Below are 57,428 nucleotides of genomic sequence, written 5' to 3'. Positions count from 1 at the left end.
CGGGGTAGCGCGCGCCGAAGGCGGCCAGACCGGTGGGACCGAGCATCGCCGCGGAGACCGCCACGAGGTCGGGCCGGTCGCCGCCGATGGCGACGAGTTCGTCGGAGAGGGCGTCGGTCCAGGTGCGCGGCGGCGGGGTCGAGGGCTGCCCGGTGAGCGGATCGACCACGCCGATGGCGTGCAGCCGGTCGGCCTCGTCGGTCTCGCTGGGGATGTGCCCGTATCCCTTGCGGGTGAGGCAGTGCACCACCACGGACCGGTCGGTGGCGCGCGCCTTGCGCAGCGCCTCCTCGACCTGGGCCACGTCGTGGCCGTCGACCGGGCCGAGGTAGGTCAGGCCCAGCGACTCGAAGACGGTCGGCCCGAGGTCGCCGCCGCCCTGCCGCTCGGCGAGGTGACCGGCGAGCCCGCCCACCGTGGGGGCGTACGAGCGGCCGTTGTCGTTGAGCACGACCACCACGCGGCCCGGTGAGGTGGCCAGGTTGTTGAGCGCCTCCCAGGCGAGGCCGCCGGTGAGGGCGCCGTCGCCGATGACGGCCACCACGGCGCGGTCGGCGTCGTCGAGGGCGTACGCGCGGGCCATCCCCTCCGCGTAGGAGAGCGCGGTGGAGGCGTGAGAGTTCTCCACGAGGTCGTGCGGTGACTCGGCCCGGCGCGGGTAGCCGGAGAGGCCGCCGCGGCCACGCAGCGCGGCGAACCGCTTCCGGCGGCCGGTGAGCAGCTTGTGGACGTACGCCTGGTGCCCGGTGTCGAAGATGATCCGGTCGTGCGGGGAGCGGAACACCCGGTGCAGGGCGACGGTCAGCTCGACGACGCCGAGGTTGGGTCCGAGGTGACCACCCCGCCGGCAGACCGCCTCCACGAGGAACGCCCGGATCTCGCTCGCGAGCAGCCGAAGCTGGTCGCCGCTGAGCCGGTCGAGGTCTGCGGGCTCGTTGACATCGTCAAGCAGGGACATCATCTCTCCGTCCGGGCACGCGACTCCGCGGCGACACCGTCTGGCTCACCGGTCGGCGGGGTGGCCGCCGACGTGGGTCGTGCTGCGACGCTCGTCCACCGCACTTCGCGGATGCGGTGGCCCGCACCGCGGGTGCTGCGGGTAGGGCCAGGGACAACGGGCCGCTTGGAACCTGCGCAAAATCACCTTAACCCTACGGATCTGACCTACCGCCTGAAATCGGTTCGAATACCTCGACCAGGCGGGGCTCAGGGCGTGCGGTCACGGGTCACCACGGTCAGGTCCTCGTCGCCGAGGCCCTGGTCCACCGCGCGCCGCCACTCCCCCGCCAGGCGATCGGCCACGCCGAACCGTTGCGCGCCGCCCGCTTCCAGGGCCAGCTCCACGTCCTTGAGCGCGAGGCGGAGCGGATACTGCGGCGAGTAGTCGTCCCGGCCGAGCCGCTCCAGCTTCTCCGCGGCCCACGGGGCGACGATCGGGCTGCCCCGGAACGCCTCCAGCACCGTCGCGCGGTCCAGCCCGAGCGCCTGGCCCAGCGCCAGCGACTCCGCGATGCCCTCGTTGAGGAACGCGAGCAGCAGGTTGTTGGCGAGCTTGAGCCGCGAACCGGCGCCGACCGGGCCGACCCAGACGGTACGCTGCCCCACCGCCTCGAAGACCGGCGCGACCCGGTCGCGGACCTCCTCCGGGCCGCTGGCGAGCACCGCGAGCTTGCCCTGCTCGGCCGGCCCGCGGCTGCCGGCGACCGGCGCGTCCACGAGGACCACGCCGGGCCGTCGCTCGGCCACCAGCCGGGCGACCCGCTCGGTGCCGGCCACCCCGATGGTGCTCATCTGGGCCCAGACCGCGCCCTCCGGCATCGCGTCCAGCATCCCCTGCCCGTCGGCGACGGCGAGGACGGCGTCCGCGTCGGTCACCATCGTGACCACGACGTCGGCCTCCCGTACCGCCTCCGCCGGGCTGTCGGCGACCCGGGCGCCCTGCCCGCCGAGGCGGCGGGCCGCCTCGGGGCTGCGGTTCCAGACGACCGTGGACAGGCCGGCCCGGAGGATGTTGGCGGCCATCGGCTGGCCCATTCCGCCGAGCCCGAGCACGGCGACCCGCTGTGTTCCCGCCATCTGCACCCCTCCCCGGGCAGCGTACGGTGAGCGGACGGTCACGATGGCGGGAACGACGATGCCGGCACGCCCCACGTGCGCCCGACCGATCGGCGTCGCATTTGCGACGCCGCTGGGGCGCGATCCACCCGCACGACCGCCCTAGAATCGACGGATGTCGCTCGCGGCCGACGGGCCGCGGGAGCCGACGGCGAGGGGCGGTGCGGGCCATGACGCCGGAGCAGCGGACGGCACTCTTCGACCGGGCACGGGAGCTCTCGCGCCAGCAGCACACCTGGGGCGAGGCGGACCGGGTCTGGGGCGACGTGGTCGACGCGTACCGGCGGGCGGTGGCGGCGCCCGGCCGGGTCGACCGGCGCGAGCGCGCGCAGCTGGCCCGGGCGCTCTGGCGGCGCGGCATGCTCGCCTCGGCCCGGGGCCGCCCCGGCGAGGGCATGCTGCTCGGCCGGGAGGCGGTCGACCTCTTCGCGCAGGTCAACGACGCCGTCGCGGCCGAGGTGCGGGACCCGACGGCCGCGCCCCGCGACGAGGCGCTGGCCGAGCTGGTCACCGCCATGCTCGACCTCGCCGAGACCGCCTTCGCCGCCGGCCAGCCCGGCACCCGCCTCACCCTGATCGACGAGGCCCTGGGGGTCGGCCTGCGCACGGCCGGGCCGCCACCGGGCGCCGGCCCCCGGACGCGGGAGGCGATGGGCACCGCCTACCACAACTACGCCACCGCGCGGCTGCACCGCGCGCTCGGCGACGACCCGGCGGACGACGACGCCCGGGAGGCGGCCCTGGCCGCGTCGCGGGCGACCGAGCTGCGCCAGGGCCTCGCCGACCCGAGCCGTCCACTGAGCATCTGGGAACTCGCGAACACCTACGCCGTCTACGCGCAGTGCCTGGTGCTGGTCCGCGACGCCGACCGCGCCCGGACGGTGCTCCAGCTCGGCAACGGGCTGGCCGGACTCCTCGGCCCGGCCGGCACGGAGATCACGGCGAAGCTGCGGGTCGCGGCCGGCATGCTGCAACGGCAGCAGCCGTCGACCGGCCGTGGGGAGCGGCGCCGCTGGGGGTGGCGACGGCGGTGATCCGCCCACCACGGCGGGCCGTCGCCGCACCGATACCGGTGCTCGCGGGTGGCGACGGGTCCACTGCGGATAGGGTCGGGTCTGATGCGGACGAAACAGGAGCTGGGCGAGGCCATTCGGCGGGACCGGCGGGCGGCGCTGGTGGTGAACGCCCACTCCCGTCGGGGCCGCCACCTCTACGAGCGCGCCTGCGCGCTGCTGACGGCGGCCGGCTTCGACCTGCTCGGGCGCTACCCGGTGGAGCAGGTCGACCGGCTCGAGTCGACCCTCGCCGAGGCCGCCGACCTCGAGCCGGACCTGCTGGTCGCCGGCGGTGGCGACGGCACACTCAGCTCCGCCGCGCGCCTGCTGGCTCACCGGGACATCGCGCTCGGCCTGCTGCCGCTGGGCACGACCAACAACTTCGCCCGGACGATCGGCATCCCGCTCCGCCTCGACCAGGCCGTCGAGGTCCTGGCCACGGGCACGGTGGTCGACGTGGACCTGGGGCTCGCGGGTGACACTCCGTTCACCAACCACGTGGGCGTCGGCCTCTCCGCCGACGTCATGATCACCACACCGCCGCGCCTGAAGCGGCTCACCGGGCGGGTCGCGTACCCGCTCACCGCCCTGGCCCTGCTCACCCGGCACCGCCCGCTGCGGGCGACGATCCGCGCCGGCGGCGCCGAGCACACGTACGTCACCCGGCAGCTGTACGTGGCCAACGGCGGGTTCCACGCCGGACGGCCGATCACCGCGGACGCCGACGCTGACGACCGGCTGCTGGTCGCGTACCCGGTCGGTGGCCGCAGCCGCGGCGGCCTGCTGCGGGACACCGTACGCAACGCGACGAGCGGCCACCGCCGGACGCTGCACGAGGAGCCCTTCCTGGCCGTCGGCGAGCTCTGGCTGGAGACCGACCGGCCGGCGCCGGTGGAGGTCGACGGCGAGCTGCGCGGCCACACGCCGATCCGGGTGGGCCTGGCCGCGAACGCGCTGCGGGTGATGGCGCCGGTCGGCACCGTCGACCGCTGACGGCGCCGACGGGTCAGGTGGTGAGCACCGGCACGGACGCGGTCAGCGCCCAGTCGTGGCTGATGTCCGCCGCCGTGCGCAGCAGCTTCGGCAGGTGCTCCTCGAGCAGCGTCTCCACCGAGGTCTCGGCGGCGTGCACGGTGACGTTGATGGCGGCGACAACCCGGCCGTCGCCGTCGCGTACCCCGGTGGCCACGGAGCGGATGCCGGGGGCCAGGTCCTGGTCGGCGAGCGCCCAGCCCTTCGCCCGGACCTCGCGCAACGAGGCCTCCAGCTCCTCGGGGGCGGGCTCCCAGCGCGGGGTGATGCCGGAGCGGGAGGGTTCGGCGAGCACACCGGCCAGCCGGTCCGGCGGCAGCGCCGCCAGCAGCACCTTCCCCATCGACGTGGCGGGTGCGGGGAAGCGGGTGCCGATGGTCACGGCGAGCGTGACGATCTTGGGTACGGCGACCCGGGCCACGTAGACGATGTCGCTGCCGTCGAGCTGGGCCATCGAGGTGGACTCGTTGGTCTGGGCCACGAGCTTCTCCATGTGGGGGCGGGCCACCTCCCACATGTTCAGCGCGTTGACGTACGCCATGCCCAGTTCGAGGACGCGGGGGGTGAGGGCGAAGCCGCGCTCGGCGGCGCGGACGTAGCCCAGCGACTCCAGCGTGATGAGGATGCGGCGGACGGTGGGCCGGGCCAGCCCGGTCGCGGCGGCGATCTCGCTGAGGGTCGTGGCCGGACAGCCCGGGCGGAAGGAGCGCAGGACGTCGAGGCCACGGGCGAGCGCCTCGATGAAGTCGGGTCCGGCGCCCCTTCCGTTGTCAGTCATGCCCTAATGCTTCCACTGTGCGGATCCGGCGTCCCACTCGGTGTACTGGTACGGGTTCTCCAGGATCTTCGTCTCGGGGATGTCCGGGTTCATCCCCCGCCGCCAGGCCTCCTCGCCGAGAGCCTCCCGCAGGTGGGCCACGGTGGCGTCCACCTTCGCCCGCGCCGCCGCGAGGTCCACCCCGCACAGCCGGCCGTCCCGCTTGACCACCCGGCCGCCGACCAGCACGGTGTGCACGTCCCCGCGTTGGGCCTGGAACACCACGTGGCCGTACGGGTGGAGGATCGGGAACATCGCCGGCGAGGCGTCGTTCTTGACGAGCACGACGTCGGCCTGCCGGCCGGGCGTGAGCGCGCCGATGGCGGAGTCCATGCCGAGGGCGCGGGCGCCGCCGCGGGTGGCCCAGTCGACGACCTGTTCGGCGCGCAGGTGGCAGTGGGTGATGGTGTCCTGCTTGGCGTGCGCCTCCAGGTGCTCGCGGGAGCGGTCGGCACCGAGGGTGGTCCGCATGGCGGAGAAGAGGTCGCCGCTCCACCAGACGCTGGTGTCCATGGACAGCGACACCGGGATGTCGTGGTGGCGCAGCTGCCAGGTGGGCGGGTAGCCCTGCCCGGCGCTCTGCTCGCTCTCCGTGGAGACGGAGACGGACCCGCCGGTGGCGGCGATGCGGTTGTAGGAGTCGTGGGTGAGCGTGGCGGCGTGCACGTAGACGTTCGACGGGCCCATGAAGCCGTGCTCGTGCATGAGCCGGATGCCGTCGTCGTTGGTGGCGCCCCACACCCCGGCGTGCGTGGTGACCGCGACGCCGAGGTCCCGGGCGACCTCGAACGCGGCCTTCTCCGGGAAGGCCGGGTCGCCGGTGACGTCGAAGGCCAGCTGGAAGCCGGCGAGCTTCCCGCCGTCGATGCGCCGGCGGTGGAAGTCGCGGAACTCGGGCGAGGTCGCCCACTCCCACGGGCCCTGTTGGATGTTGCCGTACGCGAGGACGAAGCGGCCGGGCACCGCTTCGAGCGCGTCGACGGCGGCGTCGGCGTGGTCGGGGGTCTGGAGGCCGTGCGACCAGTCGACGGTGGTGGTGACGCCGGCGTCGATCGCCTCGATCGCGGCGAGCAGGTTGCCGGCGTACACGTCCTGCGGGCGGAAGAGCTTGCCGGACTCCAGGTAGTACCAGACGAAGTACTGGGTGAGCGTCCAGTCGGCGCCGTAGCCGCGCATGGCGGTCTGCCACATGTGCCGGTGGGTGTCGACCATGCCCGGCATGACGATGCCGCCGCTGGCGTCGATCTCCAGGGCGCTCTCGGGTGCGGCGAGGTCGACGCCGACGCCCGCGATCGTGTCGCCGATGACCAGCACGTCGGCCCGCGGCAGCACCGTGTGCGCGTCGTCCATCGTGAGTACCAGGCCGTTGCGGAGGACCACCGGCCGGTCGGTTGTGCTCATCGCCACCCTTCCCTTCGGGTAGAGCTTCCGGACTCATGTCCGCTCTGCGGTCACCCCGGGTGGCGCAAGTGTGGTCCCGGTCACCGACCATGTCAAGGGCTCGTTTCACGGACATAAAGGCCCGTTGACAGCAGAGGGGACGTGACGCAAGCTGATCCGGCGGACAGATGTCCGTAGAACGGACGGAGACATGGTGCAACAATCGTCGGGGCCGCTGGCCGGCCTCCTCGTCGCGGACTTCTCCCGCATCCTCGCCGGTCCGTACGCGACGATGCTCCTGGCCGACCTCGGCGCGCAGGTCATCAAGGTGGAGGGGCCGAGCGGTGACGACACCCGCACCTGGATGCCTCCGACCCGCGACGGCGTGTCGACCTACTACCTCGGCATCAACCGCAACAAGCGCTCGATCGCCCTCGACCTCAGGGATCCCGACGACCTGTCGGCGGCGCAGGAACTGGCCCGCCGCGCCGATGTCATGATCGAGAATTTCCGCCCCGGTGGCCTCGCCCGGTTCGGTCTCGACTACGACACCGTCGCCGCGACCAACGAGAGGGTCGTCTACGCGAGCATCAGCGGCTTCGGCACCGGCGCGGGCGCGAACTACCCCGGCTACGACCTGATGGTGCAGGCCATCTCCGGGCTCATGAGCCTGACCGGCGACCCGGACGGCTCGCCCTACCGCGCCGGCATCTCCGTCTTCGACGTGATGGCCGGGCTGCACGCCAGCGTCGGCATCCTCGCCGCACTGCACCACCGCGGGCAGACCGGTCGCGGCCAGCACGTCGAGGTGAACCTGCTCAGCTCCGCCCTGTCCGGCCTGGTCAACCACTCCAGCGGCTACGTCGCCGGCGGCACCGTCCCGTACCGGATGGGCAACGCGCACCCCAGCCTCTTCCCGTACGAGCCGCTGCCCACGGCCGACGGTGAGCTCATCGTGATCGCCGGCAACGACGGGCAGTTCCGCAAGCTGTGCCAGGTGCTCGACCTCCCGGAGCTGCCCGACGACCCCCGCTTCGGGCGCAACCAGGACCGCACGGCCAACCGGGAGCAGCTGCGCCCGCTGCTCGTCGAGCGGCTCGCGAAGCGGACCAAGGACGAGTGGTTCCGGGAGCTACTCGCCGCCGGGGTGCCCTGCGCGCCGATCAACACGATCGACGGCGGCGTCGCGCTCGCCGAGGAGCTGGGCCTCGACCCCGTCGTCACCGTCGGCGACGTGCCCGGGGTCCGCAATCCCATCACCTTCTCCGACACCCCGGCCCGGTACGAGCTGCCGCCGCCGGGGCTCGACGAACACGGCGAGGAGATCCGCGCGTGGCTGAAGAGCTGAGCTTCCCCACCGGCATCGGCACGTCCGACCCGAGGTCCATCTCGCTGCTCGGGCAGGACCTGGCCGGCGACCTCATGGGCCGGGTGGGTTTCGGCGAGCTGGCGTACTGGCTCGTGGCCGGCCGCCGCCCCACCGCGGGCGAGGTGCGGGTCTTCGAGGCGGTGCTGGTGGCGCTCGCCGACCACGGGTTCACCCCGACCGCGATCGCCGCGCGGCTGACGTACCTCTCCGCCCCCGAGTCGCTGCAGGGCGCGCTCGCCGCCGGCCTGCTCGGCGGTGGCTCCCGGTTCCTGGGCGTCACCGAGGACTCTGGACGGTTCCTCGCCGAGACCCTCGCGCAGGCCGGTGCGGTGACCGACTACGACGAGTTGGCGCTCGACGCGGTCACCCGGGCACGCCGGGAGCGCCGGCTGGTGCCCGGGCTCGGGCACCCCGTGCACAAGGAGCAGGATCCGCGTACGCCGGTGCTGATCCGCATCGCCGAGGAGGAGGGGCTGCGCGGCCCGCACCTGCGGCTGTTCGAGGCAATCGGGCGGGTGCACCCGCGGGTGCTCGGCCGGACCCTGCCGCTCAACGGCGCCGGGGTCTGCGGCGCCGCGCTCGCCGACCTCGGCCTCCCGGTCGAGCTGCTGCGCGGGTTCGCCCTGCTCGCCCGCGCGGCGGGGCTGCTGGGGCACCTCGCCGAGGAGCGGCGACGGCCGCTCGGCATGCAGATCTACCAGACCGTCGACCGCAACGCCGTCTACGAACCCTGAGCCTCCCACCACCCCGAGAGGAGCGGCCATGGCCACCATCGTCGCGGTCATCGCCTCCACGCACCACCCGTTCTACTACCGGGCCAGCACCGCCACCGGTGCGGACCGGCCGCCCTTCGCCGACGAGTGGACCCGCAAGATACTGGCCTTCCGGGAGACCCTGACCCGGGCCAACCCGGACGTGCTGGTGATGGTCGGCTCGGACCACTTCCACCAGCTGTGGCTGGACAACATGCCGCAGTTCCTGGTGGGCAAGGCGCCGCTGTACGACGCCAACTGGTACAACGAGGAACGCGAGTTCGGCCTGCCGCGCATGCTGCTCAAGGGCCAGGAGGACCTGTCGTCGCACATCCTGCGCGCCGGCCTGGACGCCGGTTTCGACCTCGCGTTCAGCAACGAGCTGCGGATCGACCACAGCATCACCTGCCCGATCATCACGCTGCGGCCCGAGGCGGATCTGCCGATCGTGCCGATCTACACGAACATCTTCGCGCCGCCGCTGCCGCAGCCGAAGCGGTTCGTCCAGCTCGGCCAGGCGATTCGGGAGATCATCGAGCAGTGGCCGTCGCACCTGCGGGTGGCCGTCATCGGCACCGGGCACCTGTCGCTGGAGCTGGGTGGGCCGCGGCAGTTCGGGCCGCACGGCCCCGACCCCGAGTTCGACCAGCGGGCCGTCGAGTGGATCTCCACCGGTGACCTCGACGGGTGCCTGCGCGAGGTGACGCTGGACAGCCTGCACGCGCCGGGCAACGCGACCCACGGCTTCATGGACTTCATGCTCATGATGGGCGTGGCGGGCGCGGGCGCGAAGGCCGACTACGTCGACACCCTCGACCTGTTCCACACCATGGAGGCCTACTTCACCTGGTACCCGAACGGAGCGCCGGCATGAGCAGGTACCTGCTGAACAAGTTCCTCTACACCGTCGACCGCGACCCCGAGCTGGTCGAGCGCTACCGGGCCGAGCCCCGCGAGTTCGTCGCCTGGTGGGAGGCCGAACGCGCCAACGCCGTCCTGAACTGCCACACCGGGGAGGCGAGCAGCTGGCTGCGCTTCGACGACGTCGAACGCGAGGCGCTGGCCACCCACGACCAGGTGAAGCTCTTCGAGCTGGGCGCGCACCCGTTCCTCACCCTGACGCTCTTCATCGCCATGTTCGAGCGCGACAACACCGAGCCGCTGGAGTACCAGAAGGCCTACGGCGCCAGCCTCGCCCACTTCACCCTCCCCTATCCGGACATCACCACATGATCCGCGCCGCGCTGCTCACCGCCTGCGGCGCGCCGCCGACGCTCGCCGAACGGCCGGCCCCCGTGCCGGGCCACGGCGAGGTGGCGGTGACGGTCGAAGCCGTGCCGATCACCCCGCTCGACCTGCTCTGCGCCTCCGGCACCAGCTACTTCGGGACCCCGGCCACGCCGTACGTGCCGGGCGTGCAGGGCGTCGGCCGGCTCGCCGACGGCAGCCCGGTGTGGTTCGGCACGTCGGCGGGCATGCGCGCGGGTGTGGACGGTGGCATGGCCGAAGTCGTCGCCGTGCCGACCGCGGACGTGGTGTCCCTGCCGTCCGACGTGCCGCTGACGCTCGTGGCGGCGCTGGGGCTCTCCGCCGTCGCCGCGCACGCGGCGCTGACCAACGCCGGTGGCCTCACCGCCGGCGAGCAGGTCGTCGTGCTCGGGGCGGGCGGAGTGGTGGGTCAGGCGGCGGTGCAGCTCGCCCGCCTCGGCGGAGCGCGCCGCGTGATCGCGGTCGCCCGCTCCGCCGCGGCCCGGGCACGTGCCGAGGAGTTGGGCGCCGACGTGGCGCTGCCGTTGCACCCGGACGACGCCGTCGAGGCCCTGGCCGACCGGCTGCGCCACGCCGCCGACGGCCCGGTCGACCTCGTGCTCGATCCCGTCTTCGGCACTCCGGCCGCGGCCGCGCTGCGGGTGCTGCGGCCCGGCGGCCGGCTCGTCAACCTGGGCAGCGCGGCGGGTGCGACGGCGCCGATCGAGTCGGCGGTGCTGCGCAGCGGGTCACTGCGCCTGATCGGGTACACCAACAACGCCCTCTCCGGGGAGCAACGCGCGGCCTCCCTCGCCGTGGTGGCCGGGTACGCGACCGCCGGGCGGCTCACGGTCGACCACGAGCTCGTGCCGTTCACGTCGGTCGAGGACGCCTGGGCGCGGCAGGCGGCCGGCACGACGAACGGTCGGGTCGTCCTGGTCCTCTGACGCGCGGCGCGCGGCGGACCCTCGGCGAACACCCGCCCGCACCCGGCGTCCGTAGCAAACCTTCCTTGACGAGGCATTGACATGTAGCTAAGTTTCAATGACTCGGACTGGGAGGTCGACGTCCATGAAGACCCGTCTCGCCATCGCGTCCGTCCTGGTCTGCGCCCTCGGCCTCACGCTCGCGCCACCACCGGCGCACGCCGTCGCCCCACCCGCACCGGCGCCCGCCGGCGAGCAAGGGTGGGTCACCTCGACGCTGCGGCACATGAGCCTCCCGCAGAAGGTCGGCCAACTGTTCGCCACCTACGTCTACGGTGGCGACGCCACCCAGCCCAGCGCCGCCGACCGCGCCGCCAACCGGGCCGCGTTCGGCGTCGAGACCCCGGCCGAGGTGATCGAGGAGTACCAGCTCGGCGGGGTCTGCTACTTCTCCTGGTCGCACAACCTGGACAACCCCCGCCAGATCGCCACCCTCTCCAACGGCCTGCAACGCGCCGCCCTCGGCGACGGGCGCAAGGGACGGGTGCCCCTGCTCCTCTCCACCGACCAGGAGCAGGGCGTGGTGCTGCGGATGCCCGCACCCGCCGCGCAGTTCCCCGGGTCGATGGCGCTGGGCGCCGCCCGGTCGCCGCGCGCGGCGCACACGGCGGCCGCCGTCACCGGGCGTGAGCTGCGCGCGGTCGGCATCCGCCAGCCGTACGCGCCGATCGCCGACGTCAACGTCGACCCGGCCAACCCGGTCATCGGCGTACGCTCCTTCGGCGCCGACCCCGAGCTGGTGGGCGCGCTGACCGCCGCCCAGGTCACGGGTTTCCAGCGCGCCGCCGGGGTGACCGCCGTGGCGAAGCACTTCCCGGGCCACGGCGACACCGGCACCGACAGCCACACCAACCTGCCCGTCATCGACCACACCCGGGACGAGTGGAACCGCATCGACGCGCCGCCGTTCCGGCGGGCGATCAGCGCGGGCGTCGACTCGATCATGACGGCGCACATCGTGGTCCCCGCGCTCGACCCGTCCGGCGACCCGGCGACCCTGTCGCCGCGGATCCTCACCGGCGTGCTCCGGGGGGAGCTCGGTTTCCGCGGCGTCATCGTCACCGACGCCCTCAACATGGCCGCCGTACGGCAGCGCTACGGCGACGAGCGCGTCCCCGTGCTGGCGCTCAAGGCGGGCGCCGACCAGCTCCTCATGCCGCCCGACCTGCGGCTGGCCCGGGACGCGGTGCTGCGCGCGGTCGCCGACGGCGAGCTGACCGAGCGGCGCATCGACGAGTCCGTCCGGCGCGTCCTCACCCTGAAGTACCGGCAGGGCCTGGCCCGCTCGCCCCTGGTCGACGTGGAGGAGGCGGTCCGCACCGTCGGCGCGCCGGCGCACCTGGCCGCCGTCTCGCGCGTCACCGACCCGACCCTCACCGCGGTCCGCAACGACGCGGGGCTCCTGCCGCTGCACCGCGCGGAGCGGTCGGTGCTGGTCACCGGCTGGAACACCGCCGCCTTCGCCCCGATCGAGACGGTCGCCGCCGGGTTCGCCGGCCGCGGCGCGCGGGCCACCGCCCGCCCCGCCACCCTGCCGTCCGACACCGTCATCGCCGCGACGGCCGCCGAGGCGGCGGCACACGACCTCACCGTCGTGCTGGTGAACAAGGCGTGGGACACCACGGTCACCGATCCACGGGCCAGCCAGCAGCGCCTCGTGGCGGCGTTGCTCGCCACGGGGAAGCCGGTCGTGGTGGTGGCGGTGCGGGACCCGTACGACGTCGCGCACCTGCCCGGCGTGGAGACCTACCTCGCCACCTACTCGTACACCCGGGCGGCGATGGACGCCCTGGTGCGCGCGCTGCACGGCGAGCTGTCCCCGCGCGGACGGCTGCCCGTCACCATCCCGACGGCCGACGGCAGCCGGGTGCTGCACCCGTACGGCCACGGCCTGACCTGGTAGGAGGGACCATGCCGCGCAGGTGTTTCCCGACGCCCGCGACCCGGACCGGGTCGCTGCGGGCCGTCACGCTCGGGCTGGCCGTGGTCGTCACCGCCGCCGCGCTGCCGGTGCCCGGCGCGTCGGCGGCCCCGCCGGGCACCGGCGACACGTCGCCCTACGACGCCACGCCCTCCCCCGCGACGGGCGACGCGGCGCCCCGCCTCAGCCGGGCTCCGGCCGGGTCCGAGCCGCCGACGGTGACTCCCGCCGACATCCGGTTCCGGCACGACACGCTGCGCCGCGGCCATCCCCGCTCGGTCGGCCTCCTTCCCGAGCAGATCGACCGCATGCCCGCCGACCTGGCGGCGTACCTCGCGCCGACACCGGACCACCCCGGCCACCCGACGTACGCCGGTGCCGTGGTGCTGGCGGCCAAGGACGGGGTGATCGTGCAGCACGCGGCCGTGGGCACGGCGGTGCGCTACCGCGAGGTGGGGCCGCCGCCCGACCTGCCCGGCGTGGAGCTCCCCGCCGACCAGCAGATCCCGATGCGCCCCGACACGATCTTCGACCTGGCGTCGGTGTCGAAGCTGTTCACCACGATCGTGGTGATGCAGCAGGTCGAGCGGGGCCGGGTCGCGTTGGACGCGCCCGTGGCCCGCTACGTCCCCGAGTTCGCCGCCGGCGGCAAGGACGGGGTCACCGTACGGATGCTGCTCACCCACACCTCCGGCCTGCCCGCGTTCGCGCCACTGTGGAGCGCGTACCCGACGCCCGAGGAGCGGCTGGCCTCCGCGCTCGCCACGCCCCTCGGCCCGGGGGTGACGCCGGGCAGCCGGTACGTCTACTCCGACCTCGGGCTGATCGCGCTGGGCGTCCTGGTGCAGCGGGTCACCGGACGACCGCTGGCCGACCTGGTCCGCGACGGCGTCACGGGTCCGCTCGGCATGACCGACACGGGCTACAACCCCGGGCCGCACCTGCGCTCGCGGATCGCCGCCACCGAGTACCAGCCGTACGCCGGGCGGGGCATGGTCTGGGGTGAGGTGCACGACGAGAACGCCTGGTCCCTCGGCGGGGTGGCCGGGCACGCCGGCGTCTTCTCCACGGCGGCGGACCTCGCGGTGCTCTGCCAGTCGCTGCTCAACGGCGGCGAGTACCGCGGTCGGCGGATCCTGCGGCCGGAGACGGTGCGCGCGATGCTCGTGAACTACAACGCGCCGCTGGAGCCGGCCTACCCGGAGAGCGACCGCGGGCTCGGCTTCGAGCTCGACAAGCACTGGTACATGACGGGGCTCTCCTCGCCCGTCACGTTCGGGCACACCGGCTTCACCGGCACGTCCCTGGTGGTGGACCCGCTGTCCCACTCGTTCGTGATCCTGCTCAGCAACCGGGTGCACCCGGACCGGGCCTGGGGCAGCAACAACGTGGCGCGGCGCGCGGTCGCCCGCGACCTGGCGGAGGCCATCCCGGTGCGGCCGCGCTCGCCGGAGGCGTGGCGGGCCGACCCGCGCGACGCCGCGACCGTCACCTTGACCGCGCCGCTGCGCCGGGCGGCGCGCGGCGGCACGGCGAGCTTCCAGCTCTGGTACGACACCGAGCCGCGCTACGACAGCGCGCGCGTGGAGGTCTCCGCCGACGGCGGCGCGACCTGGGAGCCGGTCCCGATGGTGCTGAGTCGGGGCGGGCACCGGTGGCGCAGCGACGGCACGGTCACCGGCTACGGCGGCCGGGCGTGGTGGCAGGTCGTGGTGGAGCTGCCCGACGGCGCGACGCATCTGCGGTGGCGCAGCAGCACCGACGTGTCCAGCCAGGGCCGGGGCGTGTACGTCGACCGCATCGTGGCGGCGGACCGGAGCGGACTGCTCTTCCACGGTGAGGGCGGCGACGCCACGCGGCTGGGGGCCGACGGCTGGTCACCGGCTCGCGCGTGAGCGGCACCGCCCGCCTCGGGTGAGCCCGCGCCGCCCGTCCGCGCCTGAGCGGCCACCGCCCCCCCGGTAGCCGCACCGCCGGCTCGCGCGTGGATCGTGCCGTCGGCCAGCGCGGGCGATGTCGGCGCCGTCAGACGTTGGCCAGGTAGGCCTTGGCCTCCTCGTAGCCGGCGTCGCCCGGGGAGGCGGCCGGCCCGTAGACGAGGTTCAGCACCCCGGTCGTGAAGGCCTGCGACGTCAGCAGCGTGAGCGGGATCGACGGACCGTTGTCGTCGAAGAGCCGCATTCCCCTGCCGACGGCGATCGGGTGCACCAGCAGGTGCAGCTCGTCCACGAGACCGGCGGCGAGCAACTGCCGGACGACCGAGACGGAGCCGCTCATGCCGATGTGCCCGTCACCGGGCGTCGCCTTCAGCGCGGTGACAGTCTCGACGAGATCGCCCTGCAGCTGCTCCGAGTTGCGCCACGTGAATTCGAGCCGCTGGTGCGACACGACGATTTTCCTCGTGTCGCCGAGCATCCTGGCGAACGGGGCGTCCTCCCCGCCGGCCGCCTCCCGCTCGGGCCAGGCGCCCGCGAAGCTGTCGTACGTCCGCCGGCCGAAGAGCATGGTGTCGGCGCCCCCGAGGGTGGAGCCCACCGCGGCGGCCATCTCCTCGTTGTAGTACGGGAAGTGCCACTGGTCGGGCGCCTCGACGACGCCGTCCAACGCGATGAACAGCCCGGCCACGATCTTCTTCACGATGCCTCTCCCCCTGTCGGCGATCCCGGGCCGCCTGGTCGGCTCCCGCCGGGGTTTCGCCGCCGGCGCGCCGGCGGCACCCGACGGCAGCGCTTCGGGCCGGCCCGTCCGGGCCAGCCTAGGTGATCCGTCGCCGGGCGAGGGGCATCCACGCCGGACGCACGCACGGAGGCGGGAGTCCGCGGCGTCACCCGCCCGGGACGCCCCCGACCGTGTGGTGGACGCGGACGGGCCATCCGAATCCGTATCGCGCCCCGCCGATGTGATGCGCGGCGACGAGCGGCGAGGGCGTCAATGCCTTTCCCATCCCGCGGCCGACGACCGAAATGGATACTGTGGACGGTCCGGGTGGCGGCGGCACCGTTCTTTGCCGGGGATGAACCCGCATTTCACCCGTTCATCTCCGCTCAACTCATGCCCGCCCGGGACAATGAGACACGGAGTCCACTCACAATTCCGCTCCGTCACCACGGGCCACCGGCGGTCCGAACGCCTCCGAACCCGCAGGTGACCGGCGCCCCGATGCCCAGACCCGGCGGAATCGTTGCATAAAGGGAAAACGCCTCCTGTCCAAACTTCGTCACGTTGTCATGAACATGACAATGTCGAGATGAGGGGCCCTGGTCAGCAATTCATGGGTGCCTTCGTGCAATCTTTCTTAACCGAACCGAGATAAAGCCCAACTAGGGTCGGTGCGGATTGATCTACGTCATCCAAAAACCATCCCGGTATCAGTGGGGAACCGGAAGAGGTGGGGAATGAGGGGGATCCCGGCCGCATCGATGGTCATCGGCATCGCATCCTCGCCGGCCGCACGCCGGCAACTCGCACAGCTACTCGGCGGCACCGAGGCGTTCCTGATCGTCTCGAGCGTGGACCAGGCCCGGGAGTTTCTCGGCGCGGGCGAGCCGCCACCGGCCGGGCTCGCAGCCGCGCCGGTACGTGCCGTCGCCGCCGACGCCACGCCGGCCACGGACGTGTCGTCCGCGCCGCCGGCCCTGGTCGTCGACTCCGATCGGCGGGTGGTGCGCTGGTTGGACCGGGAGATCGAGCTGACGCGCCTGGAGCACGACCTGCTGCTCTGCCTCGTCGACGCGCCCGGGCGGGTGTGGACCTACGAGCGGCTGCACCTGAAGGTGTGGGGCAACCGGCATCTCGGCCGCAACTCCGACATGCACTCCCTGGTGCGCCGGATCCGGCGCAAGCTCGCCACGCTGGACGCCTCGGCGACGATCGACTCGGTGCGCGGAGTCGGCTTCCGCCTGGCCTTCGTCTGAGCCACCACCGCACCGCACCGCGCCGTGGGCCTGCCCCGGCGGGGAGCACGAACCACCCGCGCCTCCGGTGACCGTGGTCGGTCGTGGTCCGCGCAGCCTGGCCGCGCGGGACACGTCGTGGGCGACGCTTGCGGGGTGGCCGGGCCGGACGTCGTGCGTCAGCGGTCAGGCGTCAGCACTTGATGGGGGCCAACGCGAAGTCCTCCACCGTCGGGGTGCTGGTGTTGATCTTCGTCTGACGGGTCTGGGGCTTCCAGCCGTCCTTGGCGACGATCATGGTCAGCGGGTTGTTCCGCCGGTCGAGCCAGTAGGCGTACTTGCCCTGGGCGTCGGTGGCCAGGGTCAACGAGCTCGCCCACGAGTCGACCTGGACCACCGCGCCGGGCAGCGGCGAGCCGCCGCCCTGGCAGCTGTTCCCGGTGACCGTACCCATCAGCTTGCCCCAGGTGCGCGGAGCCTGCGCGTTCATCGCCACCGTCACCGGAGCCACCGTGTACGGGGTGTTCTCCTTGATGGTGACCTGGCCGGTGTAGGTGCCCGGCTGGTCCACGTTCGCCGTCATCCCGACGGTGACCGTGACCTTCGCACCGGGCGCCAGCGTGACGGCGGTCTTGTCGACCGTCAGCCAGCTGACGTCGGCCGCGTCCGCGGCGCACTCCTCGAAGCCGGGCAGCACCTCGCTCTCGCGAGTCGAGGTGAAGCCGCCCGAGGAACCACCGACCTTGTAGAAGCCGCACGCCGCGCCACCGCGGTACCGCGGAGCGTTGGCGTTCGGCAGGGCCGACCACGACTCGGCGCTCGGGTCGTAGGCGAAGCCGGCGTTGGTGACGGCGCCACCCTGCACGCCGCCGACGACCAGGAGCTTGCCGTTGGCCGCGGCGAACGAGGCGGCCCAGTGGTCGGCCGGCGCGTCCGCGATCGGGCTCCAGGTGTTGGCGCCCGGGTCGTAGACGTAGCTGGCCTTCTGCGCCGCGGAGCCGTCGTTGCCGCCGGTGCAGTAGACCTTGCCGTCGATCCCGCCGCAGGCGGCGAAGGCCACCGACTTCGGGTACTCGGCCAGGGTCTCCCAGGTGTTGGCGGCGGGGTCGTACCGGACCACGCTGCTCGACATCGGCGTGCAGCTGGAGGTGGTGCAGCCGCCGATGGCGTAGAGCTTGCCGTCGACGATCGCCTGGCCGGCCGCCGAGCGCGGCGCGGGGTTGTCGGCCACCTCGGTCCACGCGTTGGCACCGGGGTCGTACGACCAGGTGGTGCCGGAGGTGCCGGCGTCCGCCCAGCCACCGGACGCGATGATCTTCCCGTCGAGCACGCCCACCGTCATGGCGTTGCGCGCCTCGGGGAGATCGGCGATCGACGACCAGGTCTGGGCGATCGGGTCGTAGACGTAGTTCTTCGTCGTGGACGCCGTGCCGTCACCGCCACCGATCGAGTACACCTTGCCGTCGAGGTTCACCACCCGGTTGTCCATGACGTTGGCCGGGTACGCCGGGAGGTTGGTCCACGGCGCGGCCTGCGGACCGGCCGCCGGCGACGCCGCGTTCGACGACTTGCCCGAGGTCTTGGCGGCGAACGACGTCGCCACCTGCAGCCGCTGCTCCGGCGCGCCCTCGGCCCCGAGCACCTGCTGCTGGCTCACCCGGGAGCCGTCGGCCCGGAGGAGCTCGAAGCCGGCGTCACGCTCACCGAACTCGACGTCGACCGGCGCCTCGCCGGTGTTGGTCACGGTGAACGTCTTGCTGGCCTTGCCGGTCGGCATCTGGACGTTGGCGCTCAGCGTGGCCGGGGTGACCGCCAGCTGACCGGCCTTGAGCTGGAAGTTCGCCGCCGTCGCCCAGTCGGCCTGCACGTCGACGTTCTTGCTCTGGCCGACGTAGTTGCCGGCCGTCGCGGTGAACTTGTGGGTGCCGGTCAGCGAGGAGAACATCCAGTAGAAGCCGTCCTCGAGACCGGTGTCGTCCGGAGTCGCCACCGTGGTGGCCTTCTCCGCCGGCTTGTCGGCGCTGGTGACCGTCGCGCCGTTGACGTAGCCGTTGGTGTTCCGGTCACGCACGTGACCGAAGACCAGGGCGCCGTCGACCGGCACGCAGGTGACCTCACTGCCGATCAGGACGTTGTCGACCTGCCACCACCACTCGTACGAGGCGTCGTAGTAGCGGAACCGCACCTGGACCTGCGACTGGCCCGCCGCCTGCGGGATCGCCACCTCGGTCACCCGCGGACCGGGCACGTCCTGCTTCTGCCGGAGCACGTTCGTCCAGGTCGCGCCGCCGTCGATGCTGAGGTCGACGTCGGCGGTCTCCGGGGCGAGCCAGTTGAAGTCCTGGTTGAACCGGATCACCGGTGCGGTGACGTCGGACAGGTCGACGACCGGGCTGACGAGCGAGCTGTCCTGCTGCCCGCCACCGCCGTAGCGGTCGCTGTCGATGATGGCGAAGCCGCCGGTGCCACCCGTGAGGTTGCCCCGGTTGCCGTCGTCGGTGAACTTCCAGACCTGGCCGTTGCCCAGGCCGTCCACCACTGTCCAGCCACTGGGCGTGGTGGCGCCGTCGAAGGTCTCGTACTCGCCGTCGGAGCCGTAGGTGTAGCCCGGCGCCGTGGCGCAGGAGTCCGCCTTCGCCGGGACGGCGATGTTGGCGGTGGCGTTGCGCGAGGCGACGACCACCTCCTTCGTCACCGTCTCGTAGCCCGGGTACACCGACTCGACCTTCAGCGTGTACGTCGCCCCGGCCGGGACCGTGAGGGCGTAACGGCCGGTGCCGGGCGCCGTGTAGTCGGACAGGCCGTTCACACCCTGCACCGACACCTTGGCGTAGAGCGGCCAGCCGTGCCCGGACCCGTCGGTGACGGCACCGGTGATGTTGACGCTCGGCACCGCGTCGAGCGCGACGTTGAGCGTCGTGGTGCCGTTCGGGGTCACCGTCGCCGCGACCGTCTTCTGCCCGTAGCCGAACGCCGACACGGCGACCTGGTAGTCGCCGACCGGCAGGAGGGACGAGAACTTGCCGTCCGCCCCGGTGGTGAGCTGCCGGTCGGCCGGGCCGGTGACGGCCACGGTGGCGCCGGCGAGCGGAGCGCCGGTGCCCGCGTCGGTGACGGTGCCGGTCACGGTGCCGGTGTCGCCGATCGGCGCGGAGTTGAGCAGCGCGAGCGCGTCGAGGCGACCCTCGCCCCAGACGTTGTTGTCGTCCGCGGTGCCCCCGCACTGCGCGTCGTTGGTGTCGATGGCCGAGTTGTCGAGCAGCCCCCGGGTCGCGTCGACGTCACCGACGAGCGCCGGCGCCGCCGACCACAGCAGCGCGATGGCGCCCGCGAGGTGCGGGGCGGCCATCGAGGTGCCGCTGATGCTCGCGTAGCCGTTGCCGGGCACGCTGGACCGGACGTTCACACCGGGCGCCGAGATGTTCGGCTTGATCCCGCCGTTCTGCCCCGGACCCCGCGCCGAGAAGCCGGCGATGTTGTTGTTGACGTCGTACGCGCCGGCCGAGTAGTTGCTCTCCAGGCTGCCCGGGGAGCCGCTGGTCTGGCAGCCGGGGCCGCTGTTGCCGTTGGAGAAGACCCCGAAGATGCCCGACTCCTTCCAGGCCAGGGTCACGTCCTCCATGAACGGGTCGTTGGAGGGCAGGATCGTCCCCCACGAGTTGTTCACGATGTTCGGCCGCTTGCTGACGTCCGGGTTCTGGCCGTTCAGGTCGGTCGGCTCGAGCATCCACTGGCCGGAGCTGACGAGCGCGGCGTCGCTGGGGCAGCAGCCGTTCGCCGCGATCCACCGGACGCCGGGAGCGACGCCGATCTGGTTCGCCCCACCGTCGGAGCCGGCCATCGTGCCCATGGTGTGGGTGCCGTGGCCGTCCCCGTCACACGGGGTGGCGCAGGTGCCGGCGGCGTTGAACCAGTTGTAGTTGTGGTCGAACGTGCCGTCGCCGTTGTTGCCCCGGTAGGAGTTCACCAGCGCCGGGTGGTCGAACTGGACGCCGGTGTCGATGTTGGCGATGGTGATGCCCTGGCCGTTGACGCCGTACTGCGACCAGACGTCGTCGGCGTTGATGTTCGCGATGCCCCACTCCAGGGCGTTCACGACCTTCTCGTTGTCGCCCTCGGTGGTCTTGGGGATCTCGTAGGCGACCGGGGCGTAGAGGCCCTCGACCTCCGCGTGGCCGGCCATCTTCTGCGCCATCGACAGGGAGCCGCCGCTGACCCGGATCGCGTTGGTCGCCCAGAAGGCCTGGTACTTCGCGCCCGTGCTGTTCAGCTCGGCCTTGACCTTGGCCTGGCTCGCGTCGGCGGTCTTCTTCAGGGCCTCCACGACCGCGGCGCCCCGCTTGTTCCAGTCCTTGATCTGGCTGGCCGCCTTCAGGTCCGCCCGGTCCTTGAAGCGGATCCAGAAGTCGCCCTCGGCCTTGCCGGTGAGCTGCTTCGTGAGTTCCGGTCGGATCTTGTCCGCCGGTGAGGGCACGCCTGTGCCGAAGCCGCCTGACGCGGCTTGGGCGCCCGACCCTGTGGCGACCAACGCGGTGGCCACGAGGACCGTCGCCGCGCCGGCGCTCACCAGGGATCTGGCCGCGCGCGTCCAGTGTGGACGTCTGAACATTCGGTGTTGCCTCCTTCAGGACGACCCAGGGGGTGAGATGGGCCATGGTGAAGGTGCAGGGAGCCGCCTCCGGTGTGGATGAACCGGTACGAACGGACCCCTCCAAGCCCCCCCATGCACCGCGCGGGTCACGCCGGTTGCCCGGTTGGACACTATGATCGAGATGAATGGACGATCAAGGACGTGCCGTAAGCAAGTTGTCACTAACAGTTTGCTGACCAGGGCCCATGCCTGCCGATAATTGTCAGTATCGATATGGGCAGAGACTGCCCATCGTCTCCGGATGGGTGCGGTGACGGACGCCGACGAGAGCACTGTGCCGGATGGCCCCGAGCCGAGCGGGGAGCTGTATCCGCTGCTCATCGCGGTGACGCCGTCCCCGGCCGAACGACTGCGGCTCGCCGAGCGCCTCGACGGCGTCGCCCCGCTGCTGCTGGTCGCCGACCTCGACGAGCTGCGTCGGCTCATCGGGGTCACGGGCCAGCTCTCCGGAGCCGCCACGGCGCCGCGGCCCGCAGCCGAGCCGCTCGACGACGCCCTGCTGATCGACCCCGCCGGCCCCACCGCCCGCTACGGCGACCGCGAGGTCACCCTGACCCGGCTCGAACACGATCTGCTGACCTGCCTGACGAGCGAACCGGTGCGGGTGTGGAGCTACTCCGAGCTGCGCCGGGCGGTCTGGCGGGACGAGCGGCTGCGCAGTGCCGACCTGCAGTCCCTCGTCAAGCGGTTGCGGCGCAAACTCGCCGGACTCGGCAGCCGGATCAGCATCGACGCGGTCCGCGGCGTCGGGTTCCGGCTCACCGACCACCGGGAGCCGCGGATCAGCGGCGCCTGACGCTGCCCATTTTGGGCGACGACGTCGCCCCCTTCGGCGCCGTGAACCCCGTCCGTGAGCAGGACGTCACGTGCGCGACCCGCTCAGATCAGCCCGGCCCGTGCCCACAGCAGGCGTGCCGGACCCGCCACCAGCCCGAGATCCGCGAGGGTGGCGTGCACCTTGCTCGCCGACCAGCGCAGGGTGGACCGCCAGTGCGGGTTGGCGCGGGCGGCGGCCCGGCCGACCTCGGGCGCGATGCCCACCGCGGCGTACGCGTCGGGGTGGACCAGCCGGCCCGCGATGACGTACGCGGAACGGCCGATCAGCAGCCGCGCGTACGCCGTCGTGACCGGGCCGGCGGCCTCGACCTGGCGGGCCAGCTCCTCGCGGGCGAAGCGCACGTGTCGCGCCTCCTCCACCACGTGGACGCGGGACACCATCCGGATCAGCGGCTGCAACGACTCGTCGGCCATGATCTCGCGCTGGAACGCGTCGAGGATCTCCTCCGCGATGAGGATCGCCGCGTACATCTGCGGGCCGGCGGCGGTGGTCTTGAGGAAGCGGCCGAGCGCCTGGTCCACCCGGCGCGCCCGGTAGACCGGGCAGCCCATCGCCTCGATGAGCCGGCCGAACATGATGGAGTGACGGCACTCGTCGGCGACCTCGGTCAGCGCGTACTGGGCGTGCCGGCTGGTCGGGTCGGCGTCGTAGTACCACCGGATCAGCATCTGCATCAGGATCGTCTCGAACCACACCCCGGCGCTGGCCGCGCTGGCCACCTCGTGCCGGGTGAGCTCCACCCGCTGCTGCTCGCTCAGGCCCCGCCACAGCGGCGTGCCGTAGAGGCTGCTGCGATGCGGCGGCAGCCAGTAGGCCCCGGGGACGTGCGGCGCGTCCCAGTCGATCTCGACGTCGGGGTCGTAGCTCGCCCGCAGCGACGCGGTGAGCAGTCGGTCGGCGGTCGCCTCGCGTCCGGGGCCGGCCGGTGTCTCCGTCATGGCTCCTCCATATTGACGTGACAGCCGGTAACTGTTACCAGTGGTAGCATGCGATCGCCGCTGACCGATGTCAATGGGCCGGGCACCGGGGACGAGCCCTCCACCGTGGCGCCCGACCGGCGACGTGACCGCTGGGCCGGGCATCGGGAGCAGCGCCGGCAGGAGTTCGTCGACGCCGCCGTACGGGCGTTGCTGCGGCACGGGCCCGACGTCGACATGGACCAGGTGGCCGCCACGGCCGGCGTCAGCAAACCGGTCCTCTACCGCTACTTCACCGACAAGTCCCAGCTCTGGCTCGAGGTCAGCGAGGTCGTCGCCGCGCGCACCGTCGACGCCATCGCCCCCGCGATCGCGCAGGTCCGCGAGGAGCGGGGGCTCGTCCGGGCGACGATCGACGCCTACCTGGGGTTGATCGAGGCGGAGCCGGCGCTCTACCAGTTCCTGATGCACCGCTCCGGCCACCCGGGCATCCACCAGGTGATCGCCGGCACGAGCCGGCAGGTGGCCGCCGGGCTGGCCCGGGTCATCGGTGACCGGCTGCGCGCGCTGGGTCTGGACGCGGGGCCGGCCGAGCCGTGGGCGTACGGCCTGGTGGGTTTCGTGCAGGCGGTGGGCGACTGGTGGACGGGCCACGACCGGCCGATCAGCCGCGAGGCCCTCACCGACTACCTGACCGCCCTGCTCTGGAGCGGCATCGAGGGCGTACGGCGCAGCGCCGACCTGCCGCACGAGCTCACCCGGGCGCACGAACGGATCGTCCCGTGAGCTACGACGGGCCGGCGAGCGTCGAGGGGATTCCGGTCCGGGTCCACCTCACCGGGCGGTGGGAGCCGGTCGACGGCCGCTTCCACTGGGGCGGGCGCATCGAGCCCGCGCCCCGGGTGGCCGAGCTGGTCCGCGCCGGGCGGCGGGCCGTGGCACTGCGCATCGCCGAGCGGACGGGCCCGGCGCGCCTCGCCGAGATCGACCCCTGGGGCGGCGTACGCGTCACCGGTGTCGGGCCGCCGCCATGGCCGCCGGTCGACGAGGCGGGCAGCGACCCGGAGGCACGGAGCGGACGGGAGGAGTGAGCAATGCGGGTCAACGTCCGACGCGCCGGCAGCGGCGAGCCGCTCCTGCTCGTGCACGGGATCGGTCACCGCCACCAGGCGTGGGAGCCCGTGTTCGAACGGCTAGCCGCCCACCACGACGTGCTCGCGCTCGACCTGCCCGGGTTCGGGGAATCCCCGGTCCCCGACGGCGGCATGCCCGCCGACATGGCCACCACCATCGCCTCCCTCCTGCCCGTGCTGGCCGGCTGGGGGCTGCGACGGCCGCACGTCGCCGGCTACAGCCTGGGTGGGGCGATAGCGCTGGAACTGGCCGCGGCCGGCGCCGTGGCCTCGGCCACGGCCCTCTCCCCCGCCGGGTTCTTCAGCCCGGCGGAGCGTCGTCGGGCCCTCGCCGTTCTCCGGGCGTTGCGGGCCAACTCGTACCTGCCGGCGCCGCTGCTGCGGGTGGCGCTGCGCTCGGCCCGCGTACGGGCGCTCTGCTTCGCCCCGCTCGTCGCCCGCCCCGCGCTGCTGGACTACGACCGGGCGGTCGGTGACGCGTTGGCGCTGCGTCGGGGGCTCGGCTTCCCCGCCGTCGCCCGCGCCGCCCGCGGCTACCGCTTCGACGGCGCCCGGCTCTCCGACCCGGCCGTGCCGGTGGCGATCGGTTGGGGCGACCGCGACCGCATCTTCGGCGTCCACCAGGCCGAACGGGCCCGGGCCGCGCTGCCGGCGGCCCGGGTCGTGACGCTGCGCGGCTGCGGGCACGTGCCGATGAGCGACGACCCCGACGCGGTGGCGGACCTGATCCTGACGACCACCGGAGCCGTGCGCCGCGCCGTGGTCACGCCCCGAGCGTCAGAGCTGACGGGCCCACCTTCTCCGCGAGCAGCGGCGAGTGCCTCCGGAGGTGACACACCTGCCAGTCGAGGCTCGGCGGCGCACCGTCGCCGCCGCGACCGCCGTAGTGGGCCGCGAGCAGATCCTTCAGCCCCATGAACATCCACGCCCAGAACGCCGGCCGGACCAGCCGCCACTCCGTGTCGGACAGGGCGCGGACCTCGTCGTAGCCGCGCAGGACGTCGTCGTGGTATCCGCGCCAGGACAGCGCGAAGTCGGCCACGTGGTAGCTGTGGTGGGTCGCCTCGAAGTCGAGCACCCCGGTCAGCCGCCCATCCTCGAACAGCAGGTTCCAGGGCGTGAAGTCGCCGTGGATGACGCTGCGGGGGACGTTCGCGGTGGAGTTGTCGGCGAACCACGCCACCGCCGCGTCGCGACCGGCACGCAGCAGCCGGCCCTCGTCCGGCCGGGCCGCCTCGTGGGCGCGGAGCCAGTGGTCGAGCACCGGGTCCGCCACCAGTTCCGGGAGCCCGGCGTACCCCTCGCGCTGGTCCGCGATGCCCGTGGCGGCGGCGGCCGCGTGCAGCTCGGCGAGCAGGCGGCCCCGGGAGCGCGCCTCGGCCGGTCGGTCGGCCTCGGTCGGCCGCACCGTGCGGCCCGGCAGGCGGTGGAACAGCACCCACGCCCCGTCCGGCGTGAGGACGGGCTCCTCGGCCGGCTCCGGCGTCGGCCACCCCTGGGCCCGCAGCGCCGCGGCGACCCGCAGCGGGTAGCGCCAGTCGCGCACGGATCGCGTGGGGAAGTGCTTGACCACGAACGTGCTGCCGCCCCGGGTGGCCTCCCACGTCGCGGTGGCGCGGTCGCCGAGCGTGCGGCCGGGCGTCAGCCGCCATCGCGCGGCGACCGCGGGGTCGAGCGGCCGGGCCGCGGGCGCCGGGTTCCCGCTGGCGCCGGCCGCCGCACGATCGGTCATCTCCCGCACCCCCGTCGGAATCCCGGGACCGCCCGGCCACCTACGAACGAATTGATATCAGTAACTGTACATGTAATGATTAACACAGTTAACAGTTCATCCGCCGTTTCCCGGCCGAGCGCCCGCCACCGATCGAGGCGACGACATCCGCGCCCCACCCGGTGCCCGCCCCGCACGTGAACCGGCGGATTTGTCTCGGATCTGCCGCTTCGCGCGGTGGGAAGGATCATGACATGGCGCGACGATCAGCCGACGCTCCACCCCGCCGCCCCCGTACCCGACTGGCCGCCGCGCTCGCCACCGCCCTGCTCGCCGTACCGGCGGGCCTGGTGGTCGGCACGCCCGCGGCGTCCGCGGCCACGGTGGGCCCCATCAGCGGGTACGGCGGCAAGTGCGTGGACGTGGCCGGCGCGAGTTCGGCCAACGGCACGCCGGTGCAGCTCTACACCTGCAACGGCACGGCCGCGCAACAGTGGACGGTCGCGGACGACGGCACGATCCGGGCGCTCGGGAAGTGCCTCGACGTGGCCGCCGCCGGCACCGCCAACGGCACCCGGGTGCAGATCTACGACTGCAACGGCACCGCCGCGCAGCGGTGGTCCCCCGCCGGAAACCAACTGGTGAGCGCGAACTCGGGCACCTGCCTCGACGCGACCGGCCCGAGCTCCGCCGACGGCACCCCGTTGCAGATCTGGACGTGCACCGGCGCGGCCAACCAGAGCTGGACGCTGCCCGGTGGCGGCACGCCGCCGCCGTCGGGTGACTTCACCCATCCGGGGGTGCTGGTCAGCCGCGGACAGCTCGACTTCGTCAAGGGGCGGGTGCAGGCCGGCGCACAGCCGTGGACGTCGGCGTTCAACCAGATGATGAGCAGCCGGTACGCCTCCCTGTCGCGAACGCCCGCGCCACGCCCCGTCGTCGAGTGCGGCTCCTACTCCAACCCGAACAACGGCTGCACCGACGAGCGCGAGGACGCGATCGCCGCGTACACCGACGCGCTCGCGTGGTACCTCACCGGTGACGCCCGGTACGCGCAGAAGGCGATCCAGATCATGGACGCCTGGTCGGCGACGATCACCTCGCACACCGGGAGCAACGCTCCCCTGCAGACCGGCTGGGCGGGCTCGGTCTGGCCCCGCGCCGCCGAGATCATCAGGTACACGTACAGCAGCTGGCCGAACGTGAACCGGTTCGCCACGATGCTGCGCACCGTCTACCTCCCGGTGGTCCGCAACGGCTCGAACAGCAACGGCAACTGGGAGCTGACCATGATGGAGGCGGCGGTCGGCATCGCGGTATTCCTCGAGGACCGGGCCGCCTACGACGCGGCGGTCACCCGCTTCCTCAACCGCACCCGGGCCTTCGTCTACCTGCCGAGCGACGGCGCCCTGCCGTACACCGTGCCGGGCAGCGGGCTGGACACCCCCAGCGAGATCATCGGCTACTGGCACGACCAGTCCACCTTCGTCGCCGGCCTCGCCCAGGAGACCTGCCGCGACTTCACCCACACCGGGTACGGCATCTCCGCCATCTCGCACGTGGCCGAGACGTCCCGGATCCAGGGCGAGGACCTGTACCCGCAGGTCGGCGAGCGGCTGCGGCACGCGCTCGGCTTCCACTCGCGATACCAGCTCGGCGAGGCGCCGCCGGCCTGGCTGTGCCGGGGCAGCCTGACGCGAGGTCTCGGGCCGATCACCGAGGTCGGCTACAACGCGCTGGCCAACCGGCTGGGCAACGCGATGACCAACACCCAGACCCTCACGGTCCAGCAGCGCCCCGCCGGCACCAACAACCTCTTCGTCGCCTGGGAGACCCTCACCCACGCCGACAACCCCAACTGACCGTCGCCGTCCCGGGTCGCCGCCCCCGAGCACGAGCGGCGACCCGGTCGACGGTGCCGGCGGCGAGCGCGAAGGGTGGCCCGCGCCGGGATCCGCGACGGTCAGCGCGCGCCGGCGTCGAGGCGCGGGAAGGCGCGGCGCACCTCGGCGAGCAGCGCGGGATAGTCCTTCCCGTAGGTGACGACGGCGGCGAACACGGCGTCCAACGCCGCCTGCAGCGGATCCGCCTCGACGGCACCGAGCAGTGCGGGCACGGCCGCGTGCTGCTGGGACACGCGCTCGTGCCGCCCGTCGTACGAGCGCACCGTGGTCATCGGCACTTCGTCGAGCAGCGGCCACACCGTCGCCGGGTCGTCGAACGGCGGGGGCATCGGTCGGCCGTCGCGCATCGCCGCGAGCGCCGGGGCGACCCACGGCAACCGGGCCAGCCCGGCGAGGGCGTACGCCCGCTCGGCCGCCCACCGCGCCACCGCCCGCCGCGTGCGGTCGTCGGCCTCGGCGAGCGCGAACACCAGGTCCAGGTCGACGGCCTCCATGCCCCGCACGTTGCCCGCCACCCGACGCAGCTGCGCGTTGGGTACGCGATCGCCCCACCGCCGGCGGTCGGCGGCCGCCTGCCACTGCGCCCGCTGCCGTTCCCGGGCCAGCCGTTCCCGGCGCTCCTCCTCGGCGAGCTCGGCCGGGGTGGGTGGAGGCGGGAGCGAGCGCGCCCACTGGTGCCAGTAGGCGGCCCGAGCCGTGGACTCCCGCACCACCCGGTCCGCGGCCGGCGAGGACGGCCAGAGCTGCACCAGGTAGCTGTCCCGCGGCGGTTCGCCCTTGCGCGGCGCGCCGCCCCGGCGCTCCGCCGCCATGCCGCGCGCGCAGTAGCGGACCCGGTAGTCGCCGCCGGGCACCTCCAGCGGGTGGAAGGCCCCGCCTCCCCACTCCGCCAGGCCCAGACCGTCGCCGTCGGTCCGGAACGACACCTCGACGACGTCCTCCCACCGGTCGTCCGGCGGCGGCGCGTGGGGGTGCAGCTCGACGGTGAAGCCGACGCGACCGGTGTGCGTGTCGGTCACGAGGAACAGCGTGCCGGGCACGGCCGCCCCACAGAGACCGTTGACCTGCCCCCGGAACGAGGCCGCCATGTCGCCGCCGACGTGCGCCGTGGCGCCCTCGACGTAGATCTGTCCGTAGCTGACGTGCACCTCGTGATCGAGCAGCACCATGGGACGCACCGCTTCTCCATCCGCCCGCCAACGCGAGAGGAAGCATCCCACCCGGCTCCGACACCGCGCCCCCGGCAACGATCCGCAGGGCGGCGGGCGCGGCGAGCGCGGCCCCTGCGGCGAACGCGACCGGTGCGGCGGGTGCGACAGCTGCGGCCTTTGCGGCGGATGCGGCCCGCAGGCCGGGCAGGGGCGCGACGGCGCGGCGGGAGCCGAGCCTGCGGAGCAGGATCGGGCGGCACGGGCGAGAGACGCCCGGATGGGGCCTTTGGCCCCGTCGGCGAATAGCTGCCCGAGCCGGTGCCGGCCCCCGACCGGCGGACTGGGCCCGACGACGTGGCCCGACCCGCGAGGGGCGGTCCGGCCCGCTGGGTCAGGACGGCGAGGTCGGACGGGGGCCTCCGGCGGGTGGTGTGTGCCGCACGGGATGGGGACTGGCCCTTCGCGCGTTGACCAGGTGGTGCCCCGGCACGGACGCCGGGTGCGTCGGTGGCGCTGAGCGCGACCGACACTGGGACACGGTGTGACCCAGTACTCGTAGCGTCGATCTTGATAGCTCGGATGTGGCATCGTGGCGGAGATGGAGCCGCAGGTGGATGCCCGTAAACGCCGCAGGCTGCCCGAACCCGTCCGCGTGGGGCTCCGGGTCCTGCGCGGCTACCGGCCCACCGTGGCGCGCGTACGCGCACTCGTGCGCAGCATGGCGACCTCGTTCGTGGTGCTGAGCACCACACTCTGGCTGCTGCCCGGCGTCAACGCCAGCGGCCTGGTCGCGATGCTGTGGCTCGTCGCCCTCGTGACCGGGGTCGGCGCGGTGCTGCGCCCGCTGCTGCTCGCCCTGGCCACCGCGCTCGGCGGGCTCGGCGCGCTCGCCATCGGGGTCGGCGTGCAGGCGATCGTGATGTACGTCGCGCTGCGGCTCGACCCCGAGGCGCACGTCGCCGGGTTCGCGGTCGCGTTCGTCGCGGCGTGGGTCGCCGTGGCCCTGGCCGCCGTCGTGAACTGGCTCGCCGACGCCGGGACCGACGACAGCTTCGTGAGCGAGACCCTGCGCCTCATGACCCGGGTGCGGCGCTCCGCCGACCGCCGCCAGCGCCCCGCCCCGCGGTGGTGGCGCCGCACCGCGGCGGAGCCACCGGCCGAGACGCCGCCCGCCGACGGGCTGCTCATCATCCAACTCGACGGGGTGGCCGCCCCCCTGGTGCAGTGGGCCGTACGCGCCGGCAACCTCCCCACTATCGGGCGCTGGCTGCGCTCGCGGAGCCACCGGATGACCCGCTGGCACACGGGCCTGCCGGCCACGACGCCCGCCGCGCAGGCCGGCCTGCTCCACGGCGACGCCCGGCACGTGCCGGCCTACCGGTGGTACGAGAAGGCGACCGGCGACAACCCCACCGGCCGCCTCGTGGTGACCAGCCGCCCCCGCGACGCCGCCGACGTCGAGCGGCGCCTGAGCACCGGGGAGGGGCTGCTGCGCGACGGTGGGGTGAGCATCAGCACCGCCTTCTCCGGTGACGCCCCCACCAGCCTGCTCACCGTGAGCCGCGCCGGGCTGCCCGGCCGCTCCACTCCCGGCTACGCGGCGTTCATGACCAGCCCGTACGGCTTCGCCCGGGCGGTCGTGCTCAGCGCCGGACAGGTGCTGCGCGAGCTGCACGAGGCACGGCGGCAGCGGATGCGCGGCGTACAGCCCCGGGGCGAGCGCCGGGGCTCCTACCTCGCGCTGCGCCCGCTGGCCAGCCTGCTCAACGACCTGAACGTCTCACTGATCGCCGAGCAGATGGCGCGCGGCGCGCCGGTCATCTTCTGTGACTTCGTGGACTACGACGAGGTGGCCCACCACGCGGGGCCGGCCCGCCCGGAGGCGATGGCGGCGCTCGAGGCGCTCGACCACACCCTCGGGATCCTGGAGCGGCTGGCGGCCGAGGCGGCGCGGCGCTACCACATCGTGGTGCTGAGCGACCACGGCCAGAGCCAGGGCGCGACGTTCCGGCAGCGGTACGGCGAGTCGCTCGCGCAGGTCGTGGCGCGGCTGACCGCGCCGCCCGCGTCCCCGACACCGGCCGGAGACCGGCCACCGACCGCCGGCGTCGCGTCCAGCGCGGAGGCGGCCGGGCGGGTCGAGGAGTGGGGCCGGGTCAACACCCTGCTCACCGAGGTCGCCGGGCGCGGAGGCGTGACCGCCGCCGCGACCCGCGCCGCCGCCCGGTCCGGGCCGGACGGGGAGGTCAGCCTCGGGCCCGCCGACCGGGAGGAGGCGGCCACCCGCACCGACCCGGAGACGGTGGTCGTCGCCTCCGGCAACCTCGCGATGGTCTACCTCACCCGCCACCCGGGGCGGCTGACCCGGGAACGGATCGACGCCGTGGCTCCCGGACTGGTCGACGGGCTGGCCGCGCATCCCGGCATCGGGCTGGTCGTCGTCGACTCCGCCGCCGGCCCGGTGGCGGTCGGGCCGCGCGGCTCGCACCGCCTGCGCGACGGGCACGTCGAGGGCGACGACCCCCTGACGCCGTACGGCTCCCGTGCCCGTCGGGACCTGCTGCGCCACCAGGAGATGGAGCACGTCGGAGACCTGGTGGTGATCAGCTCCGTGGACCCGAGCCTCGACGAGGTGGCGGCCTTCGAGGAGCTGGTCGGCTGCCACGGCGGGCTGGGCGGCTGGCAGACCGACGCCCTGCTCATCCACCCGACCGGGTGGCCTCAGGAGGGTGAGCTGGTGGGGCCGGAGGCGGTGCACCGGCAGTTGGTGGGGTGGCTGCGCCGGCTCGGCCTGCGCCGGGAGGACGACGGGGGCGACGAGACGTACGGGCGCGCGGCGCACGGTGAGCTCGCCCGTCCCGAACCGGACGAGGTGCCGCTGCCTGTCATGGCCGCACCGGCGGTTGAGCCGGCGCCGTCCGCCGCCGGCTCAGCCAGCTCAAGCCTTGCGTGACCAGGAGGACCAGCACGATCGCGGCGACCACGCTCTGCCACGGCTCGGGGAAGATGGCCCGGCCGACGACGCCGATCGCGGCGTAGAGCACCGACCACGTCAGGCTCGCGGGCGCGTTCGCCACGGCGAACCGCCGCCAGGTCAGACCGGTCACCGCCCCCGCGAGCAGCACGGGCACCCGCCCGCCCGGGATCAGCCGGGACACCAGGAGCAGCGAGACGCGCCCCTCGCGCACCCGCGCCGACATCCGGTCGAACCGCTGCGGCTCCCTCAGCCAGCGCAGCCGCCGGGCGATGCGCTCGCCGCCCCACCCGAGCACGAGGTACGTCGCCAGGTCACCGACGTACGCGCCGAGCGCGCCGGCGGCCACGACGAGGACGACGGTCAACGGGTGCTGGTGCGCGGCGAGGGCAGCGGCGCCGCTGACCGCCGCGCCGGTCGGCACGACGGGGACGACGGAGCCGAACAGCACCACCAGGATCAGCCACGCGAGCGCGCCGAGCGTCGCCGTCATGAGCGCGTGACGGTGCAGGACTCGCCCGGCCGCAGCACGCGTACGCGGGTGCCGGGCGACACCGCCTCGGCCTGGCGGGCGAACTCGTCCCCGGGCGGTAGGAACCGGTCCGGCCGGATCCGGTCGCAGCCGACCGGCCAGAACGTGCCGTAGTGGATGGGCACCGCCCAGTCCGCCGCCGCCCGCCGGACCGCCTCGGCGGCGCCGGAGGGATCGAGGTGACCATGGCCGAGGGTGGGTCCCCAACCGCCGACGGGGATCAACGCGAGGTCGAGCGGACCGAGCTTGCCCATCTCGTCGAAGAGGCCCGTGTCGCCGGCGAACCAGGTGCGTGCCCGCCCCTGCACCAGGTAGCCGACGGCGGGCGCGCGGTGGCGGGACCACGGGCCGCGACTGGCGTCGTGGGCGGCGGGCACCGCGGTCACGTTGACCTCGCCGATCGTGGTGGTCTCGCCGACGGCCAGCTCCACGCAGGGGCCGGCCGCCGCGCCCACCGCCCGGCGGACCAGCCGCGCCGCGCCCGGCGGCACCACGAGCGTGGGCTGCCCGGGCAGTCGGCGCAGCGAGGCGAAGTCGAGGTGGTCGGCGTGCAGGTGCGACACGAGCACGGCGTCCGGCGCCCCCGCCAGTCGCGGGGTGGGCCCGCGGCGACGGCGCAGGTGCGCGAGCCGGTCGCGCAGCAGTGGGTCGGTGAGCAGGGTGGTGCCGGAGTCCTCGATCCACACCGTGCTGTGCCCGTGCCAGGTCAGCCGCACGACCGGGTCACCCGTGCACGTCTCGGTCACGCCTGCCACCGTATCCGACCTGCCGGATCGGCCCGAGGCGGGCGTGGTGTCCCGGCGCCGTCGGCGCGGCGGCGTCAGCCGACCCGGTCGAGTGCCCTGCGGCCACCGCGCGGGCGCGCGTACTCCTGGGCCCGGTAGCCGTCTTCGGCGAGCATCCGGCGGGCGGCGTCCAGCCCGGTCAGCGCCGCGCCGTACGCGGTGACCTCCCGCTGGAAGTGCTCGACCTTGGCGTACCAGAACTTCAGCTCCGGGTTCATCGACTTCGCGTTGATGTAGTTGACGATGTCCGTGTCGGGCGTGATGCCCCGTCGGGCGTAGCAGCGGTCGAAGCGGGCCTTCGTCCGCTCGTACTTCTCGGTCATCGCGGTGAGGCCGGCCTCGGCCTCCAGCAGCCGGGCGCGCAGGTACTGCACGTAGGTGCGGGGCACCGACGGGGCGGAGCGCGCCGGACGGGGCGCGGGCAGGGTGGGCATGGCGATCACCCGGCCCGGCGGACGACACGTCCGCGCCCCGCGCGGGCGGCGGTGCGGGACCGCGGCCGACGAACGGATCCGATGTGGGACGGCATCATGTGGCCACCTCCGTGAGCGGTGAATTCGCGCCGCACCGCTCCCCCCTGCGGGTCGGGCGGCACGCCCCCGCGCACCGGCGGTCGCCGGCGCACCGGCCGGCCGGGCCGTCGTGCGGTCGGGGCTGCGCCGCCCCGGCCCCGCTGCGATGCACTCCGGTGTGTACCCGCACTGACGTCGGGCTATGCGTGCGGAGCGCGTCGCGTCCCCGCCGGTGGCGGGCGCCGCACTACGGTCGGGCGGGCCGCTCGGAGAGCGCGACGCGGGTCAGCCCACCAGGCGGCGCTCCCAGGCCCAGGCGGCGATCTCCACCCGGTTCCGGGCCCCGAGCTTCATCTGCACGCTGGCCAGGTGCGTCTTGACGGTCCCCACGGCGATGAACAGTGCCGCGGCGATCTCGGCGTTGGTGAGGCCGCGCGCGGCGAGGCGCACCACCTCCAGCTCACGCGGGGAGAGCCCGCCGTCGTCGCCGACGGGGGCGGGCGGGCTGAGGTGCTCCAGCAGCCGTACGGTGACCGACGGGCTGATCAGCGCGTCCCCGGAGACCGCGGCACGGACCGCCTCGACCAGCAGGGCGGGGCCGGAGTCCTTGAGCAGGAAGCCGCAGGCGCCGTTGCGCAGCGCGGAGTGCACGTACTCGTCGAGGTCGAAGGTGGTCACCACGACGACCCGCAGCGGCGCGGCGACGCCCGGCCCGGCCAGCAGCCGCAGCGCCTCGAGCCCGTCGAGTCGGGGCATGCGGATGTCCAGCAGCACCACGTCCGGACGCAGGCGCCGGGCCAGCTCCACGGCCGCGACCCCGTCGGCGGCCTCCCCGAGCACCTCCATGTCCGGCTGCGCCCCGATGATCATGCCGAAGCCCGTACGGACCATGGCCTGGTCGTCGGCGATCAGCACGCGGATCATCCGGCCGTCCCCGCACGCAGCGGCAGCGCCGCGTCGAGCACCCAGCCACGGCCGATACCGGGCCCGGCGGTGACCGTGCCGCCGAGGGCACGGACGCGTTCGGCGAGGCCGATCAGGCCGAAGCCGTGCCCCCGGGCCGGCGGCGTGCGCGGGGCCGCGCCGTCGTCGGCGACCCGGACGAGCAGCCAGTCCGGGGTACGGCGGACGAACACGTCCACGGACCGAGCGTCGGGGGCGTGCTGGCGGGTGTTCGTGAGCCCCTCCATCACCACGCGGTAGGCCGAGGTCGACACCTCCACCGGCAGCCCGTCCAGGGCGCCGTCGACGTGCAGCCGGGCCGGCGCGCTCGCCGTGCCGTTGAAGCCCTCCAGCAACGGCGCGAGGTCGGCCACACCGGCCAGCGGGGCCAGCGGGGCGTCCGGGGGCGCGTCCGGGTCGCGCAGGATGCCGACCATCCGGCGCATCGAGGTCATCGTCTCGGCGCCGGCCCGCTCGATCTGCTCCAGGGCGGCGATCACGCGCCGCGGGTCCTGCTCGGCGACGAACCGGGCGCCCTGCGCCTGCACCACGATGCCGGTCACGTGGTGCGCGATGAAGTCGTGCAGGTCCCGGGCGAACTCGGCGCGCTGCTCGGCCCGCACGAGGGCGATCGCCCGGTCCCGCCCGGTCGCGACGGCGCGCAGGTATACGCCGCCCGCGGCGGCGCCGACCGCCGCGAGGGCCTGCACGAGCGCGAAGATCACGTACACGCTGTCGATGCCCGTGCGCAGCGGCAGCGCGGCGGCCGCGAGGCCCGCGACCGCCGCGGCCCAGGGCGCGAGACGAGGTGCGCCCCAGCGGGCGACCACGAAGACGGCGGCCAGCAGTCCCGCGGACTCGGCCAGGCCCCAGCTGCCGCCGATCAGGTAGGCGCCGGCGGCGTTGAGGGCGGCCATCCCGGTGCTGACGGCGAGCGAGGCGGCACCGACCAGGAGCGCCAGCACCGGCGCGTGGCGGGAGCCGGGACGGTGCACCGGCAGCCAGACCAGCACGGTCGCGATCGCCAGCCCGACCCGCACCACGGTGAGCAGGGCGGCGCCCGTGCTCAGGCCGCGAAAGTTGCCGAACCGGAGGTCGAAGAGGCCCAGGAGGGCCATCACCGTCAGGCCGGCGAGCTGACCGAGGCGTATCCACCAGATCCGGGGTCCGGGCGCGTTCATCGTGACCCAGCGTAGCCAGGCGGCCGGCAGCGGCAGATCGGCCGAAAGACAGACCCGGTGGCCCCCGGGCCGGTCCCCGGACCGATGCGTGGGCCGCCGCGACGGCGGGAGGCTCGGCGGGTCACAGTCCCGGTCACTGGAGGATCGATGAAGACGCACGCCCCGCCGGAAACGAGCCAGGCCGCCGTGGCCGCGGTCGACCTGGTGAAGGTGTACGGCAGCGGCGACACCGCGGTACGGGCCCTCGACGGCGTCTCGGTCCGCTTCGACCGCGCCGGGTTCACCGCGATCATGGGACCGTCCGGGTCCGGCAAGTCGACGCTCATGCACTGCCTCGCCGGCCTGGACACGGCCACCTCGGGCCGGGTCCTGCTCGGCGGCACCGACCTCACCGGCCGGTCCGACCGGGTGCTGACCCGGGTGCGTCGCGAGCGCGTCGGCTTCGTGTTCCAGTCGTTCAACCTGCTCCCGCAGCTCACCGCCGCGCAGAACATCACGCTGCCGCTGGACCTGGCGGGCCGGCGGCCGGACCCGGACCTGCTCGCGCACCTCGTCGGTGTGCTGGGCCTCGGCGACCGGCTGGATCACCGGCCCAGCGAGCTCTCCGGCGGCCAGCAGCAACGGGTGGCGCTGGCCCGGGCGCTGGTGTCGCGCCCCGAGGTGGTCTTCGCCGACGAACCGACCGGCAACCTCGACTCGCGCTCGGGGGCGGAGGTGCTCGGCGTCCTGCGCGACTCGGTCCGGGATCTCGGGCAGACGGTCGTCATGGTCACCCACGACCCGATCGCCGCGGCGTACGCCGACCGCGTGGTGCTGCTCGCCGACGGACGGATCGCCGGTGGGATCGACGAACCGGACCAGGTGTCGGTGACCGACGCGCTGCGCGACCTGGCGGCCGGCGCGTGAGGGCCACGGTGCTGCGGACCCAGGTGAGCGGGGCCGCGCGACGCCCGGGCCGGCTGGTCCTGACCGGGCTGGCCGTCCTGGTCGCGTCGTTCGTGGTGTACGGGACCGTGCTGACGCAGCAGATCACCGAACGGACCGCCCGGGACAACCTGAGCGGCACACCGGTGGCCACCGACCTGGTGGTCAGCGGCGGTTCGGAGGAGCCGTTCCCGGACCTGGCGACGCTGCGACGCGTCCGGTCGCTGCCGGGTGTGGCCGAGGCCGTGGGGCGGCTGGAGGTCGGGGTGAGCGTCGGCGAGGCGTACGTCAACCTGCGCACCGACCCCGGGGTCGGCCCGCTGTCCACGGTCCGGCTGGTCGACGGGACGTACCCGGACGGCCCGGGCGAGATCGCGGTCACCCGGCGCACGGCCGAACGCCTCGGTCTGTCGGTGGGCACGGTGACCTCCGGCACCGGCGGGGAGCTGACGGCACCCGCCCCGATCACCGTGACGGGTCTCGTGCAGACCGACGACGACGCCGGCTTCGACGCGTACGCCCCGGACGCGGCCGTGACGGCGTGGGGCCGGGTGGCCACCGTGAACCGGATCGACGTGCGGGTGGCCCCGGGCGAGTCGGCGGAGGCGGTCCGTGGGCGGCTGGCCGCCGCGATCCCCGGTGACCTGCCGATCCACGCTGGCGCGGACGTCCGGCAGGCGGAGGCCGACGACGCGGCCGACCAGGTCGGGCAACTCTTCGCGCTGGTCGCCATGTTCGTGGCGATCGCCGTGGCCGCCGCGGCGCTGGTCGTCACCTCGACGTTCCGCATCGTCTTCGCGCAGCGCATGCGGCAGCTCGCGCTGCTGCGGGCGGTCGGCGCGGACCGCAGCGCCCTGGTCGGGGCGCTGACCGCCGAGGGCGCGCTCACCGGTCTGGTCGCCGGCGTCGCCGGGGTGGCGGCCGCCCTCGCGACGGGCCACGCCGTACCGGCGGTGCTGCGCGCCGGGGGGCTCGCCGTGTCGTCTCCGGGCGTGCCAGGGGCGGCGGCGGTGGCGGTGGTGACCGGCGCCGTCCTGCTCACCGTGCTGGCGGTGCTGGCGCCGGCGTTCTCCGCCGCCCGGGTCTCCCCGCTGGAGGCGCTATGCGCGGCGAGCACCACCGCCGGGCGGCGCGACATCGGCCTGGCACGGCTGCTGTGCGGGCTGCTGCTCACCGCGGTCGCGGTAGCGGCGGGCGCCGTCACGGTCACCCGGTTGCCGGCACCTGACCAGGAGTTCTACGACCCCATGCCGGCGCTGCTCGCGCTCGTCGGGTCCGGCGCGGCGGCGTTCTTCGCGCTGGTGGCGCTCGGGCCGCTGCTGCTACGCCCGGTGCTCGCCGTGGTGGGGTGGCCGCTGCGCCAGCTCGGGCCGCTCGGGCGGCTGGCCGTCGGGGGGATCGGCGGCGCGCCCCGCCGGGCGGCGGCCGTCTCCGTGGTGGTCGCGCTCGGCGTGACCCTGATCGCCGGGGTGTTCGTCGGCAGCGGGTCGTTGCGGCTGCTCGCCGACCGTGAACTGGCGCTCTCCGCGCCGGCCGACTTCGAGGTCTCCGACAGCACCGGGGAGGCGCTGCCGGCCGACGTCGTGCGGCGGGTCGAGGGGGCACACGGCGCGCTGGCGCGGGTGGTGCCGTACCGGCGGGTGACCGATGTGGGGCTGAGGCGGGGGGCCGACCGGCTCGGTACGGCGGACCCCGGCTACCCGACCACCGACCTCGACGTGTCGGCGCTGCCGACCACGACCGCCCTGGACGTCTCGCAGGGCAGCCTCGCCGACCGCGGGCCGGGACGCATCGTGCTCGGTGGCTGGGCGGCCCGGGACGCCGGTCTGGGCGTCGGGGACAGCGTGGCGCTGGCCCGCGCCGGGCGGACCGCCGAGGTGCGGGTGGTCGCGGTCCTGCCCGACCACGGTCCGCTGCACGCGGCCGTCCTCGCCGATCCCGCCGACCTCGACCGGATCGGCGTGCCGGCGGCGTACACGGGCCTGCTGGCCGACGCGGCCCGGCCCGGCGAGGACGGCCGCACGGCGGGCGTGCGGGCGCTGCGGCAGGCCGTCGCGGGCAGCGAGGGGGTCGGCCTCGCGGTGCTCGCGGACGAGCGGGACCGCAACGACGAGGTGCTGGACAGCCTGCTCGGGATCGCCGTCGGGCTGGTGAGCCTGACGGTGCTGATCGCGATGGTGGGCGTGGGTTCCACGACCGCGCTCTCCGTGGTGGAGCGGGCACGCGAGTCCGGGCTGCTGCGCGCCATCGGCCTGTCCCGGGCCGGCCTGCGCACGACCCTGACCGCCGAGTCCGGCCTGTACGGGCTGATCGGGGCGGCCCTCGGCCTGCTGGTGGGCGTGCCGTACGCCTGGCTGGCGGTCGGGGCCCTCGGGATCAAGGCTCCCCTGGTCCTGCCGGTGCTGCCGCTGCTCGGGTTGTTCGCGGCGCTGGTCGTGCTGACCGCGCTGGCCGGGGTGCTCCCGGCGCGACGGGCCTCGCGGGTGAGCCCGGTGGCGGCGTTGGGGACGGACGGCTGACCGCCGCCCGGTCCGGCGGTTCCGTGAGGGGTCGCCGGGCCGGGCCGCGGCGGGTGGTCCGGCGGCCTTCCCGTGCTACTTCCTCCATTCGCCCCGTGTCCCGCGAACGGCCGATTACCGTACGTAAGCGTGACCACCATTCGGGTTACCTCCGTGATGTTCGGTGTCGCCCTGCTGGCCGTGCCCGCTGTCCTGGACGCGCCGCCGGCCCGGGCGGCGGCTCCACACGTGCGCTGCCCGGCCGTGAAGCCGCCGGCGCCGCCGCCCGCGCTGCCGTCCCCGCCGCCGGTCGCTCCCGCCGACCGGGCCCTCGGGGGTGAGTCGCTGGCGACGGCGGGGCTGGCGGTCCCGGCGGGCACGGCGAAGGCGCCGGCGGTGACCGCCACGTCGTGGCTCGTGGCCGACCTCGGCACCGGCGAGGTCCTGGGCGGGTGCGGGCCCCACGAGCACCGGACGCCGGCCAGCGTGCAGAAGCTGCTGCTGGCCGCGGCCCTGATGCCCCGTCTCGACCCGGCGCAGGTGGTCGAGGTGACGCGGGCGGACCTGCGCGACCTCGATCCGGAGAGCTCGCTGATGGGGGTGCGGCCGGGCGGCCGGTACTCGGTGGAGAGCCTGTGGCTCGGGCTGCTGCTGCGGTCGGGCAACGACGCGGCGAACGTGCTGGCCCGGGTCGGCGGCGGCAACGCCGGACGGCAGGGCGGGGTGGACGCGATGAACGAGGAGGCCCGCCGGCTGGGCGCCCGGCAGACCCACGCGGCGACGCCCTCGGGCCTCGACGGCCCCGGCCAGTACACCAGCGCGTACGACCTCGCGCTCATCGCGCGCGCCACCTTCGCCCGCGACGACTTCCGGCGCTACGTGGGCGCCACGACGGCGCGGATACCGGAGCAGCGGGGCAACACGGTCTTCGAGATCACGCACGACCAGACGCTGCTCGGCCACTACCCCGGCACGATCGGCGGGAAGACGGGCTTCACCGACCTGGCGCGGCAGACGTACGTCGGGGTGGCCGAGCGCGGCGGCCGGCGGCTGGTGGTGACCCTGCTCGGCGCGGAGACCGCGCCGCTGGGGAGCCTGGGCGAGGCGGCGGCCCTGCTCGACTGGGGCTTCGCGCTCCCGCGCGGCGCGTCCGTCGGGCACCTCGTGGCCCCGCAGGAGAAGACGTACGACCAGCCGGTGGTCCCGGTCAGGGGCGAGCACGCCGAACGATCCGGCAACTCCCTGCGGTCGCTGGCTCCCGGGCTCGGCCTCGGCGCCGCGCTCGTGCTGGCCGTCGCCCTCGCCGTGCCGTGGCGTCGCCGCGGCGCCCGGCGCAGAGCCGACGGGCGGTAGGCGCGCTCCCCGGCGGCGCCGGACGGCGGCGACCAATGGCCCGCGCGCGGCACCGGCGGGCGGGGTGGTGCGGCGCCGGTCGGCGGCCGGCCGGTGCGGCGCCCGCCGGAGCGGCGGGCCGGGGCCCGGGCCCACCGGCGAGCCGTGTGAGGATCTCCCGTATGCGAGCCGTGATCTTCGACGAGTTCGGCGCCCGACCCGAGGTCCGCGACGTCCCGGACCCGACGCCGCCCGCGGGCGGCGCGGTCGTCCGGGTGGAGGCGACGGGTCTGTGCCGCAGTGACTGGCACGGCTGGCAGGGGCACGACCCGGACATCCGCCCGCCGCACGTGCCCGGGCACGAGTTCGCCGGCGTGGTCGAGGCGGTCGGCGCCGGGGTGCGGGCCTGGCGGCCCGGCGACCGGGTGACCGTTCCCTTCGTCTGCGCGTGCGGGCAGTGCCCCGCCTGCCTCGCGGGCGACCAGCAGGTCTGCGAGCGGCAGACGCAGCCCGGGTTCACCCACTGGGGGTCGTTCGCCGAGTACGTGGCGGTGCGGCACGCCGACGTCAACCTGGTCCGGCTCCCCGACGACCTCGACTATCCGGCCGCGGCGGCGCTCGGTTGCCGCTTCGCCACGGCGTTCCGCGCCGTCGTCGACCAGGGGCGGGTCGCCGCGGGCGAGTGGGTCGCGGTGCACGGGTGCGGCGGCGTCGGGCTCTCCGCGGTGATGATCGCGGCGGCCGCCGGCGCGCGGGTGGTGGCCGTCGACGTCGCTCCGGCGGCGCTGGAGCTGGCCGAACGGTTCGGCGCCACCGTGTGCCTGGACAGCGCCGCGCTCACCGGGCCCGGCGCGGTGGCCTCGGCCGTGCGGGAGGCGACCGGCGGCGGCGCCCACCTCTCGCTGGACGCGTTGGGCAGTCACGCCACGTGCACCGCCTCCGTGGCGGGCCTGCGGCGGCGCGGCCGCCACGTGCAGGTCGGCCTGCTCCCCGCCGCCCAGGGGCGGCCGGCGCTGCCGATGGACCTCGTCATCGCGTACGAGCTGGAGCTGCGCGGCAGCCACGGCATGCCGGCGCACGACTACCCACGGATGCTGGAGCTGGTAGGCGCGGGCGTGCTGCGCCCCGAGGAGCTGGTCACCCGCACCATCGGTCTCGACGAGACGCCGGAGGCACTGTCCGTCATGGACCGGCCGGGCTTCGGCGGGATGTGCCTGATCCGTCCCCGGTGAGGTGGAGACGCGGCACCCTCGCGCCGGGGCCCCGGCAGGCGTCCCCGGTGGTCGCACCGGGTGACTCCGGTCGTCGCCGTCCGCTGTCTCGCACCTGGGGCGCCACCCTTGACCCCTCACGACGGCGCGATTATGGTCCTGACCGTAATCGCAGCGATGAACGGAGATATGCATGCCCGTCAGCCGTCGCTCACTCCTGGCAGGAGGCGCCCTCAGCGGCACTGCCCTGGCAATCGGTCAGAGCGCGCGCCCCACGTCGGCCTTCGCCCAGACCGGTGACACGCTCACCCCGATCAGTTTCGGCCCTGCGTCTTTGACAGCCGCCGTCCGCGGTGCCGCCGTCATCGGAGACAGCGTCTTCATCACCTCCCGGTTCAACACGCCGGAGGGGAAGATGCGCTTGGGCGAGTTCGACGTCCACACCGGCGAGACGCGGAGCATCGACGACCTGCCCATCGCGAGCAGCGGTGGGCAGAAGCTCGCCGCCGACGGCCGGTACGTCTACCTAGGCCCGGCCGGCAGCGCGCACGTCCACCGCTTCGACCCCCGGACCAAGGAGCTGGTGGCCTGGGCACGCGCCGGTGGCAGCACCACCTGGTACTACGACATGGTGGTGCACGGCGAGCACCTCTACATCGGCACGTACCCGGACTGCATGGTCAAACGGATCCGCCTGGCCGACGCGACCGTCGAGACGTACGGCCGCATCTCCACGTCCAACTACGCGGCCGCCGTGGCCGTCGACGACGAGTACGTCTACGGCGGCTCCGCCGCGCCCGGCACCCTGCTGGCCTGGCCGAAGGACGGCGGTGCCCCCACCGACCTGACCGCGCACCTCAGCTCCTCCCCCGTCGGCATCCTCGACCTGGCGGTCTCCGGCGGCGTCCTCTACGTGGCGAGCGGGCGGCAGCTGATCTCCTTCCGCCGGGACGGCTCGGGACGGGTCTCGCGGGACATCGCCGCCGAGGACCGCTACGTCGACCAGGTGACGGTCGGCGGCGACGGCAGGGTGTACGCGCTGACCCGGCTCACCACCAACCTGTACGAGGTGACCGCCGACGGCCTCGTGAAGGTGGGTCAGCCCCTCGCCGACGTGGAGAACCAGCTCCTCGCCCCACTGCCCGACGGCGCCCTGCTCGGCGTCAGCGGGCTGGGGCACGTGTGGAAGACGACGCCGAACGGGACGGCCAGCGTGTGGCAGACCGCCACCCGGGGCTTCGGCTACCCCGAGACCATCCAGTCGATGATGCGGCACACCCGGGGCACGATCTGGGTGGGCGGCCACTACGCCATGACGGTGCACCGCACGCAGGCCGGCACCAGCGACCGGTTCGACGTCAACGGCGAGGTCAAGGCGATGGCCGAGGGGAAGGCCGGTGTGGTCTACGCGGGCCTGTACCCGAGCACCCAGATCGTGGCGATCGACCCGGACGACCACCGGGTCCGGGTGCTCGGCCTGCTCGGCAACGACCAGCTGCGGACCAAGCGGATCGTCGTGGACCGGCGGCGCCACCAGCTCATCGTCGCGTCCAGCCCGCAGACCACCCGGCACACCGGCGCGCTGACCTTCGTCGACCTGGCCACCGGCACGTTCGAGGCGCACCGCGAGTTCCTGCCCGACCAGAGCGTGATGGACGTCGTGGTGCAGGGCACCACCGCCTACCTCGCGGGTGACACCTACGGCGAGGGCACCACCGGCCCGATCCGCGCCGTGGCGCAGGTGGCGGCGGTGGACATCGTGAGCCGCCGGCTGCTGTGGCGGGAGGAGATCAAGCCCGACTGGCAGTCGTACGAGAGCCTGTACGTCGTCGGCAACCTGCTCTACGCGATGGGCCGGCGCCCGCGCGGGGCGTGGTTCGCCTACGACCTGCACACCCGCACCATCGTGATGGAGGGTGACCTCGGCGGTTACGGGCAGTTCAACGGCGTCGACGGCCGGGTGTTCTCGTGGGTGCACTGGACCAACGACATCAGTGAACTGCCGACCGCCCCGGGCGGCGAGGTCACCACCCTGTACGACAACGTGCCGCGCGGCTGGTACAACAACCCGTCGTTCCACTTCACCCCGGACGGCAGGGCGACCTGGGGCATGCACGGCACGGACCTGGCGCGCTTCCCGCTGCCCCGCAGGAGGTAGCACGGCGTCCCGTCCCCGTCGTCGGTCCACACCGTTCGGCGGACGGCGAGGGTCGGGCGCGCGGGCTTCGGCAGATCGCCCGCGCGCTCGCCGCTGGCCGGTCCGGTGCGGCGCCCCGCGTCCCCGCGACGGCACCTGCGCCGGCAGGCGTCACCTGCCCTCCGGCAACGGCCCGGTGTAGCCGCTGCTCCACCGGAACCGGTTGGCCGGCTGGGCGTACTCCTCGACGACGTGGGCGATCCAGCCGGCCGTCCGGGCGATCGCGAAGATCACCTCAGCGGCGGCCGGGCCCATGCCGGTGGCGTGGGCGAGCACGGCCAGGGCGAAGTCGATGTTCGGCCGGGTGCCCCGGCGGGACGCCGTGGCGATCAGGTCGTCGACGGCCCGGCGCAGCTCGCCGTCGAGCGGCAGGTCCGCCACGAGGTCGAGCAGGGCCCGTCCCCGCGGGTCACCGTCGGGGTAGCGCGGATGCCCGAAGCCGGGCAGGCCGCCGGCCCGGAGCCAGTCGGCGATCGCGGCCGGCGCCCCCTCCCGCCGGGCGGCGCCGAGCAGGCGGTGGACCGTTCCGCCGATGGCGCCGTGCATGGGGCCGTCCAGCGCGCCGAGGCCCGCCAGCACCGCCGCGTAGGGGTTCGCCCGGGTCGAGGCGGCCACCCGTACCGCGATCGTCGACGCGGCGAGGTCGTGGTCGGCGAGCAGGACGAGTGCGGCGTTGAGCGCCCGCAGACCGGCCGCGCTCGCCGGGGCGTCGGTCAGCCGCGGCCAGAGCCGGGCCGCCAGCCCGCCGGACGGGTCGACGTCGCCGGCCGGGTCCGCGTCGCCGGCCGGCGGCAGCGCGTCGACCATGGTGGCCAGGAGGGCGGGCGCGAGGCCCGTCACCGTGGCGGGCGCGAGGTCGAAGCGCAGCGGGTCGGCCGCGGCCGCGACGGCGACCACCACCGGGAGCCGATCGAAGAGCCGGGCACGGGCCGGCAGGTGGCCGCTCGCCCGCCGCGCGCTCTCGACCGTGTCCTCGGACGCGACGAACGGGTCGCCACGCCGCTCCCCCGTCCAGAGCCACCGCGCTACCTCCTCGAACGGGGTGACCGGGGCGAGCGTCGCGGCGTCCAGCCCCCGGTAGTGCAGCCGCCCGTACGCGATCAGCGTCGTGGCGGTCCGCATCGCCGGGGCGGCGTCCCGCTCGGGCCGGGTGGCCTGGGTGCGGGCCGCCAGGCGCTCGACGTCGGCCAGCCGGAAGCGGCTCACGCGCTCGCCGGGAACCCTGACCCGGGCGATCAACCCTCGGCTGACGTAGGCGTAGACCGTCTCCGGTTTGACGCGCAGCCGGTGGGCCACCTCGGCGGTCGTCAGCAGCTGTTCCTCGGGCATGTGGTCATGCTCTCATGTTGACTGGATCAATGTTGACCGGCCGGCACGGTGGACGTGACGCTGCCCGCATGGCTGACACCATCACCGTTCCCCGGGGGCTCGCCGGCGTCGTCGTCACCGACACCACGATCGGTCGGGTCCGCGGCCGCGAGGGCTTCTACCACTACCGGCAGTACTCGGCCATGGACCTGGCCGAGCGCCGCACGCTGGAGGACGTCTGGGCACTGCTGATCGACGGCGCCCTGCCGGACCGCCCCCAGGCGCTGCACCAGGAGATCGCGCCGCTGCGCCACATCCCGCCCACGGTCGCCGCCGCGCTGCCGGGCATCGCGGCCGCCTCCCGTTCGCAGGACCCGATGGGCGGGCTGCGTGCCGCGCTCGCCGTCGCCGGCCTCGCCGCCGGCGCCCGCCCGCTGTACGACACCTCGCCCGACGAGCGGCGGGCGCAGGCCATGGCCCTCTGTGCGCTCACGCCCAGCCTGCTGGCGGCGCTCTACCGCCTCCGCGCGGGTCGGGAGCCGGTCGCGCCGCGCGACGACCTGTCGCACGCCGCGAACTACCTCTACATGATCACCGGACGGGAGCCCTCCCCCCGGCACGCCCGGGCGATCGAGCGCTACCTGATCGCCACCGTGGACCACGGATTCAACGCCTCGACGTTCACCGCCCGGGTCATCGCGTCCACGGGTGCCGACATCTTCGCCTGCGTCGGTGGGGCACTCGGCGCGCTGTCCGGCCCCCTGCACGGCGGCGCGCCCAGCCGGGCGCTGGACACCCTCGACGCCATCGGATCCCTCGACCGGGCCGAGGAGTGGTTGCGGTCGCGGATCCTCACCGGTGAGCGGATCATGGGGTTCGGGCACCCGATCTACCGGACCGAGGACCCGCGGTCGCGCATGCTCAAGGAGATCGCCCGGGACCTCGGCGGGGAGCTGGTGGACCTCGCCGTCGCCGTCGAGGAGCGGGTCCTGTCGCTGCTGGCGGAGCTGAAGCCCGGCCGGGAACTGCACACCAACGTGGAGTACTACGCGGGTGTCGTCATGCACCTGTGCGGGTTGCCCCGGGAGATGTTCACCCCGACCTTCGCCACCAGCCGGGTCATCGGATGGTGCGCGAACGTGCTGGAGCAGGCCGAGGACTCGAAGATCATCCGGCCGGACTCGCGGTACGTGGGGCCGGTCCCGCCACAACCGCTGCCCTGACGGCCGGCGGGCCCGCGGCGCGTGCCGCCCGGGCCCGCCGCCCGGCCGGCGCCGTCCTCAGCGCGGGTCGAGACGGAACAGCTCGGCGGCGTTGCGCCACGCGACCCGCTCGGCCAGGCCCGGGTCGAGGTCGGCGGCGAGCACCGCCCCGTACGCCGCCGCCGGGTCGATCAGCGTCGCGTCGGTGCCGAAGAGCAGCCGGCGCGGGTCGACCGCCGCCGCCACGGCCGCGAAGCGGCCCGCCTCGGTGTGCGAGAAGCACGGCTCCAGCCACAGCCGGTCGACCTCGTTGGCCGCCGCCACGGCGTGCCGCCAGCCGTCGGCGCCCATGTGACCGGCGATCGCCCGCAGACCGGGCACGTCCGCGACCGCCTGCGCCAGGTCGAGCGGGGTCGCACCCCAGGTGTGGACGAGGGCGGGCAGGTCGTGGGCCGCGACCAGCTCCAGGGCGGCCCGGGTCTGCGGCGAGGTCACCGGGGAACCGGTGTAGTCGGTGTGGATCTTCACGCCGACGAAGCGGCCGGCCGGCAGCAACTCGCGCAGGTCCCGCTCGGCGTCGTCGAGGCGACGCGGGTTGATCGTCAGGTAGCCGAGCAGCCGGTCGCTGGTCTCCAGCACCCGGGCCATCGCCCGGTTGCCGGCGGCGACGTCGTAGACGACCGCCTCGGTGGCGGAGACGATCGCGAGGTCGATGCCGTAGCGGTCCATCGTCTCGAGGTTGGTGGCCACCGCACCGACCTCCATGCTGAAGAACCACGGTCCCCAGTGGGCGTGCACATCGATGATCATTCGGCCCCCGCCAGGATCCGGCGGGCGTTTCCGCCCGCCACGGCGGCCACCGCGGTCGGCCCCAGGCGTCCCCGGGCCAGCCGCAACCGCGGGACGACCGGCTCGTAGAACGGAGTGCGCGAGCCGTAGAGCAGTCGCTCCACACCGACGTGCGCGGCGACCGTCTCGAGCGCGTCGGGCGAGTTGAGCAACCGGGTGGACGTGTGGAATCCGGGCTCGTCGCGGGCCACCACCACGAAGTCGCCGAGGTGGTAGAAGTGCGTGTCCAGGAAGACCACCGTGGCGCCGCGCAGCGGTCGCCAGAACCGGCGGACGTCACCGCCGGTCAGGATGACCAGGCCGGCCTCGGTGGCCCGGCGGGCGACGTGCCGCACGGACGGGAAGTCCGGCTCGACGTGCTGCTCCTCGGGGAAGAGGCGTACGGCCCGGAAGCCCTTCTCGGCGAGCCGGACGATCTCCCGCTCCGCGCCGAGCGGGTCGCGCAGGTCGAGCGCGCCGACCGGCAACACCCCGCGACCGGCCAGGGCGGCCACCTCGTCGTTGCCGCTGGGCACGTCGAACAGCGCCGCCCGCAGGTGGGCCACGGCGGCCCGCTCGATGCCGTTGGCGGCGAGCGTGCCGGTGACGGTCGCGGGGTCGCCGGTGGGTCCCGGCCGGTCGGCGTACCGGCCGACGAGCACGTCGACGTCGAAGGTGACCGGCGGCAGGTCCGCGGCGGCGAAGGGGTGCCCGCTCACGACGGCCGCGCCACGTCGAGCACCCGGTGCCGCTCGCCCTCGGGCAGCGCCGGGCCGTGCGGGTCGACGGCGTGCGCGGGCGGGATCCGCCCCTCGGCGGCGGCGATCCAGAGCATCCGCTGCACGTACCCCTCCATCGGTTCGGTGAAGGCGACCCCGGCGAGCCGGTCGAGGTCGGCGGAGGCGGCGACGAACTCGTCGTACCGCTTGTCGGCGAAGGCCCGCAGCGCCCGGGCGGTGACCGGCACCGCGGCGGCCGCCAGGCCGACCAGGGCCGCCTCGGCGCCCCACATGAGCGACGGGCCGAACATCCGGTCCTCGCCGGTGACCGCCAGCCGGTCGGCGCGGTGCGCGGCGGCCAGCGCGGCCTGGCACGCGATGGCGTCGTCCAGCCGGGCCACCTTGACCCCGGCGACGCCGGGGTGCGCCAGCAGGTCGGCGAGCGTGGGCCCGGGGTACGGCCGGACGTAGAGGTCGAAGGCGAGCATCGGCAGGCCGCCCGCGCGCCAGACGGCGTCGTGATGGGCGACCGCGTCGCCGTCGACGGGGAACACCAGGACACCGGCGGCGCCGAGGGCGGCCGCCCGGGCGGCCTGCGCCGCGACCTCGTCGGTGCGTTCCCCCGGCCGGCCGCCCACGCCGACGATCACCGGCGCGCCGGTGCCGACGGCGCGCCGGACCACCAGGTCGCGGGTCGCCGCGTCGAGGTAGGGCCCGCGCCCGGTGTGGGCGCAGACGGCGAGGGCGTGCACGCCGTCGGCGAGCAGCCCGCGCAGGTAGTGGTCGAGCACGTCGGCGTCGACCAGCCCGTCGGCGTCCATCGGCGTGGCGGTGGCCGCGACGAGCGCCCACCGCAGCCGGTCGCGCAGCGCGGCGGCGGCCGGGGCGATCACGGGGCCACCGCGGCCCGCACGGCGCGGGCGATCTCGTCGACGTGCTCGTCGGTGTAGCGCTCGTTCCAGTCGATCACCAGGAGTGCCCGGTCGATCAGGCGCTCGGCGACCGGGAACGCGCCGGGACCGTAGGTGGGCGGCCGCTGCGCGGGCGGCACGGTGAGCGGGAAGCGGGAGGCGCCGTACACGGGGGCTTCGGTCAGCGCCGGTGCGCAGTGCAGCGGCTGCTCCAGGTAGCCGGCGCGGGCGGGGATGCCGGCCGCGGCCAGCTTCGCGGCGACCTCCCGGTTGGTCAGCGGCGGGTCGAGCACGATCGGGAACAGCCACCACGCGTGCGCGTCCACGTCGGCCGGCAGGTGCAGGCCCGGCAGGTCGGCGAGCGCGGTGACCAGGCGTCGGGCGGTACGGCGCCGGTCGGCCAGCACCCCGGGAAGCTTCGTCAGCTGGGCGCGGGCGACGGCTCCGGCGAGTTCGGTCATCCGGTAGTTGAGGCCGAGGCCGACGTGCCGCCGGGCCTCGTCGCGGGGCCAGCCCTTGTCGGCGAAGAGCCGCATCCGGCGGGCCAGCACGGGGTCGTCGGTGACCGCCAGGCCGCCGTCGCCGCAGGTGATGTGCTTCCACTGCTGGAGGCTGAAGCACCCGATCGCGCCGGCCGTGCCCACGAGGGCGCCGTCGGCGTAGCGGGCGAGCCAGGCCTGGGCGCAGTCCTCGATGAGCGGCACCCCGGCTTCGCCGGCGACCGCGCGCAGGTCGGCGGCGGCGCCGAACAGGTGCACCGCGATGATCGCGCGGGTGCGCGGGCCGATCGCGGCGGCGACCGAGGCGGGGTCCAGGTTGCCGGTGCACGGATCGACGTCGGCGAACACCGGTACCGCGTTCTGGGCGAGAATGGGCGCGACCGTGCCGAAGTCGCTGATCGGAGAGGTGATGATCTCGTCGCCGGGGTCGGGCGCGACCGCCGCGACGGCGAGGTGCAGGGCGGCCGTTCCCGAACTCGCCGCGACGGCGTGCGACACTCCATGGCGGTCGGCCATCTCACGTTCCAGGGCACGGACCTCGGTGCCCCAGACGGAGCTGAGCATGCCCGACCGGAGCACCCGGGTGACCGCGGCCAACTCCTCCGCGCCGATCGTTCGGCCGCCGGCGTCGGCCATGCTGGGGAACGACACGCACCCTCCCAGGCTTCAGCAATACCGGGCCTGACCGTAATCTTGTGCAGCGAGCAATGCAACCCCCGACAGGAGGCAGCGGTGACCATCGAGATCGGGGTGGTCGGTCCGCACGACCTGGTCGACGACGTGGCCGCCACGTGCGAGGAGCAGCCCGGTGTCACCGCCCGACGGCTGCACTACGACCACGAGTCGCAGGCGCCGGCGATCGTGGAAGCCCACGGCGGGCAGGTGGAGGCGTGGCTCTTCACCGGCGTGGTGCCCTACACCCTCGCCCGGGAGGCGAACGCCCTGCACCGGCCCGCGGTCTTCGTCGACTACACCGGCGCCACCCTGCTCCAGGCCGCCGTGCGGCTGCTGCGCGACGGTCGTGACGTCACCCGGATGTCGATCGACACGGTCACCGGGGCGGACGTCGCCACCACGTTCGGGGAGGCGGGGCTCCCGGTGGACCGGGTCCGGTCGCTGCCCTACCGCAGCGGCCTGACCTCCGAGGACGTGATCACCTTCCACCGGCGGCAGCGCAGGGCCCATGCCGACGTCGCCGTCAGCTGTATCAGCTCGGTCTACGAGGTGCTGCGTCACGAGATGCCCGCGTTCCGCCTCGCGCCGTCGAACCACTCGGTACGCACCGCGCTGCGTCAGCTCCTGCTCCAGGTCGGCAGCCAGGCGCAGGAGGACGCCCAGATCGCGCTCGGGCTGGCCAACCTCTCCGACGGCGACGACGGGCTGCTCAAGGAGGTGGCCGGGCTCGGGGGCACGCTCGCGCGGTTCGCCCCCGACACCTACCTCATCGTCACCACGCGCGGTCCGCTGCACGACGCGACCGGCGGGTTCACCGCGCTGCCGATGCTCCGCCGGCTCGCCGACCGGCACGAGACCGTGCAGATCGGCTTCGGGCTGGGACGCAGCGCGGCGGAGGCGGAGAACCTGGCGCGCCGCGCGCTGAGTCGTGCCCGCCGGGTCGGTCCCACCACCGCCGTGCTGTCGCTGCGCGGGGAGACCGACATCGTGCTGGAGTCGACCACGCCGCCCCCGCCGCCCGCGGAGGTGAACCTGGCGGTCATCGCGCAGCGGGTCGGCCTGTCGGTGCCCACCCTGCTGCGCTTGCGGGAGGTCCGGGCGGCGCTCGGCGACGAGCCGCTGACCAGCCGGGAGGTCGCCGACCAACTGCGGGTGCAGCAGCGCACCGCACGGCGCATGCTGCACCGCCTCGAGCTGGCCGGGCTGGCCGAGCGGACCGGCAACCTCGCCTCCGGCACCAGCGGCCGTCCGCTGACCCTCTACCGCCTGACCCTCTAGACGTCGCCGGCCCGCGCCGGCACGGGCGTGGACCGGCGCCCCCGCCCGCGCGAGCGCACGCCGGTGGTGCCGCCGGTCCGGTCGGCGCGGGTCGAGGGGACCGCGCGCGGGCGCTCAGGCCAGCCACTCGTCCAGGTGCTCCGCCACGAAGTCGTCGTCGCGCAGGTGCGGGTAGGCGCGGTGCACCCGGTCGAGCTCGGCCAGTTGCCCGGGGGACAGCTCCTCGTCCGGGTCCAGGCACCACCGGCCGGCCAGCAGCCCCTGGCGACGCAGCACCTCGTGGATGCCGGGGATGCAGCCGTGGTAGGCGTTCGCGGCGTCGAAGATGGCGGCGTTGGCGTCGGTCAGGTGACCGTCCAGTGTGAGCAGCCGGCGCAGCGCCTCGTCGTCGCCCGCCCGGGCCCGCCGGGCGTCGTCGAGCAGCGTCACCGCCGTGCGCGCCCAGACCGCCCACTGACCGAGCAGCCCGCCGACGAACTCGACCTCCACCGCCCGGCCGTCGATGATGACCTGGTGCCGGGCCACGAGGTCGGCCAGGATGTGGTCGTCGTTGCCGGTGTAGAGGGCGAGGTCGCCGTTGCGCCCGGCCGCGCAGACGCCGTGCAGCACGTCGAGGGTGCGGTAGCGGTCGAACGGCGCCACCTTGATCCCGACGACCGACTCGAGGGCGGCCAGCCGGGCCCAGAAGCCCCGCGACAGCTCCCGACCGCCGACGGCGGGCTGGAGGTAGAAGCCGATGACCGGCAGCACCTCGCCGACGGCGCGGGCGCGTTCGACGAGGGCGTCCTCGTCCAGCGGCCCGTACGGCGACAGCAGCACCATGTGGTAGCCGAGCGAGGCGGCGAGCTCGGCCTCGGCGACCGCCTGGGCGGTGTCGCCGCAGGCACCCGCGACCAGGACGGCGTCAGAGCCCGCCGCGGTCTCGGCGGCCAGCTCCAGCACGGGTGCGAGCAGCCCCACCGTCGGGTCGTGGATGGCGAACTGGGTGGTGTGCACGCCGACGGCGATGCCGCCCGCGCCGGAGGCGAGGTAGTAACGGGTCAGGGCGCGCTGCCGGCGCTCGTCGAGCGTACGCTCGGCGGTCAGGGCGAGCGGGTGCGCGGGGATGACGCACCCGGTGCGGAACCGGGCCAGGGCCTCGGCCTGTCGGGTGCTGGATGCGGTCAACACGGTGTCTCCTAGAACTTGCCGTCGCGGCGCTGGAATCCGGTCGGCTTGTCGAGCAGGGGCCGGCCGTCGGCGACCCAGTCCGTCGTCAGGTCGATGAGCTCGGCGAGCGGCACGTCGGGATAGCCGAAGAGCCGGTGGCACAGCTGGGCGTTGGACAGCAGCGCGGTCGGCGCCTCGGTGCCGGTGAACACGGGTTCCCGGCCGAGCCGGGCGGCGACCGCGGTGGCCACCTGGCGGACCGAGACCAGCTCCGGCCCGGTCAGGTTCAGCACGAACGGTGGCGTCGCCGTGTGGTGCAGGGCGCGCAGGACGACCTCGTTGGCGTAGCCCTGCCAGACGACGTTGGCGTGGCCCATGGTGACGTCCACGGCCTCGCCGGCGTGCACGGCCCGGGCGATGTCGACGAGGACGCCGTAGCGCATCTCGACGGCGTAGTTGAGCCGGATGAGGGCCAGCGGGGTGTCGTGGCGCAGCGCGAAGTGGGTGAGGACGCGCTCGCGGCCCAGGCAGGACATGGCGTACTCGCCGACGGGCTGCACGGGCGTCCGCTCGACGCACCCACCGCTGGTCACCGGCACCAGCGGGTAGACGTTGCCGGTGCTGAGCGCCACCAGGCGGGAACCGGCGAACCGCTGCGCGACCCGGCCGGGCAGGTAGGCGTTGGTGGCCCAGGTGGCGTGCTCGCGGCCGGAGGTGCCGAACTTCGCGCCGACCAGGAAGACCACGTTCGCCGCGTCCGGCAGGGCGGTCAGCGCGGCGTCGTCGGCCACGTCCGCCTCGATCACCGTCGCGCCCTCGTCGCGCAGCGCGTCGGCCAGTCCCGCCTCGGAGAACCGGGAGACGGCGTACACCCGGGCGCCGGTGCCCGCCGCCGCCACACCGCGCAGCGCGAGCCGGACGAGGCTGGGCCCGAGCTTGCCACCCGCGCCGAGGACGAGGAGGTCCCCGTCGAGCTTGCGCAGGTCGTCCACGAGGACGTCCCGCGGGCGGGACAGCCACTCCTCCAGTTCCGCCACCGTACGCATGCCACCACACCCCTTCCGAAGTAACGGTCATGACCGTAACTTCCACCCGGAGGGGCGTCAAGGCGTGCCGCGACCGGATGACGCCCGGCGCGGCGTGGCGGGTCAGGCCACGGCGCGCGCCGAGGTGAGGATGCCCAGCACGGCACGGGTCTGCGCCCACGGCACGGGGCTCGGGGCGCCGCGCACCATGCCCACGAACGCGTCGATGGTGGCCCGGTAGCCGAGTTCGTCGGCGCCGCCGCGCAGCACCACGCGGCGCTCACCGGCGACGGTGTGGACGGTCACCTCGTACCCCTCATCCCCGCTCACGCCGAGCACCTCCACGACGCCGGGCACCCCGTCGTCCCACTGCACGGCCAGCAGCCCCGTGTCCTCCGAGCGCAGCCCCCGGTGCCGACGGACCGCGCCGGCCGCGCCGACCAGCCGTACCGCCGGGCCGAGCAGCGCGACGAGCAGCTCCACCCCGTGCAGGCCCATCATGACCAGCGTGCCGCCGCCGACCGCCGGGTCGTCCTGCCAGGGGTTGTAGCCGGTCGCCCAGAGGCCCACGTCGTGCCGCACCGTGGCGCGCACCGACAGGACCTCCTCGGGTGCCACCTCGAACGCGACGAACTCCGGCGCGAAGCGCAGCACCGAGGAGGTGAGCACTCGCTCCGGGGCCCGCGCCACGACACGTTCCAGGCGGTCGAGCTGCGCGGCGGTCGCCGCCGCCGGCTTGTTCACGAAGCAGGGCAGCTCCCGCGCCAGCACCAGGGCCAGCGCCTCCGGCACCTGCGGGGTGGGGACGGTGAGCACCACCCCGTCGGGATTCGTCGCGAGCAACGCGGCAAGGTCCGGGACCACGATGGCCTCCGGCTGCTCGGCCCGGAACCGCGCCAGCCGCTGCGGATCGGGCTCCCACACCACCAGCTCCGCGTGCTCGCGAAGGGTACGGGCGTCGGTGTACGGGTGACTGGTGGCGAGTCCGGCCAGAGCGATGCGCATGAGCGCAGAGGCTACTCATCCGGCCGCTCGCCACGCCAGCGCAGGTCAGGCCCGGTCAGCCGGTCCGGTCGAGCTGCTCCGGCCGCACCTCGTGGGCCAGCGGCTGTCCCCGCAGGAACCGTTCGATCTCGGTCACCACAATCGCGCCGGCCCGCCGTCGGGATCCGACGGTCCCGGCGGCCTCGTGCGGCGTCAGCAGCACGTTGGGCAGCCCGCGGACCGGGTGGTCGACCGGCAGCGGCTCGGCCTCGAACACATCCAGCGCCGCGTCGATCCGGCCGGAGCGCAGCACGTCGAGCAGCGCGGCCTCGTCCACCAGCACCGCGCGGGCGGTGTTGACCAGCAGCGCGCCGTCGGGAAGGAGGGCCAGCTCCCGCGCCCCGATCATCCCGACCGTCTCCGGCAGGACCGGCGCGTGCAGCGACACCACGAGGCTGCGGGAGAGCAGGTCGTCGAGGGCGACACGCTCGGCACCGAGGGCCCCGGCCTCGTGGTCGGAGAGGTAGGGATCGACGACCAGCACCCGCGCCCCCAGGCTCCGCACCAGGCCGAGGTAGGCGCGGCCCGTCCGGGACGCCCCGATGACCCCGACCGTCGCCCCGCGCAGCTCCCGGCGCGGCGGCGCGGCCTTGGCCGTCGCCCAGTCGACGCCGCCGCGCAGCGCGTGGTCGAAGCGGTGTACCCGGTGCAGCAGGGCGAGGGTCAGCGCGAGGGCCTGCTCCCCCACCGCGTACGCCATCGCGTCGCCGGCCTGGGTGACGCGGACCCCGTGGGCGAAGCTCTCGGGGGTGACGAACGGCTTCACGCTCGCCCCGGTGTGGGCGAGCAGGCGCAGCCCGGGCGCGGCCGCGAGGACCGCGGCCGTCAGCGGAGCGCAGCCCCATCCGGTGACGACGACGTCGGCGCCCCGCAGCAGCTCCGCCAGGGTCGCCTGGTGACCGACGTCCGCGCCCTCGGGCGGCAGCCGGACCTCCCCCAGCCGGCGCAGCGCCGCCCAGGTGTCAGGGTCGAAGAAGAGGTCGCGGACCTCCGGTGGCGCGGCCACCGCGATGACGCTCACCCCTTGATGCCCGTCGTCGAGACGCCCTCCTGGAAGTAGCGCTGCCCGACCAGGTAGGCCATGAAGATCGGCACGAACGCGACCACCGAGCCGGCGAGCAGCATGTTCAACGGCACGTTCTCCTGCTGGAGGGAGGCGATGCCGGTGGTGAGCGTACGCATGTCGAGGCTCTGGCCGACGATGAGCGGCCACAGGAAGTCGTTCCAGTGCCAGAGGAAGACGAACACCCCGAGCGTCGCCAGGATGGGCTTGATCAGCGGCAGGACGATCGTGACGTACACCCGCCACTCGGAGCAGCCGTCGAGGCGGGCCGCCTCGAACAGGGAGTCGGGCAGTGACGCGATGAACTGCCGCATGAGGAAGACCGCCTGGGCGTTGGCCAGGGTCGGGACGATCATGCCCCAGTAGGTGTCCACACCGTCGAGCTCGGAGATGATGATGAACGTCGGAATCATCGTGACGTGGTACGGCACCATCAGCATCGCCAGGAACGACCAGAACATCGTCTCCTTGCCGGGGAAGCGCTTCTTGGCGAAGGCGTAGCCGGCCATCGAGGCGAACAGCAGCACGCCGACCACCGACACCACGGCGTAGACGAGCGTGTTCCACATCCAGCGCAGCAGGCTCTTGGCGCCGATCACCTGGTCGTACGCCTCGGTGGAGAACGGCCACGGGAGCAGGCTGTCGGGGAAGGACACCGGACCGGTCGGCTTGAACGACAGCACGACCATCGCGTAGAAGGGGAAGAGCGTGACGACCGCGCCGACCAGCAGCAGGGCCGCGCGGCCGAGGCGCCAGCCGCGGCCGCCGGCGCCGACGCGGTAGGGGCGCCGGCCGCGGGCGGGCGTGTCGGGGGCCGTGGCGGCGGCGGGGGGCGTGCTGGTGACGGTCATTCTTCCCTCCCGAGCGTCAGCCGTTGGATCAGCGCCACGACGATCGTCATCACGAACAGGGCGACTCCGATCGCGCTCGCGTAGCCCAGGTCGAAGTACTTGAAGCCCTGGTCGTAGAGCAGGTAGACGAGGCTGTAGCTGGAGCGAACCGGCCCGCCCCCGGTCATCACGTAGATCATGTCGAAGACCTGGAACGACACGGTCGTCTCGATGATCGCCACGAAGAACAGGGCGGGACGCAGCTGGGGCAGCGTCACGTACCGGAAGCGTTGCCAGGCCGACGCGCCGTCGGTGAGGGCGGCCTCCTCCAGCTCGGCCGGGATGTCCTGCATCCGGGCGAGCAGGATGAGCATCCCGTAGCCGAAGCGCGACCAGACCGACACGAGGACCAGGGCCGGGACCACCAGTGCGCTGTCGGCGAGCCAGGACCCGGCGGGCAGGCCGAGCGCGCCCATCGCCCGCGACCACGGCCCACCCTCGGCGAAGACCCAGGTGAAGACCACCCCGGCGAGGACCAGGCTGGTCACCACGGGCAGGAAGAAGATGGATCGGAAGAGCTTCGCGCCGCGGAAGGCACGGCGGGTCAGCAGCGCCATGCCGAGGGAGGCCAGCATCGACAACGGTACGGACAGCGCGGTGAACAGGACCGTGACGCGCAGCGCCGACCAGAAGGTCGGGTCGTCGACGAGTCTGCGGAAGTTCTCCAGGCCGGTCCAGCTGGTGTCGCCGCCGATGGTGTAGTCGGTGAAGCCGAGGAACACGCCGGCGATCGCCGGCCCGAACCGGAACACGGTGAAGAGCAACAGGAACGGCAGGACGAACAGCAGCGCGGTGCCGGCCTCACGGGCGGACGGCCGGCGTGGCCGCCAGACCCGGCCCCCGGGCCGGGGTGGGCGCCGGACCCGGCTCCCCGG

The 57,428-nt window shown here is 74.2% G+C and carries 47 protein-coding genes and 1 pseudogene (2 of these 48 only partly in view); 23 read left to right on the top strand and 25 right to left on the bottom strand.

Annotated elements, in window-relative coordinates; genetic code table 11:
* Window positions 1-958 carry the 5' portion of a 1-deoxy-D-xylulose-5-phosphate synthase gene (locus SM573_RS18465; RefSeq protein WP_474609727.1) on the bottom strand. It extends 860 nt beyond the left edge of the window, so the window shows 958 of its 1,818 coding nt (coding positions 1-958); it begins with the start codon at window positions 956-958; its stop codon lies off the left edge, out of view.
* A gap of 248 nt (window positions 959-1,206) precedes the next feature.
* Window positions 1,207-2,076, bottom strand: coding sequence for an NAD(P)-dependent oxidoreductase (locus tag SM573_RS18460; RefSeq protein WP_474609728.1), 870 nt, complete (start codon window positions 2,074-2,076; stop codon window positions 1,207-1,209).
* Window positions 2,077-2,285: 209 nt separating this feature from the next.
* On the opposite strand from SM573_RS18460, the gene SM573_RS18455 reads away from it, so the two are divergent.
* Both SM573_RS18455 and SM573_RS18450 read left to right on the top strand, forming a co-directional pair.
* On the top strand, window positions 2,286-3,149 hold the full coding sequence (locus tag SM573_RS18455; protein ID WP_474609729.1) for a hypothetical protein: 864 nt from the start codon (window positions 2,286-2,288) through the stop codon (window positions 3,147-3,149).
* Window positions 3,150-3,233: 84 nt separating this feature from the next.
* Window positions 3,234-4,163: a diacylglycerol/lipid kinase family protein gene (locus tag SM573_RS18450; RefSeq protein WP_474609730.1), complete on the top strand. Its 930-nt coding sequence runs from the start codon at window positions 3,234-3,236 to the stop codon at window positions 4,161-4,163.
* A gap of 13 nt (window positions 4,164-4,176) precedes the next feature.
* On the opposite strand, the gene SM573_RS18445 is transcribed toward SM573_RS18450, so the two are convergent.
* Together SM573_RS18445 and SM573_RS18440 are read right to left on the bottom strand one after the other, a co-directional pair.
* Complete coding sequence (locus SM573_RS18445; protein WP_474609731.1) at window positions 4,177-4,980, bottom strand: IclR family transcriptional regulator domain-containing protein; 804 nt, start codon at window positions 4,978-4,980, stop codon at window positions 4,177-4,179.
* A 3-nt stretch (window positions 4,981-4,983) separates the two neighbouring features.
* Window positions 4,984-6,420: an amidohydrolase family protein gene (locus tag SM573_RS18440; RefSeq protein ID WP_474609732.1), complete on the bottom strand. Its 1,437-nt coding sequence runs from the start codon at window positions 6,418-6,420 to the stop codon at window positions 4,984-4,986.
* Between the two features lie 190 nt (window positions 6,421-6,610).
* Here SM573_RS18440 and SM573_RS18435 point away from each other — a divergent pair, with 190 nt between their 5' ends.
* The 7 genes from SM573_RS18435 (at window position 6,611) to SM573_RS18405 (ending at window position 14,570) form a co-directional block, all read left to right on the top strand.
* Window positions 6,611-7,747, top strand: a complete 1,137-nt coding sequence (locus SM573_RS18435; protein WP_474616677.1) for a CaiB/BaiF CoA transferase family protein — start codon at window positions 6,611-6,613, stop codon at window positions 7,745-7,747.
* Complete coding sequence (locus SM573_RS18430; RefSeq protein WP_474609734.1) at window positions 7,732-8,502, top strand: citryl-CoA lyase; 771 nt, start codon at window positions 7,732-7,734, stop codon at window positions 8,500-8,502. Before SM573_RS18435 ends, SM573_RS18430 begins: the two co-directional genes overlap by 16 nt.
* A gap of 28 nt (window positions 8,503-8,530) precedes the next feature.
* Window positions 8,531-9,394, top strand: coding sequence for a DODA-type extradiol aromatic ring-opening family dioxygenase (locus tag SM573_RS18425; RefSeq protein WP_474609735.1), 864 nt, complete (start codon window positions 8,531-8,533; stop codon window positions 9,392-9,394).
* Window positions 9,391-9,753: a hypothetical protein gene (locus SM573_RS18420; protein WP_474609736.1), complete on the top strand. Its 363-nt coding sequence runs from the start codon at window positions 9,391-9,393 to the stop codon at window positions 9,751-9,753. The genes SM573_RS18425 and SM573_RS18420 overlap by 4 nt, the downstream gene beginning before the upstream one ends.
* On the top strand, window positions 9,750-10,715 hold the full coding sequence (locus SM573_RS18415) for a quinone oxidoreductase family protein (protein ID WP_474609737.1): 966 nt from the start codon (window positions 9,750-9,752) through the stop codon (window positions 10,713-10,715). Before SM573_RS18420 ends, SM573_RS18415 begins: the two co-directional genes overlap by 4 nt.
* A gap of 124 nt (window positions 10,716-10,839) precedes the next feature.
* Window positions 10,840-12,657, top strand: a complete 1,818-nt coding sequence (locus tag SM573_RS18410) for a glycoside hydrolase family 3 protein (RefSeq protein WP_474609738.1) — start codon at window positions 10,840-10,842, stop codon at window positions 12,655-12,657.
* Window positions 12,658-12,665: 8 nt separating this feature from the next.
* Complete coding sequence (locus SM573_RS18405) at window positions 12,666-14,570, top strand: serine hydrolase domain-containing protein (RefSeq protein WP_474609739.1); 1,905 nt, start codon at window positions 12,666-12,668, stop codon at window positions 14,568-14,570.
* Between the two features lie 130 nt (window positions 14,571-14,700).
* Here SM573_RS18405 and SM573_RS18400 read toward each other — a convergent pair whose 3' ends face one another.
* Window positions 14,701-15,312: a dihydrofolate reductase family protein gene (locus SM573_RS18400; RefSeq protein WP_474609740.1), complete on the bottom strand. Its 612-nt coding sequence runs from the start codon at window positions 15,310-15,312 to the stop codon at window positions 14,701-14,703.
* Between the two features lie 758 nt (window positions 15,313-16,070).
* Between SM573_RS18400 and SM573_RS18395 the strand changes: the two genes are divergently transcribed.
* Window positions 16,071-16,589 carry a winged helix-turn-helix domain-containing protein gene (locus tag SM573_RS18395; RefSeq protein WP_474609741.1) on the top strand — a complete coding sequence of 173 codons (519 nt, stop codon included), beginning with the start codon at window positions 16,071-16,073 and terminating at the stop codon, window positions 16,587-16,589.
* A 172-nt stretch (window positions 16,590-16,761) separates the two neighbouring features.
* On the opposite strand, the gene SM573_RS18390 is transcribed toward SM573_RS18395, so the two are convergent.
* A complete protein-coding gene (locus SM573_RS18390; protein ID WP_474609742.1) occupies window positions 16,762-21,177 on the bottom strand; it encodes a S8 family serine peptidase in 4,416 nt (1,471 codons plus the stop codon).
* A gap of 283 nt (window positions 21,178-21,460) precedes the next feature.
* Here SM573_RS18390 and SM573_RS18385 point away from each other — a divergent pair, with 283 nt between their 5' ends.
* Window positions 21,461-22,015, top strand: coding sequence for a winged helix-turn-helix domain-containing protein (locus SM573_RS18385; protein WP_474609743.1), 555 nt, complete (start codon window positions 21,461-21,463; stop codon window positions 22,013-22,015).
* Window positions 22,016-22,098: 83 nt separating this feature from the next.
* Here SM573_RS18385 and SM573_RS18380 read toward each other — a convergent pair whose 3' ends face one another.
* A complete protein-coding gene (locus SM573_RS18380) occupies window positions 22,099-22,995 on the bottom strand; it encodes an AurF N-oxygenase family protein (protein ID WP_474609744.1) in 897 nt (298 codons plus the stop codon).
* 48 nt (window positions 22,996-23,043) lie between these two features.
* On the opposite strand from SM573_RS18380, the gene SM573_RS18375 reads away from it, so the two are divergent.
* From SM573_RS18375 to SM573_RS18365, 3 genes and pseudogenes are all read left to right on the top strand, one after another.
* Window positions 23,044-23,760 carry a TetR family transcriptional regulator gene (locus SM573_RS18375; RefSeq protein ID WP_474609745.1) on the top strand — a complete coding sequence of 239 codons (717 nt, stop codon included), beginning with the start codon at window positions 23,044-23,046 and terminating at the stop codon, window positions 23,758-23,760.
* Entirely contained in the window at window positions 23,757-24,065 is a 309-nt protein-coding gene (locus tag SM573_RS18370) for a DUF4873 domain-containing protein (RefSeq protein WP_474609746.1), read from the top strand. Before SM573_RS18375 ends, SM573_RS18370 begins: the two co-directional genes overlap by 4 nt.
* Before the next feature lie 3 nt (window positions 24,066-24,068).
* A pseudogene (locus tag SM573_RS18365) lies at window positions 24,069-24,818 on the top strand (alpha/beta fold hydrolase); the annotation flags it as partial.
* 52 nt (window positions 24,819-24,870) lie between these two features.
* On the opposite strand, the gene SM573_RS18360 reads toward SM573_RS18365, so the two are convergent.
* The gene (locus SM573_RS18360; RefSeq protein WP_474616676.1) at window positions 24,871-25,839 is read right to left on the bottom strand and encodes a phosphotransferase enzyme family protein; all 969 of its coding nucleotides are present in this window, start codon (window positions 25,837-25,839) and stop codon (window positions 24,871-24,873) included.
* 233 nt (window positions 25,840-26,072) lie between these two features.
* Between SM573_RS18360 and SM573_RS18355 the strand changes: the two genes are divergently transcribed.
* Entirely contained in the window at window positions 26,073-27,680 is a 1,608-nt protein-coding gene (locus tag SM573_RS18355; RefSeq protein ID WP_474616675.1) for a ricin-type beta-trefoil lectin domain protein, read from the top strand.
* A gap of 101 nt (window positions 27,681-27,781) precedes the next feature.
* On the opposite strand, the gene SM573_RS18350 is transcribed toward SM573_RS18355, so the two are convergent.
* On the bottom strand, window positions 27,782-28,900 hold the full coding sequence (locus SM573_RS18350; RefSeq protein ID WP_474609749.1) for a hypothetical protein: 1,119 nt from the start codon (window positions 28,898-28,900) through the stop codon (window positions 27,782-27,784).
* Between the two features lie 571 nt (window positions 28,901-29,471).
* On the opposite strand from SM573_RS18350, the gene SM573_RS18345 reads away from it, so the two are divergent.
* Window positions 29,472-31,826 (top strand): alkaline phosphatase family protein, encoded by a 2,355-nt coding sequence (locus SM573_RS18345; protein ID WP_474616674.1) that lies wholly within the window; start codon window positions 29,472-29,474, stop codon window positions 31,824-31,826.
* Here SM573_RS18345 and SM573_RS18340 read toward each other — a convergent pair.
* The 5 genes from SM573_RS18340 to SM573_RS18320 all read right to left on the bottom strand — a co-directional run bounded on the left by SM573_RS18340 (window position 31,759) and on the right by SM573_RS18320 (window position 35,799).
* Complete coding sequence (locus tag SM573_RS18340) at window positions 31,759-32,340, bottom strand: DedA family protein (protein WP_474609751.1); 582 nt, start codon at window positions 32,338-32,340, stop codon at window positions 31,759-31,761. The genes SM573_RS18345 and SM573_RS18340 overlap by 68 nt on opposite strands.
* Window positions 32,337-33,125: an MBL fold metallo-hydrolase gene (locus SM573_RS18335; RefSeq protein WP_474616673.1), complete on the bottom strand. Its 789-nt coding sequence runs from the start codon at window positions 33,123-33,125 to the stop codon at window positions 32,337-32,339. The genes SM573_RS18340 and SM573_RS18335 overlap by 4 nt, the downstream gene beginning before the upstream one ends.
* A 74-nt stretch (window positions 33,126-33,199) precedes the next feature.
* Window positions 33,200-33,598, bottom strand: a complete 399-nt coding sequence (locus tag SM573_RS18330; protein WP_474616672.1) for a hypothetical protein — start codon at window positions 33,596-33,598, stop codon at window positions 33,200-33,202.
* A 363-nt stretch (window positions 33,599-33,961) separates the two neighbouring features.
* Window positions 33,962-34,600: a response regulator gene (locus tag SM573_RS18325; protein WP_474609754.1), complete on the bottom strand. Its 639-nt coding sequence runs from the start codon at window positions 34,598-34,600 to the stop codon at window positions 33,962-33,964.
* The gene (locus tag SM573_RS18320; RefSeq protein WP_474609755.1) at window positions 34,597-35,799 is read right to left on the bottom strand and encodes a sensor histidine kinase; all 1,203 of its coding nucleotides are present in this window, start codon (window positions 35,797-35,799) and stop codon (window positions 34,597-34,599) included. Before SM573_RS18320 ends, SM573_RS18325 begins: the two co-directional genes overlap by 4 nt.
* A gap of 147 nt (window positions 35,800-35,946) precedes the next feature.
* On the opposite strand from SM573_RS18320, the gene SM573_RS18315 reads away from it, so the two are divergent.
* From SM573_RS18315 to SM573_RS18295, 5 genes are all read left to right on the top strand, one after another.
* Window positions 35,947-36,705 carry an ABC transporter ATP-binding protein gene (locus SM573_RS18315; RefSeq protein ID WP_474609756.1) on the top strand — a complete coding sequence of 253 codons (759 nt, stop codon included), beginning with the start codon at window positions 35,947-35,949 and terminating at the stop codon, window positions 36,703-36,705.
* A 23-nt stretch (window positions 36,706-36,728) separates the two neighbouring features.
* Window positions 36,729-39,242 (top strand): FtsX-like permease family protein, encoded by a 2,514-nt coding sequence (locus tag SM573_RS18310; protein ID WP_474616671.1) that lies wholly within the window; start codon window positions 36,729-36,731, stop codon window positions 39,240-39,242.
* 138 nt (window positions 39,243-39,380) lie between these two features.
* A complete protein-coding gene (locus SM573_RS18305) occupies window positions 39,381-40,574 on the top strand; it encodes a D-alanyl-D-alanine carboxypeptidase family protein (protein WP_474610256.1) in 1,194 nt (397 codons plus the stop codon).
* Window positions 40,575-40,735: 161 nt separating this feature from the next.
* Entirely contained in the window at window positions 40,736-41,785 is a 1,050-nt protein-coding gene (locus tag SM573_RS18300; RefSeq protein WP_474616670.1) for a zinc-dependent alcohol dehydrogenase family protein, read from the top strand.
* A gap of 394 nt (window positions 41,786-42,179) precedes the next feature.
* Window positions 42,180-43,922 carry a hypothetical protein gene (locus tag SM573_RS18295; RefSeq protein ID WP_474616669.1) on the top strand — a complete coding sequence of 581 codons (1,743 nt, stop codon included), beginning with the start codon at window positions 42,180-42,182 and terminating at the stop codon, window positions 43,920-43,922.
* A 150-nt stretch (window positions 43,923-44,072) separates the two neighbouring features.
* On the opposite strand, the gene SM573_RS18290 is transcribed toward SM573_RS18295, so the two are convergent.
* Window positions 44,073-45,290, bottom strand: coding sequence for a citrate/2-methylcitrate synthase (locus tag SM573_RS18290; RefSeq protein ID WP_474616668.1), 1,218 nt, complete (start codon window positions 45,288-45,290; stop codon window positions 44,073-44,075).
* A gap of 68 nt (window positions 45,291-45,358) precedes the next feature.
* Here SM573_RS18290 and SM573_RS18285 point away from each other — a divergent pair, with 68 nt between their 5' ends.
* Window positions 45,359-46,492 (top strand): citrate synthase, encoded by a 1,134-nt coding sequence (locus tag SM573_RS18285; RefSeq protein ID WP_474609761.1) that lies wholly within the window; start codon window positions 45,359-45,361, stop codon window positions 46,490-46,492.
* Between the two features lie 57 nt (window positions 46,493-46,549).
* On the opposite strand, the gene SM573_RS18280 is transcribed toward SM573_RS18285, so the two are convergent.
* From SM573_RS18280 to SM573_RS18265, 4 genes are read right to left on the bottom strand one after another with little or no spacing between them, the layout of a single operon-like run.
* On the bottom strand, window positions 46,550-47,281 hold the full coding sequence (locus tag SM573_RS18280) for an amidohydrolase family protein (RefSeq protein WP_474616667.1): 732 nt from the start codon (window positions 47,279-47,281) through the stop codon (window positions 46,550-46,552).
* Window positions 47,278-48,018 (bottom strand): amidohydrolase family protein, encoded by a 741-nt coding sequence (locus SM573_RS18275; RefSeq protein WP_474609763.1) that lies wholly within the window; start codon window positions 48,016-48,018, stop codon window positions 47,278-47,280. Before SM573_RS18275 ends, SM573_RS18280 begins: the two co-directional genes overlap by 4 nt.
* Window positions 48,015-48,911 carry a dihydrodipicolinate synthase family protein gene (locus tag SM573_RS18270; protein WP_474616666.1) on the bottom strand — a complete coding sequence of 299 codons (897 nt, stop codon included), beginning with the start codon at window positions 48,909-48,911 and terminating at the stop codon, window positions 48,015-48,017. The genes SM573_RS18275 and SM573_RS18270 overlap by 4 nt, the downstream gene beginning before the upstream one ends.
* Window positions 48,908-50,080 (bottom strand): DegT/DnrJ/EryC1/StrS family aminotransferase, encoded by a 1,173-nt coding sequence (locus tag SM573_RS18265; RefSeq protein ID WP_474616665.1) that lies wholly within the window; start codon window positions 50,078-50,080, stop codon window positions 48,908-48,910. Before SM573_RS18265 ends, SM573_RS18270 begins: the two co-directional genes overlap by 4 nt.
* An 81-nt stretch (window positions 50,081-50,161) precedes the next feature.
* Here SM573_RS18265 and SM573_RS18260 point away from each other — a divergent pair, with 81 nt between their 5' ends.
* Window positions 50,162-51,382: a hypothetical protein gene (locus SM573_RS18260; protein ID WP_474609766.1), complete on the top strand. Its 1,221-nt coding sequence runs from the start codon at window positions 50,162-50,164 to the stop codon at window positions 51,380-51,382.
* 114 nt (window positions 51,383-51,496) lie between these two features.
* Here the strand turns inward: SM573_RS18260 and SM573_RS18255 are convergent, their stop codons facing one another.
* The 6 genes from SM573_RS18255 to SM573_RS18230 form a co-directional block, all read right to left on the bottom strand.
* Window positions 51,497-52,552 carry a dihydrodipicolinate synthase family protein gene (locus SM573_RS18255; RefSeq protein ID WP_474616664.1) on the bottom strand — a complete coding sequence of 352 codons (1,056 nt, stop codon included), beginning with the start codon at window positions 52,550-52,552 and terminating at the stop codon, window positions 51,497-51,499.
* An 8-nt stretch (window positions 52,553-52,560) separates the two neighbouring features.
* Window positions 52,561-53,577: an NAD-dependent epimerase/dehydratase family protein gene (locus SM573_RS18250; protein WP_474616663.1), complete on the bottom strand. Its 1,017-nt coding sequence runs from the start codon at window positions 53,575-53,577 to the stop codon at window positions 52,561-52,563.
* 102 nt (window positions 53,578-53,679) lie between these two features.
* Window positions 53,680-54,561 (bottom strand): Gfo/Idh/MocA family protein, encoded by an 882-nt coding sequence (locus SM573_RS18245; protein WP_474609769.1) that lies wholly within the window; start codon window positions 54,559-54,561, stop codon window positions 53,680-53,682.
* 55 nt (window positions 54,562-54,616) lie between these two features.
* Window positions 54,617-55,621: a hydroxyacid dehydrogenase gene (locus SM573_RS18240; protein WP_474616662.1), complete on the bottom strand. Its 1,005-nt coding sequence runs from the start codon at window positions 55,619-55,621 to the stop codon at window positions 54,617-54,619.
* The gene (locus SM573_RS18235) at window positions 55,618-56,514 is read right to left on the bottom strand and encodes a carbohydrate ABC transporter permease (protein WP_474609771.1); all 897 of its coding nucleotides are present in this window, start codon (window positions 56,512-56,514) and stop codon (window positions 55,618-55,620) included. Before SM573_RS18235 ends, SM573_RS18240 begins: the two co-directional genes overlap by 4 nt.
* On the bottom strand, window positions 56,511-57,428 hold the 3' portion of the coding sequence (locus SM573_RS18230; protein WP_474609772.1) for a carbohydrate ABC transporter permease. The gene runs 12 nt beyond the window's last position; only the last 918 of its 930 coding nucleotides appear in the window; its start codon lies off the right edge, out of view — the gene reads right to left on this strand; its stop codon occupies window positions 56,511-56,513. Before SM573_RS18230 ends, SM573_RS18235 begins: the two co-directional genes overlap by 4 nt.

The organism is Micromonospora xinjiangensis (assembly GCF_056150165.1).
Note: the sequence above shows the minus strand (reverse complement) of the source record. Positions and strands in the feature narration are given on the sequence as shown.

Excerpts from the sequence above, each read along its gene's own strand:
- SM573_RS18460 (WP_474609728.1), bottom strand. The coding sequence starts at position 2,076 with ATGGCGGGAACACAGCGGGTCGCCGTGCTCGGGCTCGGCGGAATGGGC.
- SM573_RS18455 (WP_474609729.1), top strand. The coding sequence starts at position 2,286 with ATGACGCCGGAGCAGCGGACGGCACTCTTCGACCGGGCACGGGAGCTC.
- SM573_RS18450 (WP_474609730.1), top strand. The coding sequence starts at position 3,234 with ATGCGGACGAAACAGGAGCTGGGCGAGGCCATTCGGCGGGACCGGCGG.
- SM573_RS18445 (WP_474609731.1), bottom strand. The coding sequence starts at position 4,980 with ATGACTGACAACGGAAGGGGCGCCGGACCCGACTTCATCGAGGCGCTC.
- SM573_RS18440 (WP_474609732.1), bottom strand. The coding sequence starts at position 6,420 with ATGAGCACAACCGACCGGCCGGTGGTCCTCCGCAACGGCCTGGTACTC.
- SM573_RS18435 (WP_474616677.1), top strand. The coding sequence starts at position 6,611 with ATGGTGCAACAATCGTCGGGGCCGCTGGCCGGCCTCCTCGTCGCGGAC.
- SM573_RS18425 (WP_474609735.1), top strand. The coding sequence starts at position 8,531 with ATGGCCACCATCGTCGCGGTCATCGCCTCCACGCACCACCCGTTCTAC.
- SM573_RS18420 (WP_474609736.1), top strand. The coding sequence starts at position 9,391 with ATGAGCAGGTACCTGCTGAACAAGTTCCTCTACACCGTCGACCGCGAC.
- SM573_RS18415 (WP_474609737.1), top strand. The coding sequence starts at position 9,750 with ATGATCCGCGCCGCGCTGCTCACCGCCTGCGGCGCGCCGCCGACGCTC.
- SM573_RS18410 (WP_474609738.1), top strand. The coding sequence starts at position 10,840 with ATGAAGACCCGTCTCGCCATCGCGTCCGTCCTGGTCTGCGCCCTCGGC.
- SM573_RS18405 (WP_474609739.1), top strand. The coding sequence starts at position 12,666 with ATGCCGCGCAGGTGTTTCCCGACGCCCGCGACCCGGACCGGGTCGCTG.
- SM573_RS18395 (WP_474609741.1), top strand. The coding sequence starts at position 16,071 with ATGAGGGGGATCCCGGCCGCATCGATGGTCATCGGCATCGCATCCTCG.
- SM573_RS18390 (WP_474609742.1), bottom strand. The coding sequence starts at position 21,177 with ATGTTCAGACGTCCACACTGGACGCGCGCGGCCAGATCCCTGGTGAGC.
- SM573_RS18385 (WP_474609743.1), top strand. The coding sequence starts at position 21,461 with ATGGGTGCGGTGACGGACGCCGACGAGAGCACTGTGCCGGATGGCCCC.
- SM573_RS18380 (WP_474609744.1), bottom strand. The coding sequence starts at position 22,995 with ATGACGGAGACACCGGCCGGCCCCGGACGCGAGGCGACCGCCGACCGA.
- SM573_RS18375 (WP_474609745.1), top strand. The coding sequence starts at position 23,044 with ATGCGATCGCCGCTGACCGATGTCAATGGGCCGGGCACCGGGGACGAG.
- SM573_RS18360 (WP_474616676.1), bottom strand. The coding sequence starts at position 25,839 with ATGACCGATCGTGCGGCGGCCGGCGCCAGCGGGAACCCGGCGCCCGCG.
- SM573_RS18355 (WP_474616675.1), top strand. The coding sequence starts at position 26,073 with ATGGCGCGACGATCAGCCGACGCTCCACCCCGCCGCCCCCGTACCCGA.
- SM573_RS18345 (WP_474616674.1), top strand. The coding sequence starts at position 29,472 with ATGGAGCCGCAGGTGGATGCCCGTAAACGCCGCAGGCTGCCCGAACCC.
- SM573_RS18340 (WP_474609751.1), bottom strand. The coding sequence starts at position 32,340 with ATGACGGCGACGCTCGGCGCGCTCGCGTGGCTGATCCTGGTGGTGCTG.
- SM573_RS18330 (WP_474616672.1), bottom strand. The coding sequence starts at position 33,598 with ATGCCCACCCTGCCCGCGCCCCGTCCGGCGCGCTCCGCCCCGTCGGTG.
- SM573_RS18325 (WP_474609754.1), bottom strand. The coding sequence starts at position 34,600 with ATGATCCGCGTGCTGATCGCCGACGACCAGGCCATGGTCCGTACGGGC.
- SM573_RS18320 (WP_474609755.1), bottom strand. The coding sequence starts at position 35,799 with ATGAACGCGCCCGGACCCCGGATCTGGTGGATACGCCTCGGTCAGCTC.
- SM573_RS18315 (WP_474609756.1), top strand. The coding sequence starts at position 35,947 with ATGAAGACGCACGCCCCGCCGGAAACGAGCCAGGCCGCCGTGGCCGCG.
- SM573_RS18300 (WP_474616670.1), top strand. The coding sequence starts at position 40,736 with ATGCGAGCCGTGATCTTCGACGAGTTCGGCGCCCGACCCGAGGTCCGC.
- SM573_RS18295 (WP_474616669.1), top strand. The coding sequence starts at position 42,180 with ATGCGCTTGGGCGAGTTCGACGTCCACACCGGCGAGACGCGGAGCATC.
- SM573_RS18290 (WP_474616668.1), bottom strand. The coding sequence starts at position 45,290 with ATGCCCGAGGAACAGCTGCTGACGACCGCCGAGGTGGCCCACCGGCTG.
- SM573_RS18285 (WP_474609761.1), top strand. The coding sequence starts at position 45,359 with ATGGCTGACACCATCACCGTTCCCCGGGGGCTCGCCGGCGTCGTCGTC.
- SM573_RS18280 (WP_474616667.1), bottom strand. The coding sequence starts at position 47,281 with ATGATCATCGATGTGCACGCCCACTGGGGACCGTGGTTCTTCAGCATG.
- SM573_RS18250 (WP_474616663.1), bottom strand. The coding sequence starts at position 53,577 with ATGCGTACGGTGGCGGAACTGGAGGAGTGGCTGTCCCGCCCGCGGGAC.
- SM573_RS18245 (WP_474609769.1), bottom strand. The coding sequence starts at position 54,561 with ATGCGCATCGCTCTGGCCGGACTCGCCACCAGTCACCCGTACACCGAC.
- SM573_RS18235 (WP_474609771.1), bottom strand. The coding sequence starts at position 56,514 with ATGACCGTCACCAGCACGCCCCCCGCCGCCGCCACGGCCCCCGACACG.